We start from the raw sequence: 57671 nt of genomic DNA on the forward strand, positions 1-57671 counted from the left end.
GACCGACGCCAACGGCAACACAACGACAGGCACCATCCTGGTCGACATCGTCGACGACGTGCCGACGGCGCGTGCCGACACCAACAGTGTGACGGAAGGTGCCGATGTCAGCGGCAATGTTCTGACGGACGGCACGGACGATGTGCTGGGGGCGGACGGTGCGGCACCTGGCGGTGCGGTGACGGGTGTGAAGGCCGGCACGGACGTTACGACGGCTGCGGTCGGCAATCTCGGCCCTGCAGGTCTTGCCGGCCAGTACGGCACGCTGTTCCTGAACGCCAACGGCAGCTACACCTACAGCGCCGATCCCGACAAGGTGACGGCCAATGCGGTCGACCACTTCGTCTACACCATCACCGATGGCGACGGCGACACCTCGACGGTGACGCTGGACATCACCGTCAACAATGTGACGGTGACGGCGAGCGACACCGAGGCTCTGGTCAACGAGAAGGGCCTGGCAAGCGGCTCCTCGCCGCTGGACGGCAGCCAGATCTTCAACGGTGCGATCACGGCCGGAAGCGGCGCCGGTCCATACACCTATGCGCTGACTTCGTCGGCGACCGGTGCGCATGGCAATCTGGTGCTCAACACGGCCACCGGCACCTACACCTACACGCTGACCTCGACCTATGACGGTGCGACGACCGACAACGGCATCACCACCGAGGCAGGCAAGGACAGCTTCACCTATACGGTGACCGACGCCAACGGCAACACAACGACAGGCACCATCCTGGTCGACATCGTCGACGACGTGCCGACGGCGCGTGCCGGCGCAGACATGAACGTACAGGAGACGGACGGCGTGACCAACGGCGTCAATCTCCTCGCCAACGATACCCAGGGTGCCGATGGTGCGACGCTCACCCATGTCAATCTCGGTAGCGGTTTCGTCGCGATAACGACGGGAACGCCAGTCGCAGGCGGTGCTTATTCGTTCTCTGTCGCCGGTATTGGTGTCTACACGTTCAAAGCCGATGGCACCTGGACCTTTGACCCTGCTGTCAACGCAAGCACGTCGAACCAGTCGGGCTCCTTCACCTATCGGATCACCGATGGGGATGGCGACACGTCGGATGCGACCCAGACCATCAACATCGCCAACACCAACAATGTGCCGACGGGTGGCTCGGTTGCTGCTGCGATGGATGATGAGGGCCTGCTGCACGGGCTGGTTGGAGGCACGGGCGACGACACGACAACCGCCTCGGCTTTCGCAACCGGCACGTTGAGCGGCTCGGGCGGAGACGGTGCGCTGTCCTACAGCTTCGCCAACCTCGCCGGTACGTCGGTGGGGATCGGCCAGGAACAGGTCACGTACTCTTGGGACGGCACCTTGAGCAGGCTGCTGGCGACAATCACCACCAGCACGGTCGCAGCACGCGTCGGCCAGGTGCTGTTCACGGTGGATGTCACGCCGTCGACGGGTGCTTACCAGGTCAGTCTGGTCAATCCGGTGCTGCATGCCAATTCCAACAATGCAGAAGCCGGCGATCTTCAGCTGGCCTTGCAATACAAGGTCAGCGACAGCGATGGCGATACGAGCGCCGGCGATACCGGCACCGGCACGCTGACGATCAATTTCGACGATGACTCGCCGGTGAACTTCACTGCGCAGGCCATAACCATGGAGAACGGGGCCAACGCGATTGGCAGCGGCGCGCTCAATTTCTATGACAGCATCGGCGCGGATGGTGGCAGCGCGGTATTCTCCGGCACCAACGGTTCGACATTGATGAGCGGCGCAAGCGCCGTTACATCGGGGGGCAAGACCGTTCATCTCTATGGCTTCGGAACCGATACGCTCACAGCCAAGATCGATCTCGACGGCAATGGAACGGACGAGACTACGGTCTTCACCGTCAAACTGTCGCCGAATGCGAAAAGCGAACCGAGCGATATCTATACGGTCCAGTTCTCCCGGGCGCTGGATGACGGCTCCGGAACGACAATCACCAGCTCGAATCTCAGCGATACAAGCAAGAGAGATTACAAGATGGTGAATGACACCACGGCGAACGATCAGGACATCCTGATCTCTGCGTCGCACTCAAATGGATCGCAAGCTGCCGTCAATGGCAGCAGCGCGGGCTCGAGTGTTGCCTTTGGTGTCGACCAGCCTGTCGTCGGACTGGGTGATATACTTCGGTTTGATTTTGCAAAATCCGTCACCATGACCGGTAGTGGCTCCAATAACGGCTACACCGACGGCGCCCATTACAATACGAACGGATTTTCGTTCACAGTGGATGGTACTGCCGGTTCCGGCGTGCTGGTGATGACCTATGATGCAAATGACAACGCATCGAACAACTACACAGATCTGACCAATGATGCGGGAAGCAAGGATACGATAACGCAAATCTACAAGAACGGTGTGTTGCTGAATTTGAGCAGCCTCACGCAATCTGGTGGTGGCTACATCGTTCCTTCGGTTACCGGCGATGTCATATCGGTATACACTGCGGATGGGTACAACCGGATCGAGGTCAGCCACGCCTCTGGCGCCGATTTCCAAATTTCCAATGTTGGGTACCTGCGCTTCGATGCCGGCAGTCCCCTGAATTTGTCCTTCAATATTCAGGCCACTGACGCAGACGGGGATACGTCGACAGGCTCCATTGCGTTGACGACCACGCCTCCGACCAACACTATCAACGGTACGGCGGGCCATGACAATCTCGTTGCCGGTCTCGGTTCCGACACGCTGAACGGCTTGGCAGGCGATGACACTCTTGTCGGTGGTGCCGGAGCCGATGTCCTTGACGGCGGCACGCATTCGACACTCGGCGACACGGCGAGCTACCAGAATTCGGCAACTGGGGTGACGGTTGACCTCACGCTCGTCGGGACGGCTCAAACCTCCACGGGCGATGCCAGCGGCGACAAGCTGACCGGTATCGAGAACCTGATCGGTTCGAATCTCGCCGATCTGCTGACCGGCGACGGCAATGCCAACGTGCTCTACGGGTTGGACGGCAACGACACCCTGCATGGCGGTGGCGGCGACGATACGCTCTATGGCGGTGCCGGCCTGAACCACCTCTATGGTGAAGGTGGCAAGGATACCTTCGTCATCGACCAGTCGGCGCTTTCGGAAGTCGGCATGGTCGACGTCATCCATGACTACAGCAATGCCGACGGCGATGTCGTCGACCTCTCGGAACTGTTGAATGTCGCGCTGGGCACCAATGTCGGAACCGCGGGCTATGTCGACTACGACAACGCCACCGGCGCGTTGAAGGTCGACACCAATGGCGGCGGCGACAACTACGAGACGGTCGCGACGCTCAACACGGGTCTGACGACCGTCAACATCCTCTACAGCGAGGACAATCACGACAAGTCGGGCACCGCGACCTGATGACAGCGCAAGCGAACATGCTGTCTACACGACTATACGCCAAGCCAAGGAGCACTCGCTCCTTGGCTTGGCGTCATGCTACATTTCAATCGGGTTTGGTTGCATATGCAGGGCGGCAGCGACCGCCCCGCTGTGCTTTTCTTGCGAGGGGGAGATTATGAAGCATTCTTCTTTCGGTCTGGCATTGCTGCTGTCGCTCGGCGTGACGGGTGCCCAGGCCGCCGACATCATCGGCACGCCGGCAGGCGACTATTGCCGCACCGTGGGGACCTCCAACCTGATCCTGGAGGAGAATATGAGCACGCTGAAGACCGAGGTCGTGCGGCTGATGGACGAGGCGGTTGCAGTGGCCAAGAGCGACGAGTGGGTCCACTCCTCGCGTCCGGTCTTTGTCTGGGCTTCGGAGGCCAAGGTCGCTTGCGGCATGGCCTATGGCTACCTCAAGACCAATTACCGCGACGAGGACACGCTCAACAAATGCGAATGTTTCCACGATCGCATGGTTGAATACATGCACTAGAGCAGCGGCGCCGTAGACTTCGGTGCCCACTCAAAATCCTCTTGCTTCTGGCAGCGCCGGCTATTTGCCGGGGAACCCTCTCGATCCAAATCGGGGGATGGGTTTCGTGCATCCGATGGTTACCGCGCGCCGACCTCTATAATCTTCAGCCTGTGCCGTGCGTCCTCGGGGGCGACCGTGGCAGGGAGCGGGGGAGCAGAACCGCAATGCAATCCAAATCGGGCCTATTCGGATCAAGCCGCGGCATGCTGCTGGCTGCGCTGCCGGTGTTGGCGCTGGTGGCGTGTCAATCCAAGACGGCGGGCGATGTTCTCGATCCCGGCGGCGCCTCGTCCGAGACCAAAAGCGCGAGCGAAAACCCCACATCACCGGCAGGCTCCTTGCCCGGGTCGCAGACTTTAGGCAATGGCGAAACCAGGGTCTCGATGCTGCTGCCGCTTTCGGCCGGTGGCGCAATAGGGGAGAAAGGCCGCAGGATGTCCGACGCGGCCAAGCTTGCCATGTCGGATCTCGGCAACCAGTACATCACCCTGTCCATCCAGGATACGCGCGGCGACAGCACTGTCGCCAAGGACCTTGTCGTCAAGGCAATGGCTGCCGGTGCCAAGGTCATCATCGGTCCGGTCGAACTCGACGCCGCGCAGCGTCTCACCTCCATTTCCGGCCCGACACGGCCGCCGGTCCTCGTCCTGGCGGAAAACTTCTCCGGCGCCCCGAGCCTCTATGCGATGGCCCTTAACGAGGCCGACAGCGCAGCAGCCGGTGCCGCGGCCATCGCCCAGAAGGGCAAGCGCAAATTCGTCCTGTTCGTCGCGAAAGGGCCGATCGCCGGGGCCATCGAAAAACGGGTGGTCAATGGCCTGAGCATCACCGGTGCTTCGCTCGCGCTCACCGTGCCCTTCGATCCTGCCACCGGGGCGGAGAAGGCAGCGGCCGACATGCTGGCCACAGTCGCCACACCCGAAGGCGTGGTCATTGCCATCGGCGATGCCAGTCCGCTTCCCATCCTGCGTGCGCTGAAGGCGCAAGGCATCTCGCCCGACAAGGTCGCCATCGTCGGCACTGCGCGCTGGCTTGAACAACCGCTCGCCGATCCGCTGCTGCAAGGCGTCTACGTGGCTGCGCTGGACAAGAACGAGACCGGCCCGATCGCCGACCGTTTCAAGGCGACCTATGGCTATGCGCCGGACGTCAACGCGATCTATGCCTATGACAGCGTTGCGCTGACGGCTGGGATAGCCGGCGCGATGGGGCCGAAAGGCTTCACGCGCCAAGTCATCGAGAACCGGAACGGTTTCCGCGGATCGACCGGCGTGTTCCATTTCCGGGCCGACGGCGCCAGCGAACGTGCGATGTCGCTCTACCGGATCGAAAAAGGCGCAGCAAGAAAGGTCGCGAATTCGGTGTCGGGCTACTGAGCATTTTGTAGCCAAGTGGAATCACTTGGCGTTACAAGAATGCGACAAAAACAAAACTCGGAGCGGAGACGTGGGTTAGTCGGCCGAGCGGTTCTCCTGCCAGCCGCGGTCGATCGCCTGTCCGGCGATCCACAGTGCAGCCAGGGTGCAGATCGCGCCGGAGAGCAGGTAGGCGCCGGCCGAGATCAGGCCGAAATTGGCCGAAAGCAGCAAGGCGGCCAGCGGTGCGAAGCCTGCGCCGAACATCCATGCCAGGTCCGACGTGACGGCCGAGCCCGTATAGCGATAGCGGCGCGAGAAGCGCGACGCCACCACGCCGGACGACTGGCCGAAGGACAGGCCGAGCAGGATGAAGCCCAGCACCATGAAGGCGATCTCGCCTGCCGTGCCGCCGTCGAGAAGCTGCGGCGCGAAGCCGCTGAAGGCGGCGATCGCGATTGCGGTGCTGAACAGCAGCGAGCGCCTGCCGATGCGGTCGGCGATCAGGCCGGAGGTGACGATTGCCAGCAGGCCGAACACTGCGCTTCCCGCCTCGATCAGCAGGAAGCGTCCCGGACCCTCCTTGGTGAACAGGAAGACCCAGGACAGCGGAAACACCGTCACCATGTGGAAGAGCGCGAAGCTCGCCAGCGGCACGAACGCGCCGATGCCGACGACGCGGCCCTCGGCCTTGAGGGTCTCGCGCACCCGCGTCGGCTGGAGTTCGCCGTTTTCGAACAGGCGCGTGAATTCGGGCGTCACGACAAGGCGCAGCCTAGCGAAGAGCGCCACGACATTGATGGCGAAGGCAACGAAGAACGGATAGCGCCAGCCCCAGCCGAAGAAGTCCTCGGCCGACAGGTTGAGAACGAAAAAGGCGAACAGCGTGCTGGCCACGATCAGTCCGATCGGGGCGCCGAGCTGCGGCACCATTGCATAGAGCCCGCGCCGGTTCTCGGGCGCGTTAAGCGACAGGAGCGAGGGCAGCCCGTCCCAGGTGCCGCCCCAGGCGATGCCCTGGCCGATGCGCGCCAGCGCCAGCAGCCAGCCTGAGGCCGCGCCGATGGTGGCATATCCCGGCAGGAAGGCGATGGCGACGGTCGAGGTGCCGAGCAGAAGGAGCGCGACCGTGAGCTTGGCGCTGCGGCCATATTGCCGGTCGACGGCCAGGAACAGGATCGTGCCGAGCGGCCTTGCCAGGAAGGCGAGCGCGAAGATGGCGAAGGAGTAGGCGGTGGCCGTCAGCGGGTCGACGTTCGGGAACACCAGCTTCGGGAATACGATCACCGAGGCGATGGCATAGACGAAGAAGTCGAAGAACTCCGACGTCCGCCCAATGACCACGCCGACGGCGATGTCGCCGGGATTGACGTCATGATGGTCGGATACGATGCGGGCGTCGCGTTCGGCTTTTGTGGCTTCAGTCATCTCTACAGTGCCGGCCGGCACTCCCAACGTTCGAGCGTTTCCGTTTTCTCGGAAACGCGGAGATACTCTAACTCTTTGTTCACGCAATTCCGGACGGAAAACCGCTGCGCACTTTTCCTGAAATTGCTCTAGAGCATGATCTCGAACCGAAGGTCAGCAAGACAAAGGTTGCGGACTTTCGGACAACGATCATACAGTAAAACCCGAGAGAAGGAGCGAAATTCGTTCAGCTCCATCGGCCCCGGAGATAAATGCCGCGGTGCACCTAAAATCTTGATGCATCGCACTCGGCAGGGGGATTGGACAAATTGTCCAATGTCATGGCCGCGTCCGGCTCGGTTACTCCGTGGCATATCTTGCAGTGCACAATGACAGGCGGACGCCTCATGTCCACAGATCAGTCACTTTTTGGGTTCTCTTCACACAGGCTGGGGCGAAGGCTTGCAAGCCTGCTGATCCTGCCTCTGGCCGCCATGCTCAGCGGCTGCGACTTCGTGGTGCTCGCGCCTTCGGGCGACATTGCCGCGCAGCAGCGGGACCTGCTCGTGATTTCGACGCTGCTGATGCTGATCATCATCGTGCCGGTGATGGCGCTGACGGTGTTCTTCGCCTGGCGTTACCGGCAGTCCAACGCCTCGGCCACCTATGCGCCCGACTGGGACCACTCCACCAAGCTGGAGCTCGTCATCTGGGCCGCGCCGCTGCTCATCATCATCTGCCTCGGTGCGCTGACCTGGCTCGGCACCCATCTGCTCGATCCCTATCGGCGCCTCGACCGGATCGCGCCGGGCCAGCCGGTGACGGAAGACCACCGGCCTCTCAGGGTCGAGGTCGTGTCGCTCGACTGGAAGTGGCTGTTCATCTACCCCGAATACGGCATCGCCACGGTCAACGAGGCGGCAGCACCCGTCGGCCGGCCGATCGATTTCCGCATCACCTCGTCCGGCGTGATGAACTCCTTCTACGTTCCCGCGCTCGCCGGCATGATCTACTCCATGGCTGGCATGGAGACGAAGCTGCATGCCGTGATCAATCACGAGGGCAGCTATACGGGCTTCTCGGCCAACTACAGCGGTGCCGGCTTCTCCGGCATGCGCTTCGCATTCCATGGCCAGTCGCAGGCAGGCTTCGACGAGTGGGTGGCGAAGGCCAAGGCCGCCGGCCAGACGCTGGACAAGGCAAACTACTTGCAGCTGGAGCGGCCGAGCGAGAATGAGCCGGTCCGCCGCTACGCCTCGGTCGATCCCAACCTCTACCAGGCGATTCTCAACATGTGCGTCGAGCCCGGCAAGATGTGCATGAACGAGATGATGGCGATCGATGCCAAGGGAGGCCTCGGCCTGGAAGGCGCCTACAACACCCTGCCGCTCGAATACGACAAGTTCGCCCGGCGCGGTTCGATCTTTGGTCCGCGGCCATCCTATGTTGCTTCCATCTGCACGGCCGAGGAGGCGGAAGCAGCCTTCCGCGCCGCGCGCAACGGCGGCGACAACAGCATCGGTCCCAAGGACCATTCCCCGCTTCGTGGTGCCGGCCTGCTTCGGCCCTGGCCGCGTCCCGAACTGCCCGGCGCGATGTCGCAACTGGACGTCCCCGCTCTTTCTTCAAGGCTTTGACGTAATGGCTGTTCCTCAACCGGTGGAAACCACCTTCCTTTTCGGGCGCCTGACCTGGCAGGCATTTCCGCTGCATGAGCCGATCCTCGTCGCGACCTTCGCAGTCGTGGCGCTGGGCGGCGTGGCGCTGCTGGCCACGCTCACCTGGTTCCGTCTCTGGGGTTATCTGTGGCGCGAGTGGTTCACCTCGGTCGACCACAAGAAGATCGGCATCATGTACATGGTGCTAGGGCTCATCATGCTGCTGCGCGGCTTCGCCGACGCCATCATGATGCGGCTGCAGCAGGCGATGGCCTTCAACGGTTCCGAAGGCTATCTCAACGCCCATCACTACGATCAGATCTTCACGGCGCACGGCGTCATCATGATCTTCTTCGTGGCGATGCCGCTGGTCACCGGCCTGATGAACTATGTCGTGCCGCTACAGATCGGCGCGCGCGACGTGTCGTTCCCGTTCCTCAACAATTTCAGCTTCTGGATGACGGTCGGCGGCGCGGTGCTGGTCATGGCATCGCTGTTCGTCGGAGAGTTCGCGCAAACCGGCTGGCTCGCCTACCCGCCGCTCTCCAACATCGGCTACAGCCCCTGGGTCGGCGTCGACTATTACATATGGGGGCTTCAGGTCGCCGGCGTCGGAACGACGCTGTCCGGCATCAACCTGATCTGCACCATCATCAAAATGCGCGCACCCGGCATGTCGCTGATGAAGATGCCCGTCTTCACCTGGACGTCGCTCTGCACCAACGTGCTGATCGTGGCCTCCTTCCCGGTGCTGACGGCCGTGCTCGCGCTGCTTTCGCTCGACCGCTATGTCGGCACCAACTTCTTCACCAACGACTTCGGCGGCAATCCGATGATGTATGTGAACCTCATCTGGATATGGGGTCACCCGGAAGTCTACATCCTCATCCTGCCGCTGTTCGGTGTCTTCTCGGAGGTGACGTCGACCTTCTCCGGCAAGAAACTGTTCGGCTACACCTCGATGGTCTACGCCACGGTGGTCATCACCGTGCTGTCCTACCTGGTGTGGCTGCATCACTTCTTCACCATGGGCTCGGGCGCCAGCGTCAACTCCTTCTTCGGCATCACGACGATGATCATCTCGATCCCGACGGGGGCGAAGATATTCAACTGGCTCTTCACCATGTATCGCGGCCGCATCCGCTTCGAGCTGCCGATGATGTGGACGGTAGCCTTCATGCTGACCTTCACGGTCGGCGGCATGACGGGCGTGCTGCTGGCGGTTCCGCCGGCCGACTTCGTGCTGCACAACAGCCTCTTCCTCGTCGCGCATTTCCACAACGTCATCATCGGTGGCGTGCTGTTCGGCCTTTTCGCCGGCATCGCCTACTGGTGGCCGAAGGCGTTCGGTTTCAAGCTCGATCCCTTCTGGGGCAAGGTCTCGTTCTGGTGCTGGGTGGTCGGCTTCTGGCTTGCCTTCATGCCGCTCTACATCCTCGGCCTGATGGGCGTCACTCGCCGCATGCGCGTCTTCGACGACCCGTCGCTGCAGATCTGGTTCATCATCGCCGGCCTGGGTGCTGCCCTGATCGCCGTCGGCATTGCCGCGATGCTTCTGCAGTTCTTCGTCTCGATCATGCGGCGCGAGAAGCTGGTCGATGAAACCGGCGATCCCTGGGACGGCCGCACGCTCGAATGGTCGACCTCGTCGCCGCCGCCGGCCTACAATTTCGCCTTCACGCCGGTCATCCACGACAATGACGCCTGGTGGGACATGAAGAAGCGCGGCTACAGCCGGCCGCTCTCCGGCTATCGTCCGATCCACATGCCCAGCAACACCGGTACTGGTGTCATCCTGGCAGGCCTCAGCACCGTCATCGGCTTTGCCCTGGTCTGGTACATCTGGTGGCTGGCGGCGGTGGGCTTCTTTGCCCTGCTGGTCACGGCCATCGGCCACACCTTCAACTACCACCGCGACTTCCACATTCCTGCCGAGGAAGTGACACGAACAGAGGAGGCGAGGACCGAGCTCCTCGCGGCACGGTCGTGAGCGCCGTCGCGGCGACGGCCGCCGAAAAAGCCGTTCCCACCTTTTATGTGAAGGACGAGCACGACCACGCCGAGGGCAGCAGCACCATGCTCGGCTTCTGGATCTACCTGATGAGCGACTGCCTCATCTTTGCGATCCTGTTTGCCGTCTATGGCGTGCTCGGCACCAACTATGCCGCCGGCCCGGCACCGAAGGACCTGTTCGACCTGTCGCTGGTGGCGGTCAACACCACGATGCTTCTTTTGTCGTCCATCACCTATGGCTTCGCCATGCTGACGATGGAGAAGAACCGCGTTGCCGCAACACAGGCCTGGCTGGCGGTGACGGGTCTGTTCGGCCTCGCCTTCCTCAGTATCGAGCTCTACGAATTCGTCCACATGATCCATGAGGGGGCGACCCCGCAGCGCAGCGGCTTCCTGTCGGCCTTCTTCACCTTGGTCGGCACGCACGGGCTGCATGTCACCTTTGGCATCGTCTGGCTGGTGACGCTGATGATGCAGGTCGGCCAGCGCGGCCTGATCGCTGCCAACCGCCGCCGCCTGATGTGCCTGTCGATGTTCTGGCACTTCCTCGACGTGGTCTGGATCGGCGTCTTCACCTTCGTCTATCTGATGGGAATGCTGCGATGAGCGCAAACCACGATACCGCCGACACCCATGACAAAGACGATGCACATGCCGACGGCCATGGCCACGCCTCGCTGAGGGGCTATCTGACCGGCTTCATCCTGTCCGTCATCCTCACCGCGATCCCATTCTGGCTGGTCATGACCGGCGCGATCGAGAACAAGCAGGCCGCCGCCATCGTCGTCATGATCTTCGCGGTCGTGCAGATCGTGGTGCACATGGTCTATTTCCTGCACATGAACTCGTCGTCGGAGGGCGGCTGGTCGCTGCTGGCGATGATGTTCACGATCATCCTGGTGGTGATCGTGCTGACCGGTTCGCTCTGGGTGATGTATCATCTCGACACGAACATGATGCCCGGGCGCCATGATATGAGCGAGATGCCGTGAGCGCCGGCGAGGGCGCAGGAGGAACCAACGCAGAAAATACCGGATCGGATGGGCGCGAGACCGTCCGCCGTCACCGTTCGCCGGTCACCCGTTTCACGCTCCTCGCGCTTTCGCTGCTCTGCATCGCCATCCTGGTCGGGCTCGGCATCTGGCAGGTCGAGCGGCGGGAATGGAAGCTGGACCTCATCGCCCGCGTCGAGCAGCGCATCCATGCGCCGGAGCTGGCGGTGCCTGGACCTTCCGAATGGTCGCGTGTGAGCCCGCAAACGCATGAGTATCTGCGGGTGCGCCTGAGCGGCTCCTATCTCAACGACCGCGAAACGTTCGCGCAGGCAGTGACGGCTCTTGGCGGCGGTTTCTGGGTGATGACGCCGTTCAGGACCGACGAAGGTTTCATCGTCCTGGTGAACCGTGGTTTCGTACCGTTCGATCGCAAGGCCCCGGCCACTCGCCAGGCCGACCTCGTCGAAGGCACCACGACTGTCACCGGACTGCTGCGCATCAGCGAGCCGGGCGGCGGTTTCCTGCGCGAAAACGACCCGGCCAATGATCGCTGGTACTCACGCGACGTGGCGGCAATTGCCGCCGCCCGCGGCCTGAGCGATGTCGCCCCCTTCTTCGTCGATGCGGATGCGATCACCGGTGACAGCTGGCCGCGTGGCGGCCTGACGGTCGTTAGCTTCCGCAACAGCCATCTCGTCTACGCGCTGACATGGTTCGGCCTTGCCGCCATGCTGTCGGCGGCACTGGGATTTGTCCTGCTTCGCGGCCGGCAAAGCGTTGCGGATCGGAAGCGCTGATGACCTTGACGCCGCTGCCGCGCTGGAAGACACACATCTCGACCGGATCCGGTCGAGGGAGCGATATCATTTTCAATCCGGACGCCACCAACAGGAAGAACCTCCTTCTGTTGATTCAGCTGCGCTGGCTCGCCGTCGCGGGCCAGGTGATCACCATCGCGGCAATAGAATGGGGCTTTGGCATCAGGCTGCCGCTGGCACAGATGGCCGCGGTCGTGCTCTCGCTTGTCGGGCTCAATCTCGCCAGCCTCCTGTTCCTGCGCATGCGTCGACCGGTGTCGAACGGGGTCCTGTTCGCGTCGCTGCTGCTCGACATGGCCGCGCTGACGGCGCAGCTCTACCTCAGCGGCGGCGCGTCGAACCCCTTCGTTTCGCTTTACCTGCTGCAGATCACGCTCGGCGCGGTGCTGCTGGCGCCCTGGTCGACATGGGCGCTCGTCGGTGCCGCTTCCCTGTGCTTCGTGCTTTTGACGATGGCGTTCCTGCCGATCGAGATGTCGCATCACGGCGGCAATCTCTTCGACCTGCATATACGCGGCATGTTCGTCTGCTTTGTCCTGGCGGCCGGGCTGATCGTGCTGTTCATGACACGCATCAACCGCAATCTGCGTGAACGCGATGCCTATCTGGCGGATCTGCGCCAGCAATCGGCCGAAGAGGACCATATCGTTCGTATGGGCTTGCTGGCCTCCGGCGCGGCACATGAGCTCGGCACGCCGCTCGCCACCATCTCGGTGCTGCTTGGCGACTGGCGCCGCTCGGACGCCGTCACGCGCAATCCGGAACTGCTCGAGGATGTCAGCGAGATGCAGGCGCAGCTCGACCGCTGCAAGCGCATCGTCTCCGGCATATTGATGTCGTCCGGCCAGGCGCGCGGCGAAGGCAGCGTCCATACGACGGTGCGGACCTTCCTCGACGGGCTCGTCGCCGAGTGGCGCGATCACAGTTCGCCGGCGCTGCTCGACTACACCAACGAATTCGATCCGGATGAGGCGATCGTCTCGGACGCGGCGCTGAAGCAGGTCATCTTCAACGTGCTGGACAACGCGCTCGAGGCATCTCCGGATTGGGTCGGCATCACCGTCAAGCGACAGGCGCAGGACCTGGTGCTGATGGTTCGCGATCGCGGCAAGGGTTTCGACAAGGAGATACTCGCAGCGCTCGGGAAGCCCTATATGTCGAGCAAGGGTCGCGAGGGCGGCGGGCTCGGCCTGTTCCTGGTCGTCAACGTGATCAGGAAGCTCGGCGGAACCGTCACTGCGCGCAACACCGGCCGTGGCGCCTGCGTGACGCTGACACTGCCCCTCGATACCCTCAGAGCATGATCCCGAGAGCGGTTCCACGTTTCCGTGAAAATGGAAACACTCTAGGCAGGAGACGAAAATGGCATCTGACCGTTCGCTCGTGATCGTCGAAGACGACGCCGCCTTTGCGCGCACGCTGGCGCGCTCCTTCGAGAAACGCGGCTACGTCGTCCATGTCTGCGACAGCGTGCAGGCTCTCACCGAATTTCTCGAACACGAGAAGCCCGAATTCGCCGTGGTCGACCTGAAGCTCGGCACGGGTTCGGGCCTCGAATGCGTCAAGGCGCTCCATGCCCGCGACGCGGCGATCCGCATCGTCGTGCTCACCGGCTTCGCCAGCATCGCGACGGCAGTCGAGGCGATCAAGCTCGGCGCCAGCCACTATCTCGCCAAGCCCGCCAACACCGACGACATCGAGGCCGCCTTCGGCAGGACGGAAGGCGATGTTGACGTGCCGCTGTCGCAGCGCCCCACTTCGATCAAGAACCTGGAATGGGAACGCATCCACGAGACACTGGTCGACACCGATTTCAACATCTCCGAAACCGCCCGCCGCCTCGGCATGCATCGTCGCACTTTGGCAAGGAAGCTGGAGAAGCGGCCGGTGAAATGACGATCGGCATCTGCATCGCACTTTGACAAAGTCCGGGGTTTGACGACAGTAGGCTCTCGACGCCTTCACCCAAGCGGACGGTCTTCATCCATGGCAGCGCAGTTTTCCTGGCTCAACGAGCCGAAGTCCTGGTCCGGCCCCGAGTCAGGCAACCCCGATGCACTGAAACTCAGGACCGAGCCCGACACGGATTTCTGGCGCGAGACCTTCTACGGTTTCATCCGCGACAGCGGCCATGCCTATACCTGCCCGGTGACAGGCGACTTTACCGCGGAGGCAACCGTGCTCGGCGCTTATGCCGATCTCTATGACCAAGCCGGGCTTTTCCTGCGCGTGGACGAGCAGCATTGGATCAAGGCCGGCATCGAATACACCGACGGCATGATGCATTTTTCCGTCGTCGTCACGCGCGGCGTTTCGGACTGGTCCGTCATTCCGTTGCCTTCCGCGCGGCCGACCGACCCGGTCCGTGTCAGGCTGACCCGTCATGATGACGCCGTGCGCGTGCAATATGCAGTCGGCGACATGGCCTGGCAGATGGCGCGGCTTTGTCCGTTCCCGGCGACCGAGGCACGCATCGGCGTCATGGCCTGCTCGCCGCAAGGGCCGGGCTTTGACGTGTCCTTCTCCGGCTTTGCCGTCGGCGAAGCGATCCCGCGTGAGCTCCACGCAGCGGACTAGCGGGTTCAGTTGTCGTTAATCGTTGGAGACTTTATGCGCATCGTTGATATTCGAGAGGCTGAGACACATCTCTCGCGCCTCATCGATAAAGCAGCAAAGGGTGAGCCGTTTATCATCGCCAGATCCGGCAAGCCGATAGTAAAAAGTCGTCGCAATGAAGGCTCCGGCAGCCGGCGAACCCGTCGTGTCGGGTTCATGGCCGGACAGTTCTCTGTGCCGGACGATTTCGATCGCATGGGCGGCGATCGGATCGAGACGTTGTTTGGCGGCGGCGCATGAACACGGTTGCCCTTCCGGAAGAGTGAAGGGAATGCCCCGCACAAGCCACAAGCGATTGTCCTACCCTTTGAGGAGGGTAGGGATACCTTCACGCTGATCAGGTAGAAGAGGCAGCAACCACTGTCGGCACGCTGGTCAGCGCCTGCACTGGCCGACAAGAATTGCGCACCATCAGCCGTCCCTTCAGCACGAGCCTGCGCGAAGGCGCTTCGCGATTGCCGTTGAGGCGGTCGAGCAACAGGCTCGCTGTCTGCTCGCCGATTGCCTGCACCGGTTGGGCGATCGTGGTCAGCTGCGGGTTGAAGACATCGGCCCAGGGGAAATCGTCGAAGCAGATGACGGAGACATCCTCCGGGCAGGACAGGCCGAGGTCGCGGATCGCCTTCATGGCACCGACCACCATCGGGTTGTTGGCGGAGAAGATCGCGGTCGGACGGTCGTGCAGGGAGAGCAGTTGCATGGCGGCGGTGTAGCCGTCGGCCTCGTGCAGGTCGCCGGAACGCACCAGGCTCTGGTCGAAGGCCACCCCGGCATTGAGCAGCGCTTCATGATAGCCTGTCATGCGGTCGCGCATCGGCGTGATGTTGAAGGCGCCGGTGATGTAGCCGATGCGGCGGTGGCCGAGTTCGAGCAGGTAGGTGATCGCCTCGAACACGGCCTGGTGGTTGTCGAGCACGACCCGGTCGCTGTCGACCCCGTCGACTTCGCGGTCGACCAGGACGACCGGCACATTGGCGCGTTCGACCGTTTCTTTAAGATAGGCGCCGTCGCCGACGCGGGCGATGATCAGACCGTCGACCATGCGGTCGAGCAGCAGCCGGATCTGTTCGTCCTGGTTGTTCAGGTCCTCATCGGTGCAGCACAGCATCACCGCATAGCCGGCGCGGTCGAAGGCCTGCTGGATGACGGAGACGACGTCGGTGAAGAACGGGTTGGTGATGTGCGGCACCGTCAGGCCGATGGTACGCGTGGTGCCGAGCTTGAGGCTGCGCGCGATGGCGTTGCGCTTGTAGCCGATCTCGCGGATTGCCTGTTCGATGCGGCCGGAAAGCTCCTGGCTGACCGTGGTCGTGCCGTTGATATAGGCCGACACCGTTGCCACCGAAACGCGTGCAGCTTCCGCCACGTGCAGCATGGTGGGCGCGCCGCTTTTTCGGGATTTTCTGAGGCCTGGCTCGGTCATTTTCGAAACGTTTTGAAGCGCATCAATTGCCAATACCTATGGAATTCTCCTGTTTTTAGCAAGAATCAAAAAAACATCGCCTTGAGCCTCTAACTCCATCCTTGACTAGTTCGAAACGTTTAGATTAGCTTTTTGCCGTGACTGGCAGCGCGGTAGGGAGGCCGTTCCTGTCATGGCCGACCGTGAATTTCCACAGGATCATGGCGCCCCTTCGCCGGGGCAGCCCGTGCTCGCCGCCAACAACGTCTCGAAGGCCTTCGGCGGCGTCGTGGCGCTGAGCGACGTCAGTTTCGATCTCAGGCGCGGCGAGATCCACGCGCTGATGGGCGAAAACGGCGCCGGCAAGTCGACGCTGATGAAGATCGTTTCCGGGGTCTATACGGACTACGACGGAACGATCTCGGTTGCCGGCCAGCCGGTGCGGTTTTCCGGCGTGCGCGACGCCGAGGACGCCGGCATCGCCATCATCCATCAGGAACTGAATCTCGTCCCCGAACTCACCGTGGCCGAGAACATTTTCCTCGGTCGGGAAAAGCTGATCGCAGGCCTGATCGTCGACCGCAAGGCGAGCCTCGCCGCGTCGCGCACCCTGCTCGCATCGCTGGGCATCGACCTCGATCCCGAGGCGCGGGTCGGCGGCCTGCGCGTCGGCGAACAGCAACTGGTCGAGATCGCAAAGGCGCTGTCGAAGAATGCCCGCATCCTGATCATGGACGAGCCGACCTCGGCGCTGTCGCCGGCCGAATGCCAGCGGCTTTTCCGCATCATGCGCCAGCTGGCCGCACAGGGCGTCGCCATCGTCTACATCTCGCACCGCATCGACGAGGTCATGCACCTTGCCGATCGCACCACCGTGTTCCGCGACGGCCGCCATGTGCTGACGCGCGCCATGAGCGAGCTGAACGAGGACAAGCTCATCGCCGCCATGGTCGGGCGCACTTTGCTCGATGCGTCCACGGCGATGCGCGCTGCCCATTACGACATGCCGATCCTGACGGTGCGCGACCTTTCCTTCGATCGCGCGGATCGCAACGGTTGGCGGCGGGTGATTTCCGGCGTCAGCTTCGATCTCGGGCGCGGCGAGATCCTGGGGATAGGCGGTCTGCTCGGAGCCGGCCGCACCGAAATCCTGCAGGCGATCTTCGGCAGCGCCCAGGGCAGGGTCGACGGCGATATCCGGCTTGACGGCAAGCCGGTGGCGATCCGCTCGCCGCGCGATGCGCGCCATCTCGGCATCGCCCTGGTCACCGAGGACCGTAAGGCGGAAGGCCTCTATCTCAAGGCCTCGATCGTCGACAATGTCGCGCTGCCATTGGTCGGCGCGCTGTCGCGTTTCGGCCTGCGCTCCGTATCCGGCGAAAAGGCGCTGGCCGACGAGGCGGTCAAGGCGCTCGGTATCCGCTGCAGCGGCATCGACCAGATCGCCAACACTTTGTCCGGCGGCAATCAGCAGAAGGTTGTGATCGGCAAGTGGCTGGCCACCAAGCCCCGCATCCTGCTGCTCGACGAGCCGACCCGCGGCATCGATATCGGCGCCAAACGGGAGATCTACGACCTCGTCTTCAAGCTCGCCGACCAGGGGCTGGCCATCATCGTGGTGAGTTCGGAGATGCCGGAACTGCTGCACCTGTCGGATCGCATCCTGGTGATGGCCGAAGGCCGCCAGACCGGCATTCTCCCCCGCAACCAAGCCAGCGAGGAACGCATCATGCAACTGGCAGCACCGCGGCATGCCAACGGACGGACGGCGGCATGAGCGCGCTGAGGGTCCTGTCGCGCACCAAGCTTTACTGGGGGCTGATCGCCATCTTCCTGATCGGCGTTTTCTCCTCGCCGGTCACCTCCAAGGGCAGCAACATCTTCCTGTCCTACGGCAACCTGCTCGACGTGCTGCGGCAGGTCTCCACCACCGGCCTGATCGCCACAGGCATGACGGCGGTGATCATCACGGGTGGCATCGATCTTTCGGTCGGTTCGCTGATGGCGATATGCACGGTGGTGACGGCGATGCTCCTGACCATGCCCGGTGCCACGCCGGCAGCTGTCATGGGCCTTCCAGCGGTCGCCTTCGTCGCCCTGTTCATTGGCGTGGTGGCCACCCGCTTCCTGTTCGCCAATCTCGCCAAGTCCGCCGAGGGCGCGCCGCATCGCGCCGCCCAGCTCGATACGGTGCGTGGTGTAGCGCTGCCTGCCGTGGCAGGCGTTATCTTATGTGCTTTGGCGCTGTGGTTCCTGCTGCCGCAGGTCGGTTCCAAGTTCGGCGTGCTCGGCGTGCTGATCGTCGCACCTTGCGTCGGCTTGCTGTTCGGCGCCTTGAACGGCGTCATCATCGTCGCGGGCCGGCTGCAGCCCTTCATCGTCACGCTGGCCATGATGGTGACGGCGCTCGGCATCGCCCGCCTCACCGCTGGGCAGAACAATGCCGTGCTGCCGGTCTATACCGGCTCCAACGCGACTGAAGACTTCGAAGTCCTGCGTTCGCTCGCCTTCGGCATCATCCCGATGCCAGGACTGTTCTTCCTCGGCGCTATCATCCTCTATGGCGCCGTGCTGCGCTTCACGCCATTCGGCCGCTATGTCTATGCCATCGGCGGCAATGAGGAAGCCGCCAAGCTGTCCGGCATTGCCGCCGGCCGGGTCAAGATCGCGACCTATGCCATGTCGGGCCTGCTCGCCGGCATTGCCGCCGTGCTTTATGTGGCGCAATACCGCCAGGGCAAACCGGATGCCGGCGCCGGGCTGGAGCTCGACGCCATCGCAGCCGTCGTCATCGGCGGCACCAGCTTGATGGGCGGCCGCGGCAGTCTCGCCGGCACCTTCTGTGGTGTGCTGATCTTCGGGCTGCTCTCCAACATCCTGCAGCTGCACAACATCAATTCGAACCTACAGCTCGTGCTGAAGGGCCTGATCATCATCGGCACCGTGCTCGTACAGGAGCGCAACGCCGCCGACCTCTTTTCCCATTTACGCCTGCCGCGGAAGCGGTCGGCGTTGGTGCCAACGTCCGCGGAGGAGCGGACGACAAGAGAGACGCAGTCTCGATCAATCGGAGGAAACGCAAATGAAACGCCGTGAATTCCTGGGGCTGACGGCCCTGACGACTATGCTCACTGCCACCACCGTGCTGATGCCGGGCAGTGCCGTCGCCGAAGACAAGAAATGGACCATCGGCTTCAGCCAGGTCACCACCATCGAGCCGTGGCGCGCGCAGTTCAACAAAGACATCCTGGCCGAAGCCGCCAAGCACCCGAACGTCAATCTCATCATCACCGACGGCGAGGACAAGACCGAGAAGCAGGTCGCCGATGTCGAGAACCTGATCCAGCAGGAGGTCGATGCACTGCTGATCTCGCCGAAGGAATCGGCCGGTCTCACCGGCGTCGTGCAGAAGGCGATCGAGGCCAAGATCCCGGTCTTCGTGCTCGACCGCAATGTCGAGACCAAGGATTTCACGCAGTTTGTGGGCGGCGACAACAAGCTGATCGGCCGTGCGGCGGGTGAATATGCCGTCGAGCTTCTCGGCGGCAAGGGCAAGGCTGCCGGCAATGTCGTCGAGATCTGGGGTGGCATGGGCACGCAGGCCGCCCATGATCGCCATGATGGCTTCCATGAATTCACCGACAAGGAGCCGGGCATCAAGTACCTGCTCGACAAGCAGTCGGGCGACTGGAAGCAGGATCAGGCCTACAACATCATGGCAACCGCCCTGCGCAACAACGAGAAGATCGACCTGGTCTACGGCCACAACGACCCGATGGCCTATGGCGCCTATCTCGCCGCCAAGGATGTCGGGCGCGAGAAGGACATCAAGTTCATCGGCATCGACGGCCTGCCCAATGAGGGCGTGCAACTCGTCAACAAGGGCGAACTGTCGGCGACTTTCCTCTACGCCACGCCGGGCGCCGAAGGTCTGCGCCAGGCGTTGAAATTCCTCGGTGGCGAGAAGGTCGAGAAGACCGTCATCCTGCCGACCCTGACGATCACCAAGGAAAACGCGCCGCAGATCCTGAAGGATAACGGCCTGTAGGAGGCGATATCCGACGACAGCGGCCGGCGATCATTCGCCGGCCGCCGTCGCGTTTCACCGGTTCGGCAACGGTGAAGTCGCCATCGCGGCTGGAACGTGCCGCCCAGGTCGTCATTCCAGTCGCTCGAGGTAGATTGACAGAAGCTGGATCTGCGAGGAAATGCCGAGTTTGCGGTAGACGTTGCGCCGGTGGACCTTCACCGTTCCCGTCGAGATGCCGAGGCGCAGTCCGATCGACTCGGATGAATGGCCCTGCAGCACCAGTTCGACGATGGCCGCTTCGCGCGAGGTCAGGTTGAGATCACGCCACACCGTATCGACCGGAGGGCGCGACGCTTCTGCTTTGCGTCCGCGGCGCTTGCCGGTCTTCGCTGCGTCAAAACGTGGCGCGATCTGCGACCAGAACTGGCGCACCATGGCCGAGACCAGCGGTTCCGCTTTGCGGATCAGCGCGAACTCGGACGGCGGAAAAGGTCCGGTCTTCTCGCTGCGCATCAGAGAAAGCACGACCGTTATCTCGTCATCGAGCGGGATGAAGAAGCCGACCTCTTCCGCGAGCCCGGTCTGGATGTAATAGGTGCGGTGGTATTCGCTGGAGAAGAAGCGGTCGGGCGCCAGTTCCCGCATCCGAAATACGCCGGTTCTCCGCTGGATGGCCGTGTGAAAGAACGGGTCGAGCAGGTAGGGACCGGCCTGGTACAGTGTCACGAAGACGATGCGTTCTTGCGCGTTGAAAGTATCGTAGAGATCGATCGGTCTCTCCTTGCCGCGATAGGCGAAGATGACCAGGTGATCGATCCGAACCAGCGCTCGCAGTATCCGGTGGAGGGTCTCACCGACTTCGGCGTCGTCCATCGACTGCCGGCCGACGGTGGGCGGAAAGGCTGCGAGCAATCCCTCAACGTCTATACTCACCCACCGGCTCCCTTCCTCGCAGGACCGTTCCCTTCGAGGGCATATACCTCCCATGGCAACAAATCGGAAAAAATACCACTCTCGGGGTATATATCTCGCCATGCATTCCTGAATAGGCTGACCTCCAAAAGGGTGGCAGGGCAGCGCAGATTGCCGGCCGCCGATAATGGGGAAGTTAAGTGGGAAGTGCTGCGAGGGACGACATCGAGTTCCGTTCGGTCACAAAGGCGTATGGCGCCGTAACGGCCGTCAGGAACATCAGCCTGAATGTCCCGAAGGGCGCCTTTCTGGCGCTGCTTGGACCGTCCGGTTGCGGCAAGACCACATGCCTGCGGATGATCGGCGGGTTCGAGCAGCCGACCTCGGGCGAGGTTCTGATCGCGGGTAGCGGCATGAACGGCGTTCCGCCATATCGCCGCCCGGTCAACATGGTCTTTCAGCACTATGCGCTCTTCCCGCACTTCAATGTCGAGCAGAACGTCGCCTATGGGCTTCGCCAGATGCGCCCCAGAATTCCGGCGCAGGAGATAAAGCGCCGCGTCGGTGAAGCGCTGGAAATGGTTCGGCTGGGTGGTTTTGCCAATCGCCGCATCCATGAAATGTCGGGCGGCCAGCAACAGCGCGTGGCGCTGGCTCGTGCCCTGGTGAACCGCCCGTCGGTTCTGCTCCTCGACGAGCCTTTGGCAGCGCTCGACAAGAAGCTGCGCTCGGCCATGCAGATCGAATTGCAAACGCTCCAGCGCGAGCTTGGCATCACCTTCGTCCTCGTTACCCACGACCAGGAAGAAGCCTTGTCGATGGCCGATCTCGTCTGTGTGATGAGCGGGGGCGCCATAAAGCAATTGGGGGCGCCGCAGGATGTTTATGATCGTCCCGCCGACCTGTTCGTGGCCGACTTTGTCGGCAAGACCAACCACATCCAAGCGACGCTCGAAGCCGACGGCCGCACGCTTCGCCTGCCCGACGGCTCCGCGCTGGACGTGGGCGCCGAGCGCAACATAGGCGCCGGCGAAACGACGCTGGCAATAAGACCCGAGGCAATAAGGCTGACGCCCGGCGGCGAACCGCGCGGCGAAGGTTTCGCCGGCACGGTGACGCATAGGATCTTCCTCGGATCCTCCGTCGAATATTCGGTGTCTGTCCCGGCGCTCGGCGATTTTCTCGTAACTGCAGACCGCAGCACTGACGAGGGTCAGCTTGTCGAACCGGGGCAGTCAGTTCGTCTCGGCTTCGATCCCGCCGCGGCCCATCTCTTTCCGGCTTCGCATGCAGCCCAACCAGAAGGGAACACACATGGCCAACAGACATAAGGAAAATCTGCCGATCACAGCTCAAGGCTTCATGGATGAATTCATGCGGCTCAAGCGCGGTTCGGTGACCAGACGCCATTTCCTCACCGCGACCGGTCTTGGGCTCGCGACCGCAGTCATGTCGCGCGTGCCGGGCGCGATTTCGACGCCGGCCTATGCCGAAGATCTAGGATCTCAGATGTCGATTGCCACCTGGCCGAACTACCACGACCCGGCGACATTCGAGAACTTCAAGGCGGCAACCGGTGTCGCCGTGGAGGTCAATGTCTTCGGCTCGAACGAGGAAATGCTGGCAAAGCTCCAGGCCGGTGCAACCGGTTGGTCGCTGTTCGTGCCCACCAACTACACCATCGCCACCTACCACAAGCTCGGTCTCATCGATGAACTCGATCTGGCCAAGCTGCCGAACTTCAGCGCCGCGTCGGAAAATCCGCGTTTCACCAAGGAAGGGCAGATCGACGGCAAGACCTATGCGCTGCCGAAGAACTGGGGCACGACCGGCTTTGCCGTCAACACGTCAAAGATCAAGGCGCCGCTCACCAGCTGGAAGGATTTCTTCGAAATCGCGCAGGGCGAGGCCGACGGACGCGCCATGGTGCACGACTACCAGCTCACCACCATCGGCAGCGCGCTGGTTTCGCTCGGCCTCGACTTCAACTCGATCAAGCCCGAGGACCTTGCAAAGGCGGAAGAGCTGCTGATCAAGGTCAAGCCGCATCTGTTTGCCATCAACAGCGACTATCAGCCGGCAATGCGGGCAACCGACGCCTGGATGACGATGTGCTGGACCAATGACGGTGCCCAGCTCAATCGCGACATTCCCGAGATCCATTATATCCTCGGCAAGGACGGCGGCGAGATCTGGACCGACTACTACGCAATCCCCAAGGACGCACCCAACAAGGCGGCCGGCTACGCATTGCTCAACTATCTCATGGACCCGAAAGTCGCGGTCAAGGAGCATACCGCGAACGGCGCTCCCACCACCGACAGCCGCGTGCTGGAACTGCTGCCGAAGGAGATCGTGTCCAACAAGATCGTCTATCCAGACGAGGCCGCATTGACGCCGCTGGAGTTTGGCGCGGCCGTCACGCTCACCGATCCGGGCCGGGCTGAACTGATGGCGCGTTTCAAGTCGGCTTGAGCGGCTGCGCTCTCCCTTATCCACGCCATCTGATCCTCGCGTCAGCGGCAGGATCGGATGGTCTTTCTCGAAAGTGAGCGCATGTTGGCAGGTCGATGATGATCTCGACAGACAATAGGAGACGGATGGTCACGGCCATGCTGCTCGGACCGGCAGCGGCATGGCTCGTCGTCTTCCTGGTGCTGCCGTTCATAGCGATCATCGTCTTTTCCTTCGGCGAACGGGCGCCGGAAGGTGGCTACCAGCCGGCGTTCACGCTCGCTCAGTTCGCCAATCTGGGCGCGCGCGCCGCGGCTTTCGCAAACACGTTGACGCTCGCTCCGATCGGGGCCCTGGCGTGCCTGCTGGTTGCCTATCCTGTTGCCTATTATCTTGCCGTCAAAGCCGATCCGAGACATCGAATGCTGCTGGTTTCGCTTGTCGTCGTCCCGTTCTGGACAAGCATGCTGGTACGCACCTATGCCTGGATGTACCTGCTTGGCGGGCGCGGCATCCCGCACCTCCTCGACCTCGTCGGCTTCAGCGACGTGCGGCTCCTGAACACGCCGGGCGCGGTCCTGCTCGGCATCGTCTATGGCTACCTGCCGCTCATGATCCTGCCGATCTATGTCAGCCTCGAAAAGCTGGACCGGCGCCTGCTTGAGGCTTCGGCCGACCTCGGCGCGCATCCATTCTCGACCTTCTTCGGCATAACGGTGCCGCTCTCGCTGCCCGGCGTCATGACCGGCATCGCGCTCGTCACCATCCTGCTGCTCGGCGAATACCTGATCCCGCAGTTGCTCGGCGGAGGAAAGGTCTTCTTCATCGGCAACGCGCTGGTGGATTTGTTCCTGCAGTCGCGCAACTGGCCATTCGGCTCGGCCATCGCAGTCACGCTCGTTGCGGTGGTGGTTATGGTCCTGCTCATCGCGATGCGCATCGCATGGCGTGTCGCCGGCACCCGCCAGGTGGATCTGATGTGATGCGCGCGCTGGTTTTTGCAGTCTATCTGTTTCTCTATACGCCGATCGCGCTGGTCGTCCTGTTCTCCTTCAATTCGGGGCGCAACGCCAGCGAGCTCGTAGGCTTCTCCACGCAGTGGTACGGCCGCGCGCTTTCCAATCCCTTCCTGATGGAAGCGTTGCAGACCAGCCTGATCATTGCCTTTACCAGCGCAGGTTTGGCTGCGGTTTTTGGAACCATGGCTGCCATCGGTCTGGAGCGTGTCGGCCCACGCGTTCGCGCCATCTTCGACGGCCTGTTTGCGGCGGCGATCGTTGTGCCGGGCGTCGTCATAGGCATCGCGACCCTGGTTGCATTGGCGGAGCTGTTCTCCTTCGTCAACCCGATGCTGGCCAGCGTCTGGCCGGGCACCAACGTTCCCAAGTTGAGTCTCGGCTACGGTTCGATCATCGCGGCGCATGGGCTGTTTTCGATGGCGCTCGTCACGATGATCGTGAAGGCCCGCATCGCCAGCCTCGGGCGCGATATCGTCGAAGCGTCGGGCGACCTCTATGCCTCTCCCCTCACCACCTTCCGCGAAATCGTGCTGCCGCAGATCAGGCCCTCCATCGTCGCGGGCTTTCTCCTTGCCTTCACGTTTTCCTTTGACGACTTCATCATCGCCTTCTTCGTTGCCGGCTCGAAGACGACTTTGCCGATCTACGTCTTCGCGTCGATCCGGCGTGGGGTCACCCCGGAGATCAACGCTGTCGCAACCATGGTTCTCGTGGCCTCGCTGGTCCTGATCGTCATTGCGCGCATCCTCATGCGCGAAAAGAAAATTGCCAGCTAGGGCCTTCCCGTTTTTCACGGAAACGCTCTAGCTCTTTGTTTTAACGCAATTCCGGACGGAAAACCGTTTCACACTTTTCCTGGAATTGCTTTGGACGGAACTGTCATGATCCTTCGCAATCGTGTTGCTGTCGTCACCGGGGCAGGCTCGGGTATCGGCGAAGCCGGCGCGGCCATCATGGCGCGCGAGGGCGCACATGTGATCGTGGCCGACATCGACGCGGCCAAGGCAGCCAGCACGGTGCAGCGTATCTGCGCATCCGGCGGCAGCGCCGAGCAGCTCGCGCTCGATGTCACGGACGATCGGGCCTTGCGCGAGGGGATTGCTGCGGTCTCCGATCGTCATGGCCGGATCGACATATTGCACAATCACGCCGGCGTTCAGATCGCCGGCGACCTGGAGACGGTCGAGGTTGAGGGGTTCGACCGTTCCTGGGATCTGAACGTGCGCGCGCATTTCATGGCCGCGCGTGCCGTCATGCCGATCATGAAACGAGCCGGCCGCGGCGTGATCCTCAACACCTCTTCCAGTTCGGGCGTACTCTACGATCGGGAAATGATCGCCTACACCACCACCAAGCATGCGGTCATCGCCATGACGCGGCAGATGGCGGGTGACTACGCGCGCTTTGGCGTGCGCGTAAACGCATTGTGTCCGGGATGGGTCGATACGCCGTTCAACGCGCCTTTCATTTCCCAGATGGGCGGGCGCGACGCGATTGAGACATACATAAAAACCAAGGTGCCGCTCGGCCGCTGGGCGGAGGTTTCCGAGATCGCCGAGCCCATCCTGTTCCTGGTTTCGGATCGCTCTTCCTATGTCACCGGGCAGATCCTTGTCGTCGATGGCGGCGAGACCGTCGTCTGACGTTTCGAACGGGGCCGTCGCCGTTCGGCGTGCGCCCTCTGGCATTGGGCATTGAATTTTGCCGCCATGTCGAGTAGGGGAGGTCCACCAGGCCGGGCCCCTCTGGCAGCCATCCAGGCTGTGATGTCGGACTGGGATTTCAATCCGGTGGCCTGGCTGAGACGTCCCTGAATTCTGGCAGTGTTGATACGCTAGCGCGATCGCGCCAGAGCAGCTCTGAAAGCTACGCCGCCCTGCAGATACAAAGGGTGCCGTATGACTGAACTTATCAATTCCTTCCTGACTCCCGAAGCGATGACAGCGCTGTTCCAGGTCATCATGATCGACCTGGTGCTGGCCGGCGACAATGCCGTCGTCATCGGCCTTGCCGCGGCAGGCCTGCCCAGGCACCAGCGTGCCAAGGCGATCCTGATCGGCATCATCGCCGCCACCGTCCTGCGCATTGGTTTTGCTGCCGCCACCACCCAGCTTCTCCAGATCGTCGGGCTTCTCTTCGTCGGCGGCCTGCTTCTGCTCTGGGTCTGCTGGAAGATGTGGAGCGAGCTGCAAAGTGGCCACGGCCAGGAGGCGCTTGCATTCGAAGCCGCTGGTGACGTTCCGCATGGCGGCACAACGGCTGTCCCGAACAAGACCTTTGCCCAGGCCGCCTGGCAGATCGTCATCGCCGACGTTTCGATGTCACTCGACAACGTTCTGGCGGTTGCCGGTGCGGCGCGCGAACACCCGGAAATCCTGGTGTTTGGGCTCGTCCTGTCGATCGCGCTGATGGGCATCGCCGCGAGCTTCATCGCCAACCTGCTGCAGAAGCATCGCTGGATCGCCTATGTCGGCCTCGTCGTCATCCTCTATGTGGCCGGCGACATGATCTATCGCGGTACGCTCGAGCTGCTGCCTTACGTGACTGGAGCGTAACTTCCTGAAGCAGGCGACCGGCATTTGACGATGCCGGTCGTCTCACGCGCAGCGGTCCACTGCTTGGTGTTCAGCGCGTGAAGCTCTGTGCGTTGCCGGCATCGACATTAATGATGTTGCCGGTCGATTTCGCCGACATGTCGGACGCCAGGAAGTAGACCGCCTCGGCGATGTCTTCCGGGAACACCGAGCGTTTCAGCATCGAACGCTTGCGGTAGTGTTCTTCCAATTCGTCCGGCTGCATGGAATAGGCAGCCGCGCGCTGCTCGCGCCATTCGCCGGTCCAGATCTTGGAACCGCGCAGCACGGCGTCGGGATTCACCGTATTGACGCGGATCTGATGGTCCGCGCCCTCCAGTGCCAGGCAGCGGGCAAGATGGATCTCGGCTGCCTTGGCCGTGCAATAGGCTGCGGCATTGGGTGAGGCGGCAAGCCCGTTCTTGGAAGCGATGAAGACGATGTTGCCGCCGAGCTTCTGCTGCTTGAAGGTGCGGAAAGCCTCGCGCGACACCAGGAAATAACCCTTGGCGAGGATATCCATGTTGCGGTTCCACATCGACAGCTCAGTGTCTTCGACCGGCGCCGCAGAGGAAATGCCGGCATTGGATACCAGGATGTCGACTCCACCGAATTCGACCGCACTGTCGGCATAGGCAGTTGCAACGCCGGCTTCGTCGGTCACGTCGAGCCTGACGGTGCGCACGAAATCCTTGCCAAAGACCTTGCCCAGTTCATCCTGCGCTGTGCCGAGTGCCGCCTCGTCGATGTCTGCCACGACCACGCAGGCGCCCTCGCGCAAAAGCCGGATGGCTGTCGCCTTGCCGATGCCGCCGGCGCCGCCGGTGACGAAGGCGATCTGTCCGGCCAGCGATTTTGGTTTCGGCAGGCGCTGCAGCTTGGCTTCCTCGAGCAGCCAGTATTCGATGTCGAAGGCATCCTGTTCCGGCAGGCCGGCATAGGAGGAGACAGCCGCCGCACCGCGCATGACGTTGATGGCGTTGACGTAGAATTCGGCCGAGATGCGCGCGGTCGCCTTGTCGGCGGCAAAGGTGAACATGCCGACGCCCGGCATCAGATAGACCACGGCGTTGGGGTCTCGCATCGCAGGCGAGTCGGCATATTTGCAGCGCTCGTAATAGGCCTGGTAGTCGGCGCGGTAGGCGTCGAGCGCGGCAGGCAGCGCCGCCACGACAGCATCGATGTCCGGTTTGGCGGGATCGAAGCCGATAACCAGCGGCCGGATCTTGGTGCGCAGGAAATGGTCGGGGCAGGAGGTCCCGAGCGGCGCAAGCGCCGGCAACTCAGCCGAATTCACGAATTCGAGCACCGCGTCGGAATCGTCGAAATGACCGATCTTCGCAGCACCGGGCTTCGAGATCATGCCGCGCACGATCGGCATCAGCCTCGCTGCAATGGCGCGCCGCTCGGGCGCCGGCAAGGACCGCGTGACCGCGCCGCCGAAGGCCGGCTTGCCCATTGTCTCGCGCTCGAACCAGTCGATGGCCTGGTTGATGACGTCGACGGTTGTTTCGTAGCACGCCTTTGGCGTGTCGCCCCAGGTGAAAAGGCCGTGGCTTTCCAGGATGACGCCGCGCGCCTCAGGGTTCTCGGCACAGAATTTCGCCAGCCACAGGCCAAGTTCGAAGCCTGGCCGTTTCCATGGCAGCCAGCCGATCGTGTCGCCGAAGATCGTCTTCGTAAGGCTTTCGGAGTTCCGGGCAGCCGCGATGGCGATGATCGCGTCGGGATGCATGTGGTCGACGAAGGGCTTCGGCACATAGGCATGCAGAGGTGTGTCGATGGAAGCCGCACGCGGGTTGAGGTTGAAGGTGCAGTGCGGCAGGTAGCCGACCATCTCGTCCTCATGCTCGACACCGCGATAGAGGTTCTTCAGCGCGCGCAGCTTGTCCATGTAAAGCGTGGCGAAGCCGTCGAGCTTGATCGAAGCGCTGTCGCCGCCCGAACCTTTCACCCACAGGACCTCGACGTCCTCGCCGGTCAACGGGTCTTTCTGCCAGACCTTCGATGACGTGTTGCCGCCGCCGTAATTGGTGATGCGCTTGTCCGAACCCAAGAGATTGGAGCGATAGACGAGCCGCTCCGGCTCGCTCATCGCAGCAGCCTTCCCGTCGTTCCAGAGATTGGCGAGCCGCGCCGGCTGTTTGTCGAGCATGTCGAAATCCTCCCGCCGGCCTCCCGGGCGCGGCACGAGCGTAAAATCAGGCCAATGTGTGCAGTTTGTCAATCATGAAAGATTGAAGTCAATCATATTGCGCCTGCTAACTGCTTATATGCATTGCAGTATGAGCGAAGTTTTTCACAAATGGCTTGCGTGATCCTCATTTTTGCGTAACTTGGATCATGGCGCTCGGTTCTCGGGTCGTCACGGGAGGATTTGGCTTGAACGATTTGGTCCGCCATCGGCAGATCATCGAGCTGCTGCGCGATCGGCCCTTTGCGTCGGTGCGCGAGCTGCAGGAACATCTTGGCGTTTCGGCGGCCACCATCCGGCGCGACATCGACAAGATCGACCAGTCCGGCGGTGCACGGAAGGTCTATGGCGGCATCTCAGCCCTCGACGGCGCGGCCTCCCAGACCACTGCCTTCGCCCGGCCTTATGATGAAAACCGGGATCTCGCCGTCGACGCCAAGCGTCAAATCGCCGAACTGGCATCGACCATGGTGCAGGATGGCGATGCCGTCATCGTCAATGGTGGCTCGACCTGCTACCACCTTGGGGTCAAGCTGGCGGAACGCAACGTCCGCCTGTTCACCAATTCCATGCCGCTTGCCGCCTATCTGGGTGAGCACGGCAAATGCAACCTGACGATTGCCGGCGGCGAATTGCACCGTGAGCCGCGCGTCATCTATTCGCCGTCGCAGTCCGCCGATTTCTATGCCTCGAAGTTTTTTTTGGGCGCGCAAGGCATCGGCCCCGACGGCTTGCTGGAATCTCATCCCTTGATGGTTCGCTCCATTCAGGAGCTCAGCCGGCAGGCAGACCAGGTCATCGTGCTGGCCGACAGCCGCAAATTCTCGATCCAGGCGCGCAATGTCTCGCTGCCGCTCTCGCGCGTCGGCACGGTCATTACGGATGACGGCTTGTCCGATCAGGCTGCCAAGATGCTGGAAGGTGCCGGTGTCACGGTGTTGATGGCGACTGGAGGATCGGCATGACCCCGGCGCTGGAGATGCGCAACATCAGCAAGACGTTCGGGGCGGTGCGGGCGCTTCGCGGCGTATCGCTGACCGTCCAGGCGGGCGAGTTGCACGCGCTGATGGGTGAAAACGGTGCCGGCAAGTCGACGCTCATGAAAGTGCTGTCGGGCGCCTATCGGCCAGATCCCGGAGGCGAGATATTCGTCAACGGGGTGGCGATGCCGGGTGGCGATCCCAAGCGCGCTCGAAACAACGGCATCGCCGTGATCTACCAGGAACTTTCGCTCGCTCCGAATTTGACGGTCGCCCAGAATATCTTTCTCGGCAATGAGCCACGGCGTTTCGGCATCGTCGACGCCGGCGCGATGGCCATGCGCACAACGGCAGCCCTGAAACGTCTGGGCCTGTCATTGGCGCCGCGCACCAAGGTGGCAGCCCTTTCGCTGGGCGAGCGACAAATGGTCGAAATCGCGCGAGCGCTGTCCGCGGATGCCAAGATCATCGTCATGGACGAGCCGACCACCTCGCTGACCACGCGCGAGACGGATCGGCTGTTCGACGTCATCGCCGAACTGAAGCGCCAGGGCATTGCTATCATCTATATCAGCCACCGGATGGAAGAGATCTATCAGCTGGCCGACAGGGTCAGCGTCCTTCGCGATGCGGGCTATGTGGGCACGCTGGAACGCTCAGAACTCAGTGCCTCGCGCCTTGTCTCGATGATGGTGGGCCGGGACCTTTCGACTTTTTACAAGAAAGATCATCGCAGCCCTTCGGCCGCCAGCGAAGTCGTGCTCGAGGTTCGCGGACTGTCCGATGGCCGCCTTTTGAAAGACTGTTCCTTTGACTTACACAAGGGCGAGGTGCTGGCGCTTTCCGGACTGGTCGGGTCCGGTCGCACCGAACTCGCACGCCTGATCTTCGGCGCGGACCAGCGCCGGGCCGGCACGATGAAACTTGCCGGCCGTCCCGTGACCATCAACTCCCCGATCGATGCGTTTCGGGAGGGCATCGCGTACCTGACCGAGGACCGCAAGCAACTCGGCTTGTTCCTCGAAATGTCGATTTCCGACAACATCAACATCGGCGTGCAATCCGGCGATGCCTATGCGCTCGGCCTCCGCAATTTCGCAGCCGCCGAGAAACGATCTGCGCAAGCAATTTCAAGCCTATCCATTCGCACCAAATCCGGTCGCGTCAATGTCGGTTCGCTGTCGGGCGGCAACCAGCAGAAAGTACTGCTGGCGCGGCTGCTGGAGACCCAGCCAAAGGTCGTCATCCTCGACGAGCCGACGCGCGGCGTCGACGTCGGCGCCAAGTCGGAGATTTACCGCCTGATCGATGGCCTGGCGGCGCGCGGCGTCGGCATCCTGATGATTTCGAGCGAATTGCCGGAGGTGATTGGCGTCGCCGATCGCGCGCTGGTGATGCGCGACGGAAGGCTGGTGGGAGAAGTGGCATCCCAGCCTGACCGACCGATCAGCCAGGAGGCGATCATGGAGCTGGCAACCGGGGCTGCAGGGCAATGAGTCAGGAAACGAACATCTCCCCGGCTTCCGCGCCTTCGTCGGCGCGTTTCCGCTCGCTGTTTGCGGCGGCAGGAATGCTGCCGATCCTGGTCGTCCTGGCGCTGGTGTTCCAATACATCAACCCGCGCTTTCTCACCGAAACCAACCTGCTGATCGTGATGCAGCAGTCCGCGATCAACATCGTTCTCGCGGCGGGCATGACGTTTGTCGTTCTCACCGGCGGGATCGACCTGTCGGTAGGGTCCATCCTGGCCGCATCGGCCATGGTTGCCATCATCGTCTCGTTGATGCCCGATATCGGCATGCTCGGACTGCCTGCCGCGATACTCGTCGGCTTGGGCTTCGGCCTGATCAACGGAATTCTCGTCGCCTATATCAAGCTTCCGCCCTTCATCGTGACGCTGGGCTCGTTGACTGCCGTCCGCGGCGTCGCACGATTGCTGGGCGGCGATACCACCGTTTTCAACTCCGACCTGCCGTTCGATTTTATCGCGAACAGTTCGTTCCTGCGCATTCCCTGGCTGGTCATCATCGCGCTTTCCGTGGTCGTCATCTCATGGGTGATCCTGAAGCGCACCGTGCTGGGGAACTGGATCTACGCCGTCGGCGGCAATGCCGAAGCCGCCCGGCTGGCCAGCATAAAGGTGCCGCTGGTCCTGCTTTTCGTCTATGGCGTGTCCGGGCTCCTTGCCGGACTCGGCGGCGCCATGTCGGCGGCTCGCCTCTACGCGGCGAACGGTTTGCAGCTTGGCCAATCCTATGAGCTCGACGCGATCGCGGCCGTCATACTCGGCGGCACGAGTTTTGTCGGCGGCGTCGGTTCGATCTGGGGCACGCTTGTCGGCGCGTTGATCATCGCTGTCCTGTCCAACGGCCTCATTCTCGCCGGCGTGTCGGACATCTGGCAGTACATCATCAAAGGTCTGGTCATCATCATCGCAGTCGCTCTGGACCGCTACCGGCTGCAGGCAGGTGCCCGGACATGATGGCACTGGCGAAACCTCAACAACGATAATTGTGACAACCGGGAGGAGAAGAAATGAAATTTGTAGTGAAGGCTGCCTTGGCGGCACTGCTTGCATCGGTGGCGATTGCCGGAGCTCACGCCAAGGATCTCAACAAGGTCGGCATTTCCGTCGGCTCGTTGGGCAACCCGTTCTTCGTGGCCACCATCAACGGCATCACCGACAAGGCGAAGTCGATCAACCCCAACGTGGAAGTCACGTCGGTTTCATCGGACTACGATCTCAACAAGCAGTTCTCGCAGATCGATAATTTCATCGCGGCAGGTGTCGACATCATCATGCTGAACGCCGTCGACCCCAAGGCAATCGGCCCGGCCATCGCCAAGGCCAAGGCCGCCGGCATTGTCGTGGCGGCTTTCGATGTCGGCGCGGAAGGGGCTGATGTGACGGTGATGACCGACAACGTCTCTGCCGGGCGGCAGGCGTGCCAGTACATCGTCGATCACCTCAAGGGGACCGGCGAGGTCATCATCGTCAATGGCCCGCAGGTGACGTCCATCGCCGATCGCGTGAAGGGTTGCAAGGAAGCTTTCGGTGCCGCATCGGGGATCAAGGTCCTCTCCGACGACCAGGACGGCAAGGCGTCGCGCGACGGCGGCTTCGCGGTTGCACAGGCGCTGTTCACCAAATTCCCAAAAATCGACGGGATCTTCGCGATCAACGACCCGACCGGCATGGGCGTCGTCCTGGCGGCCAAGCAGCTCAACCGCAATGAGTTCATTCTGACCGGCGTCGACGGCTCGCCGGATGTCGAAGCGGAACTGAAGAAGGGCGCCGACACGCCGTTCAAGGCGACCCCTTCCCAGGATCCTTACGGCATGGCTGCGCAGTCGCTGGAACTTGCCGCCAAGATCATGAATGGCGAGAAGGTCGAACCGAATGTCATCCTGCTCGATCCCAAGCTGATCACGGCCGAAAATGTCGGCGAGTACAAGGGCTGGACCGCGGCTCGCTAGCCCTCGACTTGATGCAGCCGGCTTCCGGGCCGGCTGCGATTTCCTGCAGATCGTTGGAGATTTTCATGTCGCGTATCGGGATCCATTCATTCGTCTGGTCGGCAAGCTCCAATCGCGAGGCGCTGGAGAAGACGCTCGACCAGAGCAGGGAAGCCGGCTTCGACCTCATCGAGCTTTCTTATCTGGACCCCTCGCATGTGGACATTCCACGCCTGGCCAAGAGCATCGCGGACAGAGACCTTGGCGTCGCCATAAGCATCGGTCTGCCCGCCGAGGGCGACATATCGAGCGCCGACAAGGCGACAGCGGAGCGTGGCGTCGACATTCTGGAGCGGACGGTGGCTCTCACGCGGGACCTTGGCGGCAGCAAGCTTGCCGGCATACTCCAGACGGCGCACGGGCTGGAGACTTCCGCTCCGACCGCCGACAGTTGGAAGCGCAGCGCGCACACTTTGGCCGAGGTCGCGGAAAAGGCGAAAGCCGCAGGCGTTTCGCTCAATATCGAGATCGTGAACCGCTTCGAGAGCAATTTGCTCAACACCGCCGCGCAGGGGCTTGCCTTCATCGAGACCAGCGGGTCGGACAATATCTTTCTCCATCTCGATACGTTTCACATGAACATCGAGGAGGCCGACGTCGCACTGGCGCTGCGCCACGCCGCGGGAAAGATCGGATATTTTCACATCGGTGAAAGCCATCGCGGCTTCCTTGGCACCGGCAGCATCGACTGGGTGGCGATCTTCGACGCTCTGGTGGCCATCGGTTACGCGGATGACATCACCTTCGAATCCTTCTCCTCGGAAATTGTCGACGAAAAGCTGTCGCGCAAGACCGCTATCTGGCGCAATCTTTGGCAGGACAACATGGAGCTGGCCAAACACGCGCGTCGCTTTATCGATGTCGGGCTGGAGACGGCGCGTCGCAAACAGGAACTGGTCACCGCGAGCCACAGGCCCGGTGCGTGAGTTACGAGGCGACGGTGAACCAACGGACATCAAGCGGGACACTCGCAGTTTTCGATCTCGGAAAGACCAATTCGAAGCTGTTTGTGTTTGCGCCCGACGGTACCTTGCTGGACGAGCGCCGCACCAAACCGGTGTGGAAGGATTATCGTGGCCGGCACGTGCTCGACGACGAGCGCCTGTTCGCCTGGATGAGCCGTGAGCTCGCCGATGTCGTTGCCAAGCACGATGTCGACGGGCTGATGGTCTCGGCGCATGGCTGCGCCTTCGCTCTGGTGCGCGGCGATGAGCTTCTCCATCCCGTGCTGGATTACGAGCAGGAGATCCCGCCCTCGACCGCCCGGGTGATCGACCCGATGCTGCCGGATTTCTCGGAGACCTACACGCCCTGGCTGCCGCTCGGCTTCTCCATCGCGCGCCACATCTATTGGCTGAAGCAGGAAGAGCCGAAAGCCTTTGCCGATACGCAGTGGATCCTCTGCTATCCGCAATATTGGGGCTGGCGGTTTTCCGGCCGCCCGCTGGCGGAATGGTCCTATCTCGGTGCGCACAGCCAGCTATGGGCTCCGCTGAAGCGCGACTTCTCCTCGCTGGTCGACCGGCTGGGCTGGCGCGAGATGTTCCCGGAGATAGAGCCCGCGGGCGCCGTGATCGGCGAGACGCTCGTTGCTTTGCCGGACGGGTCGAGCCGCTCAATCCGCGTCCACAACGGCGTGCACGATTCCAATGCGGCACTTGCCTATTACCGCATGACTGGCCTGTCCGGCTTCACGCTGGTCTCGACCGGCACCTGGGTCATCATCATCAATCTCGACTGCCCGCTCGACGCGCTCGACCAGGAGCGCGACATGATTTCCAATGTCACGGTCGACGGTGAGCCGGCGCCGTCTCTGCGCTTCATGGGTGGCCGTGAATACGACCTGATCAGCGAGAACTGGAACCAGCCGATCTCGCAGCAGGCGGTCGAGCGTGTGATGGCGCGCGGCATCTTCGCCTTGCCTTCCTGGGCCGCCGGCGGGCCGTTTCCGGAGATCAGCGGCAAGATCGTCGGCGGTGATGTCGAGGGCGAGGAGCGCGCAGCCGTTGCCGCGCTCTATGTGCTGATGATGACGGACCTGTCGCTCGACCTGATCCGCTCCGACAATCTCCTGGTGGTCGATGGCGGCCTCGCCAAGATCGAGCTCCTGACGGCAATGCTCGCACAACTGCGCCCCGGCCAGACCGTCATTCACTCCGAAATGAGCGAAGGCTCTGCAACGGGCGCAGCCGCCCTTGCCTTCAAGGCGCTCGGAACGATGCCGTTCCGCGACGAGACCGTGCCGGTCGCGGCGAGCAGCGTGGCGGGCCTCGAAGCCTATCGCGACCGCTGGCGCGAACTGGCCGGCAATGCTCGGGATGCCGCGCGTGCCGAGAAAAGGGAGGCAAGCCTGTGAGTGCCGCCCCCTATGTCAGCCTGACCGGCATGTCGAAATCCTTCGTTGGCGTGAAGGCGCTGAAGGATGTCAGCTTCGACGTGCGCCCGGGCGAAGTGCATGCGCTGCTCGGCGAAAACGGCGCCGGAAAGTCGACGCTGATCAAGATGATGTCGGGCCTCTATTCGCCCGATGCCGGCACCATCACGGTGGATGGCAAGGACATGAAGTTCGCTTCCACGCGCGATGCGTCGGCCGCCGGCATAGCCACCGTCTATCAGGAGCTGTTGCTGTTTCCCGAGCTGACCGTCGCGGAAAATGTCTTCCTCGGCAACTACCCGCGCAGGCCGGGCGGCTGGATCGACTGGGCCGAAGTGCGGGCGCGCACGCGCGCGCTTCTGGACCAACTCGACACCTTCGACCTCGATGTCGACGCCAAGGTGCTGACGCTGTCGGTGGCGCAGCGCCAGCGCGTCGAGATCACCAAGGCGCTTTCCAAGAATGCGCGCATCCTGATCATGGACGAACCGACCGCCTCGCTGGTGGAGTCGGACGTGCAGCGTCTGATGGCGGTGGTGCGGCAGTTGCGCGAACGCGGCGTCGGCATCGTCTATGTCAGCCACCGCATGCCGGAGATCTTCGCGCTGGCCGACCGCGTCACCGTGCTGCGCGACGGCGGCTATGTCGCCACCCGTGACATTGGCGAAGTCGACGAAGCACAACTCGTTTCCATGATGGTCGGCCGGCCGATCGACAGCCTGTTCCCCAAGGCCGACGCCAAGATCGGCGACACGGTTCTGGAGGTGAAGAACCTCAATCACGGCCGCCATGTGCAGGATATTTCCTTTTCCTTGCGGCGCGGTGAGATCCTCGGCGTTGCCGGCCTGGTCGGCAGCGGCCGCACCGAACTCGCGCTCACGTTGTTCGGCATGACGCCGGCGACCTCGGGCGAGATCGTCCTGGAGGGCAGGACGGTCGCCATCACCTCGCCGCGCCAGGCGCGCGACCTCGGCATCGCCTATGTGCCGGAGGATCGCGGCCAGCAAGGCTTGGTGAAACAGATGGCGATCCGCAAGAACGTTTCGATGGCTTCTATCGAGCGCTTCTCGGCTGGCATCTTCATCAAGGCCGGGGCGGAAGCGCAGCGTGCGCTCGACGCAGTCAAGCGCCTCAGTGTCCGTTGCCGCAACATCGCACAGCCGGTCGGCGAACTGTCGGGCGGCAACCAGCAGAAGGTGGTCATCGCCAAATGGCTGGAGACCAATCCCAAAGTGCTGATCCTCGACGAGCCGACGCGCGGCGTGGATGTCGGCGCCAAGGCGGAGATCCACACCATCATGGGTGAGCTGGTGAAACAGGGGGTCGCCATATTGATGATCTCCAGCGAGCTCCCGGAAGTGCTCGGCATGAGCGACCGTGTGCTGGTGATCAGCGGCGGCCGCCTCACCGGCGAGATCGACAGGGCGGACGCGACGCCCGAACGGGTCGGCATGGCGATGACCGCGCATCAGAGTGGGGAGGCCGCCTGATGAGTGCCGTCGTCGATCTCCCACCGACCCGCCCGGCATCGGGCGCGCAAAGGCCAGGCTTCTTCCGGCGGCTGTTTGCCGACTACGGCCAGGAACTGGTCGTGCTGGCCGCGGTCGTCGCCCTGTTCATCGTCGTGACGATGGTCAATCCGCGTTTCATCAGCGCCAACAACCTGACCACGATCTTTTCTGGCAATGCATATATCGCGGTGGCTGCCATCGGCATGGCCATGGTCATCATCACCGGCCATATCGACGTCTCCGTCGGCGCGCTGATCGGCGTGCTGGCGACGATCTCCGGTACGCTGGCGGTCGCCGGCTATCCCATCTGGATCGCCTGGCTGGCGCCGGTGCTGGTCGGCATGGCGGTCAATGCCTGCATCGGCGGTCTGGTCGCCTATGCGCGCATCCCTTCGATCGTGGTGACGCTCGGTGCCTTGTCGATCATGCGCGGCGGGCTGATCAGCGTCACCGGTGGTACCTGGATCACCAATCTGCCGCCGTCCTTCCTGATTGCACAGAAGAGTGTCTTAGGCCTGCCGGTACCGCTGGTCGTCATGGTGGTCCTGACCGTGCTTGCTGCACTGTGGATGCGCTACTCGGCCTTCGGTCGTTCGCTTTATGCCATCGGCGGCAATGCGGAGGCGGCACTCGCCACCGGCATACCCGTCGAGCGCCGCACTGTCGCGGTGTTCGTCATCCATGGCGCCTTCGCCGGGCTGGCGACCATCCTGTTCGCAACGCAGCTGCAGGTGATCCAGTCGACGGTGCCGCCCAATCTGGAACTCACCGTCATCACCGCCGCCGTCATCGGCGGTGTGTCGATCCTCGGTGGCTCCGGCACGGTCATCGGCTCGACGCTGGCGACCATCCTGTTCGCCACGATCGGCTCGGCGCTGATCTTCGTCAACGTCTCGGCCTACTGGCTGCGCGCGGTCATCGGCCTGCTGATCCTGGCGACGGTGCTCGCCGACATGCTGCGCCGGCGCGGCAGGATTTGAGGGGCGCACGGATGAACTGGAAATCCCTGCTCCGTCACGAAACCTTCCTGGCGCTTTTGCTGGTTGTCGTGCTGATCGTGCTGTCGTTCCAGTCCGATCGTTTCTTCACCGTCTCCAACCTGCTCAACCAGGGCCGGCTGATGACCGAGATCGGCCTCATCGCCATCGCCATGACCTTCGTCATCGCCACCGGCGGTATCGATCTCTCCGTCGGTTCGATCCTCGGCCTGACCGCGATCCTGACCGGCGTGTTCTGGCAGAACATCGGCATGCCATTGCCGCTGGCGGCAATCGCGGCGATCGCCGTCGGCACGCTGGCGGGTTTCGCCAATGGCGCCATCATCACCCGTTTCAACGTGCCGCCACTGATCGCGACGCTGGCGACACTCGCGCTCTATCGTGGGCTGGCCGAGGGCATCAGCCAGGCCCGCTCGGTGCGCGGTTATCCAGACTGGTTCTATGTGCTCGGCCAGGGCGAGGTGCTGGGCGTACCGACGCAGCTCTGGATCCTGGCGGCGGCGGCGATCATCGCTTCGATCATCCTTGCCTACACGCGCTGGGGTCGCACCGTCTACGCCATCGGCTCCAACGAGGTCGCCAGCCGCTTTTCCGGCCTTTCGGTCGAGAAGACCAAGCTCGCCCTCTACACCGCGTCTGGTTTCGCGGCGGCGGTGGCCGGCGTGATCTTCGTCTCGCGTGTCTCGACCACACGCTCCGACATGGGCACCGGCATCGAACTCGACGCCATCACCGCAGTGGTGCTCGGCGGCACCTCGATCTTCGGCGGCCGCGGCACCATCGCCGGCACCATGATCGGCCTTTGCCTCATCCAGGCGCTGAAGAATGGCCTGTCGCTCGCCGGGGTGAAGGGCGACGGCACCATCATGCTCATCGGCGCGGTACTGATCCTGGCGATCCTCGCCAGCAACCTCTTCGAGAGGAGCGGCACTCGATAACAAGGGAGAAGCGTCCTTCACTGCCGCTCATCAGTGTCCGGACGAATAATTGGAGGATGAAATGCATAAAATCGTGCTCAGCGCACTGCTGGCCTTGTCCTTCTCGACAAGCCTCAGCCATGCCCAATCCGCCGCCTGGACCGGTGGTGACGACTTGCCGACCAACCCGCTCGCCTGCGATGCCACGCCGGCGACGGTCGCCGCCAAGCCTTATGACGGCGGCTCACCGACGAATGCGCCCGACCGCAAGGGCAAGACGCTGAAAGTCGTCGATGTGCCGAAGCTGGTCGGCATCGGCTATTTTAACGCCACGTCCAAGGGCATTGCCGATGCGGCCAAGGAAATCGGCACGATGGATGCCAAGACCGACGGTCCGAGCAAGGCCAACATCGATGACCAGATCACGCTGATCGACAACTACATCACCAGCGGCGTCGACGGCATCCTGTTCGCCGCCAACGACCCTGTCGCGATCGCGCCGGTGCTCAAGAAGGCGCTCGCCGCCGGCATCAACGTCGTCGGCTACGACGCCAACTCGACGCCGGATGCACGCCAGTGGTTCGTCAACCAGGCCGAGTTCAACGGCATCGCCAAGGCGATGGTCGATTCCATGGCCAAGGAGACCGGCGAGGATGGCGCCTTCGCCATTGTCACCTCGACCTTCACCACGCCGAACCAGGCGCGCTGGATTGCCGAAATGGCGGCCTACCAGGCCAAGTGCCATCCGAAGATGAAGTGGCTGGAGACGGTGGAAGCGCAGGAGGACAACATCCTTTCCTTCAACCAGACCAACACGCTGCTCAACAAATATGGCGACGAGCTGAAGGGCGTCTTCGGCATGACCAGCGTCGCCACGCCGGCGGCTGCGGATGCGGTCACGCAGGCCAACAAATGCGGCAAGGTCGCGGTCGTCGGCCTCGCCACGCCGAACGCCATGAAGCCCTATGTTGCGGCCGATTGCGTGAAGTCGGTGGTGCTGTGGAATCCGGTTGATCTGGGCTACGCCGCCGCTCACGTGCTGCGCGCCGTCGCCGACGGAACTCTGGCGCCGGGAGCAACCTCGGTGAAGGCTGGCAAGCTTGGCGATCTCTCGGTCATCAACGGCTCGGAGATCCTGCTCGGCGCGCCGACCGTCTTCACCAAGGACAACATCAACAATTTCGACTTCTGAGATTGCAGAGGAGATGCACGTTGGAGCGTCTCCTCCCAAGAAATCGGCCGGCCCGCTTGCCGGCCGATTTCAGCCCCGAAATTGGAAAGGATCGCCATGCCTGCGGTCGATTGGCAAGCCGAGCTTGCCGCGCTGAAAACCCTGTCGGCCCGTATCGGCAACGACCCTTTGCTGACGCAGGGAGCTGGCGGCAACACGTCGCTTAAGGTCGACGGCACGCTCTGGATCAAGGCGTCCGGGACCTGGCTCGCCCATGCCGCCGAGCGCGACATCATGGTGCCCGTCGAGATGGCACCGTTGATCGCGGCGGTCGAGGCTGTCGACCCCGCCGCCGAGCAGGCGCAGCAATTCGTCGTCACCGAACTCAACGGCTCGGGCCTGCGCCCCTCGATCGAGACCACCGTGCATGCGCTGATGCCGCACCGCGTGGTGCTTCATGTCCATTGCGTCGACACCATCGCTTTTGCCGTGCGCAGTGACTGCGTCGAGCAGATCGGCCCACGCCTTGCCGGCCTCGATTGGGCGTATGTGCCTTATGCGCGGCCCGGCCTGCCGCTGGCGCTCGCCATCGCCGAACACAGCGGCAACCGGCCGGATGTGCTGATCCTGGCCAATCATGGTCTTGTCGTCGGCGCCGAAACGGTGACAGAGGCCGAAACGCTGCTGGACGACGTCAAGGCGCGGCTGCGCGTCGCTCCACGCACCGCGCCCGACCCCGACACGGACACGCTGGTCCGCCTGATGGCCGGCGGCGACTACCGGTTGCCGTTGTCCGAGGCCGCTCACGCGGTCGCGACCGATCGGCAGAGCAACGCACTGGCTGCTCGCGGAAGCCTCTACCCGGATCATGTGATCTTCCTCGGCGCCGGTTCGGTCATCGCGGCGCGAGATGAAGATGCTGCCGCCGTGGTGAGGCGTCTGGATGCAGCACCCATCGCGATCCTGTGGCCGGAGATCGGCGTCCTCATGCGCAACGATGCGGTACCCGGCGCGGACGCCATGGCGCGCTGCCTTGCCGATGTGACGGCGCGCATTCCTGCTGATGCGCCGGTCCGCATGCTGACTGAAGAGGAGCATCGACAACTGACCGACTGGGACGCGGAGAAGTACCGGCAGGAGCTCGCTCGGAAGAAGATCGCCTGATGGATAGCCTCCTGGCCATAGGCATCGACCTCGGCACGTCCGGCGCCCGCGCCGTGGCGATGACGCCGTCCTTCGACATCGTGGCGCAGGGTGCAGCCCGACTCGCGGAATTCGGATCCGACCTGCGCGATCCGGCGATCTGGTGGAAAGCGGTGGAGCGCGCGCTGATGGACACGCTTGCCGGGATCGACCGGACCAGCGTGCACGCCATTGCGGTGGATGCGACATCGGGGACGATCCTGCCTATTGACATCGAAGGCGAACCGCTTGCCACCCCGCTGATGTACAATGACAGGGTCGACGATGACGAACTGCTGGCGCGCATTCATGCCGTCATCCCAGCCGAGAGCGGCGCCCACGGCGCCACCTCCGGGCTCGTCAAAGCGCTGCGGTTCCAGTCGGTGCCGGGCATCGCCAAGGTCCTGCACCAGGCCGACTGGATCGCCGGCCGGCTCGCAGGACATTACGGCACGACCGACGAGAACAATGCGCTGAAAACCGGCTACGACCCGGTCGAACGGCTCTGGCCGGATTGGATCATGGCCACGGGACTCGACACTAACCTTCTGCCGCGTGTGGTCGCACCCGGCGCGCCGGTCGAGACCATCGCGCCCCAAATGGCCAAGGTCTTCGGGCTTGGCGAAGATGTGGTGATCGTTGCCGGCACCACCGATGGCTGCGCCTCCTTCCTGGCGACAGGGGCGGACAGGCCGGGCGATGGCGTCACCGCGCTGGGCTCCACGCTGACATTGAAGCTGCTGTGCGATCGGCCGATCTTCGCGCCGGATTACGGCGTCTACAGCCACCGCATCAATGGCATGTGGCTGGCCGGCGGTGCATCCAACAGCGGCGGCAAGGTGCTTTCGCATTTCTTTTCCGCCGACGAGATTGTCCGGTTGTCGGCCGTGATCGATCCGGCGGTTTCCACGGGCCTGGACTTCTATCCGCTGCTGGAACCGGGCGAACGCTTCCCTGTTTTCGATCCCGCCTTTGCGCCGCGGCTGGAACCGCGCCCGGCCAGCGACGCCGATTTCCTCAAGGCGATGTTCGAAGGCATGGCGGCGATCGAAAGGCGTGGCTTCGCCCGCCTTGCCGACCTTGGCGCCGATCCGCTTCGTTCGGTGCGCAGCGTCGGGGGTGGTGCGGCCAATCCGCAATGGAGCGCGATACGGCAACGCGAATTGCAGGTTCCGTTGCTGCCTGCCCAGTCCACTGAGGCGGCGGCGGGATCAGCGCGGCTTGCCCTGGGTGGCCTCCAGGCCGTGGGGGATCTGTGATGGTGCTCGAACTCTCCGGCATCCGTGATCTCGCCAACCGCTTCGATGTCTTCATCCTCGATCAGTTCGGTGTGCTGCATGACGGCACCGCGCCCTATCCCGGCGCGGTCGAGGCGCTGGTGCAACTGAAACAGGCCGGCAAGCCGACCTTGCTGTTGTCCAATTCGGGCAAGCGTTCGGCGCCCAATGAAGCACGGCTGGAAAAGCTCGGTTTCATTCCCGGAAGCTGGGGACATTTCCTGTCTTCCGGCGAGGTCGCCTGGCAGAGCCTGCGCGGGTCGCTCGCCGATGGGAAGGATGTACGTTGCCTGCTTGTTGCGCGCGACGGGGACCGTTCCGCGGTCGAGGGACTGCCGCTGACGCTGGTCGACAACGGATCGGAAGCCGACATCGTGCTGCTCGCTGCCAGCGAGGGTGACCGCTTCGATCTCGACCACTACCGTCGCCTGCTTCAGCCCGCGGCGGAGCGCGGCGCGGTGTGTCTTTGCACCAATCCAGACAAGATCATGCTGACCTCGGTCGGTCCACGCTTTGGCGCCGGGCGCATCGCCGAGCTCTATGCCGAACTCGGCGGGCCGGTGACCTGGATCGGCAAGCCCTTTGCCGAGATCTATGCGGCAGCGCTGAAGATGCTGGGCAATCCCGATCGTGCGCGTGTCGTGTGCGTGGGCGACAGCATCGAGCACGACATCGCAGGCGGACAAGGGGCCGGCTTGAACACCGCTCTGGTGATGACCGGCATCCTTGAGATCGCGACCGCTGCCGAGAGACAGCAGCTTTATGCCGAGCACGGCGCGACGCCGGATTTCCTGCTGCGTGCTTTCACATGGTGAGGAGGAAGACGGTATGGAAACGGTGATCGCGGGCGACGTCGTCGACAAAAGCAACGCCGCGCGCGAGCAGGCGCTCAAGGCGGACTATGCGGTCCTCGGCGAACAGCTCGACCGGCGCGGCATCGCCATCGATGCGATCCTGAAGAAGGTCGAGGCGTTTGGTGTCGCGATCCCATCCTGGGGGGTCGGCACAGGCGGCACGCGCTTTGCCCGTTTCCCCGGCCCCGGCGAGCCGCGCGACGTCTTCGACAAGATCGAAGATTGTGCCGTCATCAGCCAGCTGACGCGGGCGACGCCGACGGTCTCATTGCACATCCCGTGGGACAAGGCCGATCCGAACCGCCTCAAGCAGGCGGCCTCGCGCTTCGGCCTCGGCTTCGATGCGATGAACTCCAACACCTTCTCCGACACGGTCGGCCAGAAACTCTCCTACAAGTTCGGCTCGCTGTCGCATGCCGATGCCGGCGTGCGCCGCCAGGCAGTCGAGCACAATCTCGAATGCATCGAGATCGGCAGGACGATCGGCTCAAAGGCGCTGACGGTGTGGATCGGCGACGGCTCCAACTTCCCCGGCCAGGTCAATTTCGCGCGCGCTTTCGAACGTTATCTCGAGGCGATGAAGGCGATCTATGCCGAGCTGCCGCAGGACTGGCGGCTGTTCACCGAGCACAAGATGTATGAGCCGGCCTTCTATTCCACGGTCGTGCAGGACTGGGGCACCAATTACATCATCGCGAAGGAGCTCGGCGACAAGGCCTACTGCCTCGTCGACCTCGGCCACCACGCGCCCAATGTGAACATCGAGATGATCGTCTCGCGACTGATCCAGTTCGGCAAGCTCGGCGGCTTCCACTTCAACGATTCCAAATATGGCGACGACGACCTCGATGCCGGTTCGATCGATCCGTACCGGCTGTTCCTCGTCTTTAACGAGCTCGTCGATGCCGAACTCGCCGGCGCAAAAGATTTCCAGCCGGCGCATATGCTCGACCAGAGCCACAACGTCACGGATCCGATCGAGAGCCTGATGTTGTCGGCGATCGAGGTGCAGCGCGCCTATGCGGCGGCGCTGCTGGTCGATCGGAAGGCGCTGGAAGGTTTCCAAGAGGCGAACGATGCGCTGATGGCGACGCAGGCGCTGAAGGCGGCCTACCGCACCGACGTCGAGCCGATCCTGGCCACGGCGCGCCTGAACCGGGGCGGGGCGATCGATCCGGTCTCAGCCTATCGCGCCAGCTTCTATCGCAAGAAGGTCGCGGCCGCGCGGCCGGCCGGCGCGGCCGGCGGCGGCGGCATCGTCTAAGTGGGAAGGTCGACCATGCCCGAACGCATCGCCTTTCGAATGGTGCTCAACCCTGGCCAGGCCGTCGAATACCGGAAGCGGCACGACGCGATCTGGCCGGAACTGCGGGAGGCGCTGCACAAGGCCGGTATCTCCGACTATTCGATCTGGCTGGACCCGGAGACCAACCATCTCTTCGCGACGCTGGTGCGGGCCGACGACCACGGCATGGATGCGCTGCCGCAGACCGAGGTGAACCGCCGCTGGTGGGACTTCATGGCCGACATCATGCAGTACACCGACCGCAACGAACCGCTGGTCGTGCCGCTGCAGCAAGTTTTTCATATGGAGTAGACGATGAGTGAGAAGGCCTTGCGCAAGGAAATGGTGTCGATCTGCCGGCGCATGAATTCCAGCGGCATCAACCAGGGTACCGCGGGAAATCTCTCGGTGCGCTCGAACGACGGTTTCCTGATCACCCCATCGGGCCTGCCCTACGAAACCATGGATGCCGATGATATCGTGTCGATGGATTTCGACGGCGGCTATGTCGGCCGCATGCCGTCCTCCGAATGGCGCTTCCATCGCGACATCCTAACCCACCGCAAAGACATCAATGTCGTGCTGCACTGCCACTCGGTGCATGCCACCACGCTGGCCTGTCATCACAAGACGATTCCCGCTTTCCACTACATGACCGGCGTTGCCGGCGGCTCGACGATACGCTGCGCGAAATACGCCACCTTCGGCACGCAGGCGCTGTCCGATCATGCGCTGGTGGCGCTGGAGGATCGCCTTGCCTGCCTGCTCGGGCAGCACGGCCAGATCTCGCTCGGCACGACCTTGGAAGCGGCACTCTGGCTGGCGATCGAGGTGGAGACGCTGTCTCATATGTATGTGCAGGCGCTGATGCTTGGGGAGCCGCCGATTCTGCCGGAGGACGAGATGGAACGCGTCATCGAGCAGATGCGCCGCATGAGTTATGGGCTCGCACCCAACGAGGAAGGCAAGGGCGGCAATGCGCACAAGCGTTAGGGCAGTAGGGTTATCTTCTCCCGCTATTTCCAGTCCGGTACCTAATGCCTTATTCCCCTACTGCCGTGATCGGCGGTTGCAGGAACCTCGCCACCATCGTGGTGATGAGCTTGCGGCTCTCCTCGAAATCGATGTCGGAGGCCATCAGTGGTAGCATAGGGGCGGCATCAAGGATCGCCACCAGCACAGCGCTGGTGTGACCCGGATCGAGGTCCGGGTCGACTTCGCCGCGTTCCTGCCCTGCCTTCAGGGTCCTGGCCAGGAGTGCGCGAATGCCATCGGTGTTGTCCTTCAGGATGGCGTGGATATTCTCGTTGCGGCCTGCCTCGGCCAGCAGTTCGAACAGGATGCGGCAGTGGGAGAGGGCATCCCAGCCCTTCATGCTCCACAGCTCCGACAAAAGCACAGTCGCCGTGCTCGCACCGTCTTCGTGGGCGTTGAAGTGGCCATGGAGTTCCGCCAGATAGTCGTTGGCCATCGCCTCGACGATGGCCTCTTTGCTCGGGAAGTAGTGATAGAGATGGCCCGGGCTCATCCCGGCCTCCTTGCAGATCATCGAGATTGAAGCACCCTGCAGCCCATGCTGCAGGAAGCAGCGGTGCGCGGCGGCCAGAATCTCCTGCCGTTTCCCTTCATGCTGTTCGTGAACGAGCTTGCGTGCCATCGGCTTCCCGAAAAATCTTAGAATGATCGCTCTATTATATCTTGACGTCAGCGCAGTGATAAATAGAGTGATCGCTCAATCTATTATGGAAAGACTGCCGCGTCCAGGTCCTGGCGAGGCGACGCCCAGCCTTTCCACGAGGTGTGAAATGAAGAAAACGCTTCCATCCCTGCGGCGCTGAACCGTCGCGGATTCCCAGGAGACATCGTCCATGAATGATCCCGTAGTGTCGGCCGGTTCGGCCGACCCCTTTAATGCGTCGGTAGGACAGGCGGACAACTGGTCTGACTTGTTATCCGGCAGGCATCTTGCCATCGTGCTGGTGATGGCGAGTGGTGTTCTGCTTTATGCGATGAACATCTATTTCACCGCCGCGCTCATGCCTTCCATCGTCGCCGATATAGGTGGCCAGCACTATTATGCCTGGGTGACGACAGCCTTTGTCATCGCAGCCATCATCGCCTCGCTTTTCGTCAGCCGCCTTCTCGACAGCCGCGGCCCAGCCTTGGCCTATGTGATTGCCTTCGTCACCTTTGCCGTTGGCGGCGCCGCCAATGCCGCAAGCCCGACCATGGAACTGCTGATCGTCGCCAGGGTCCTGCAAGGCCTGGGCGGCGGCCTGCTGGCCGGGCTCGGCTACGCGGTCATCCGCGCCGCGCTGCCGGACCGGCATTGGGCCAGGGCGACCGGCGTCGTCTCGGCCATGTGGGGCGTGGGCACCCTGGTCGGCCCGGTGCTCGGCGGTGTCTTCGCGGAATTCGGGCTCTGGCGCTGGTCCTACGGCGCGCTGGCGGTGTTCGCATTGCTGTTTGCGATCGTTGCGCAGCGCTCGTTCGCCGGCAAGGCAGGCTCCGGGCAGCATACGCCGGTGCCCGTCGCCTCGCTCATCCCGCTGATCCTGGCCATCGTTGCCGTAAGCCTCAGCGCCGTGGTGCCGATCGGCTGGCCGACTTTCGGGGCGGTTGCCATCGGCCTTGTCCTGCTCTTCCTGTTCGTTATGGTCGAGCGGCGCTCGCACAACACGCTTCTGCCACGCCTGACTTATCGCCGCGGCAACACGCTGAAGTGGGTCTATCTCACCGTCGCGGCACTCAGCGCCGGCGTTATGGTGGAAAACTTCATTCCGTTCTTCGGCCAGAAGCTCGCAGGGTTGAGCCCGGTGGTCGCCGGACTGCTCGGCGCGGTGCTCTCCCTGGCCTGGGTCGTCGCCCAGCTTTTCATCGTCTCGGTCTCGTCCGAAACGGCACGGCGTCGCGCCATCCGTTTCGGTCCCTTGCTGCTGACGGCAGGGCTGATCGCCTATGGCCTGCTGCAAGCAGAAAGCGCCGATCCGACAGTGGCTGCGATCTGGGCGGCGGTTCTCGCACTGGCCGGCATCGGCATCGGCCTCGCCTGGCCGCTGCTCGGCGTCGCTGCGATGAGCAGCACCAGCGATGCCGCTGAAGGGGGCAAGGCGGCTGCCGCGATCACCATCACGCAGCTTATCGCCTTCTCGATCACCTCGGCGCTGGCCGGCACGCTGATGGCGGCGGGCAGAGACTCGGTCGTGGATGCGGCGCGCTATGTCAGTTTCGGCATCGCCCTGCTGACCCTGTTCGGCATCTTCGCCGCAGGCATTGCGACGCGAAAGCAGCGGTGATGCCTGAAGTCTGCATCGGTCGCCGGAGATGATCTGCGGCGGCCGGCTTTGCTTCGCCGCGGCCTATTGCTCAGCCGTGTAAAGCAGACGTGTCGTCGAACCGGTGGGGTTCAGCGCCCGCTGCAGCAGCGCTTCGGCATGGGCGTTGCGCTGGCGAGCCGAATCCGCGCCCATCACGACGACCACGAAGCGTTTTCCGCCGGCATCGTAGGAGGTGACGATGTTGAAGCCGGAAGCGCGGATGTAGCCGGTCTTGATGCCGTCGACGCCATACACGTTCTTGAGCATCTCGTTGTGCCCGCGGATCAGCTTGCCGCGGAACAGGAAGTCCGTGTCCGAGAAATAATGGTAGTGCTGGGGGAAGCGCGCCCGCAGCGCCAGGCCGAGCACCGCCATGTCGCGCGCCGTCGTCTGCTGGCCATCGTCAGGCAGGCCGGATGCATTGCGGAAGGTGGTCGAGCGCATGCCGATCTGGCGCGCCTTGGCCGTCATCGCAGCGGCGAAACCTTCCTCCGTACCGCCGAGATATTCCCCCACCGCGACGGCAACGTCATTGGCGGACTTCACCACCAGCGCGCGGATGGCGGTGTCGACGTCGATCGTCTCGCCGGGCCGGAAGCGCAGTTTGGTCGGCGGCTGCGAGGCGGCATTGGCCGAGACCGGGATCTGGGTCTCCTTGCCGATACGGCCGCTCTCCAGCGCCTCGAACATGAGATAGAGCGTCATCATCTTGGTAAGCGAGGCCGGATAGCGCAGCGAAGTCGAATTGACCTCGAACACTTGAGCGCCCGTCCTGGCGTCGACGACGATGGCTGCGTATTTCTGCTCCTTCGCCGGCACCGAAAGCACCTGCTCGGGCGGTGTCGCCGTCGTACAGCCGGCCACGAAAGCCACTGCGGCCAGGGCGACGAGATATTTGCGGGCGAACGCGAACAGGTGCGAGACTGGCAGGGTGGGCATTCCGAGGTGGGCTGACTAGATGCGCTGAGATTGCGCGGACCCTAGCGGAGCCGGCACACGCCGTCCATTCGCATCGGCTGATTCTCGCCGTCAGAATGTGCTTCCGGCGTGTGTTTCACACGATTTTTTGCGGGAAAAGCCGAAAGAGCCGTGTTTCGGCGCCGAAATCTCTTCCTGGCGCTTTCTGACAGCCCGTCTCCATATGTGATCGGCGGAGCGGATCGCCGCCATGAGCGGCGTCCGTTTTCAACGAGGGGCCTTGTGCAGATTCAAGCCGTTAGGCCAGGTTTGCACCGCAGGACGCATGCAGGGCACCCTGCCGGTCAAAAGGAGGATTGGCAGTGGAAAAGCCGAGGCGCAGAATGCTTGCGCGCCGCGCGGCCTGTTCTTATATACGCCGCAACCGTGCGGGCCGCCCTGAAATGCGGACTGGCGCGGAATTTCTGTGAACAGGGGCTTTCGCCGGAACGCCTGACAGGGTCCTTGAAAGCCTGCTTAGTGGAGAGACTAGATGGCAAAAGTAATCGGTATCGACCTCGGGACGACCAATTCCTGCGTCGCCGTGATGGATGGCAAGGACGCGAAGGTCATTGAAAACGCGGAAGGCGCGCGCACCACGCCTTCGATCGTCGCCTTCAGCGGCGACGGCGAACGCCTCGTCGGCCAGCCGGCCAAGCGTCAGGCGGTCACCAATCCTGAAAACACCGTCTTCGCGGTCAAGCGCCTCATCGGCCGCCGCTATGACGACCCGGTCACCGAGAAGGACAAGAAGCTTGTCCCCTACAAGATCGTCAATGGCGACAATGGCGATGCCTGGGTGGAAGCCGGCGGCAAGAAGCAGTCGCCCTCCCAGATCTCGGCCATGATCCTGCAGAAGATGAAGGAAACGGCGGAAGCCTATCTCGGGGAGAAGGTCGAGAAGGCGGTCATCACCGTTCCGGCCTATTTCAACGACGCCCAGCGCCAGGCCACCAAGGACGCCGGCAAGATCGCCGGCCTGGAAGTTTTGCGCATCATCAACGAGCCGACCGCTGCGGCGCTCGCCTACGGCCTCGACAAGAAGGATGGCAAGACCATTGCCGTCTATGACCTCGGCGGCGGCACCTTCGACATTTCGGTCCTCGAGATCGGCGACGGCGTCTTCGAGGTGAAGTCGACCAATGGCGACACCTTCCTCGGTGGTGAAGACTTCGACATGCGTCTGGTCGAGTACCTGGCGGCCGAGTTCAAGAAGGAACAGGGCATCGACCTGAAGAACGACAAGCTTGCCCTGCAGCGCCTCAAGGAAGCCGCAGAAAAGGCCAAGATCGAGCTGTCGTCTTCGGCGCAGACCGAAATCAACCTGCCCTTCATCACCGCGGATGCTTCCGGTCCGAAGCACCTGACGCTGAAGCTCACCCGCGCCAAGTTCGAATCGCTGGTCGACGACCTGATCCAGCGCACCATCGAGCCGTGCAAGGCAGCCCTCAAGGATGCCGGCCTGAAGGCTGGTGAGATCGATGAAGTCGTTCTGGTCGGCGGCATGACCCGCATGCCGAAGGTCCAGGAAGTCGTGAAGCAGTTCTTCGGCAAGGAGCCGCACAAGGGCGTCAACCCTGACGAAGTGGTCGCACTCGGCGCCGCCATCCAGGCCGGTGTTCTGCAGGGCGACGTCAAGGACGTGCTGCTGCTCGACGTGACCCCGCTTTCGCTGGGCATCGAGACGCTGGGCGGCGTGTTCACCCGCCTGATCGAGCGCAACACCACGATCCCGACCAAGAAGAGCCAGGTGTTCTCGACCGCCGAGGACTCGCAGAGCGCGGTGACTATCCGCGTCTTCCAGGGCGAGCGTGAAATGGCGGCCGACAACAAACTGCTCGGCCAGTTCGATCTGGTCGGCATTCCGCCGGCTCCGCGCGGGGTGCCGCAGATCGAGGTCACCTTCGACATCGACGCCAATGGCATCGTCAACGTTTCGGCCAAGGACAAGGGCACCGGCAAGGAGCACCAGATTCGCATCCAGGCTTCCGGCGGTCTGTCGGACGCCGACATCGAGAAGATGGTCAAGGACGCCGAGGCCAATGCCGAGGCCGACAAGGCCCGCAAGGCGCTGGTCGAGGCGCGCAACCAGGCCGAGGCTCTGGTCCATTCGGCGGAGAAGTCGCTGAAGGATTATGGCGACAAGGTCTCCGAAGCCGACCGCACCGCGATCGCCGATGCGATCGCTGCGCTGAAGACGGCTGCCGAGGGTGACGATGCGGCCGAGATCGAGGCCAAGAGCCAGGCGCTGACCGAAGCTTCGATGAAGCTCGGCCAGGCCATGTACGAGGCTTCGCAGAAGGAAGCTGCCGAGGCCGACGCCAAGGCGGATGCCGCCAAGGATTCCGATGTGGTCGACGCCGATTTCGAGGAAATCGACGACAAGGACGACAAGAAGAAGTCCGCTTAAATGGCCTGAGGGCCAAAAGCCCAGAAAAGCCCGGCGTCAAGCCGGGCTTTTTTGCAACCATGCACCAGAAAAAATGCAGCGTTTCCTTGCCGGTACTGGCATTTGCGCCGCATCGTTACTAAATCGGAGACCGGTCTTTAGACAACTGGTCGAAACAATGCGCTTAGGACGTTGGCCTTTGCTTGAGCCATCGGTCAGCGGGATTGGAACAGGCTATCGATGAAAGCTGATTTCTACGAAACGCTTGGCGTACAGAAGGGCGCCGACGAGAAGGAGCTCAAAAGCGCCTTCCGCAAACTGGCCATGCAGTTCCATCCCGACCGCAATCCCGGCGATGCCTCTTGCGAGCACAAGTTCAAGGAAATCAACGAAGCCTACGAGACGCTGAAGGACCCGCAGAAGCGTGCGGCTTATGATCGTTTCGGCCACGCCGCCTTCGAGAATGGCGGCATGAATGGCGGTGGCGCCGGCTTCGCCGCCGGCGGCTTTGCCGACATCTTCGAGGACATCTTCGGCGAGATGATGGGTGGTGGTCGCCGCCGCAACTCCGGCGGGCGCGAACGCGGCGCCGACCTGCGCTACAATATGGAGATCAGCCTCGAAGAGGCCTATTCCGGCAAGACGGCGCAGATCCATGTGCCGGCATCGCTTTCCTGCGACGAATGCTCGGGTTCCGGCGCCAAGCCGGGCACGCAGCCCGTCACCTGCTCGATGTGCCATGGCCACGGCAAGGTGCGTGCCAGCCAGGGCTTCTTCTCGATCGAGCGCACCTGCCCGCAGTGCCAGGGCCGGGGGCAGACCATCAAGGATCCGTGCCCGAAATGCGCCGGTCAGGGACGCGTCACCGAGGAACGCTCGCTTTCCGTCAACATTCCTGCCGGCATCGAGGACGGCACCCGCATCCGGCTGGCCGGTGAAGGGGAGGCGGGGCTGCGTGGCGGTCCTTCCGGCGATCTCTACATCTTCCTGGCCATCAAGCCGCACGAGTTCTTCCAGCGCGATGGCGCCGATCTCTATTGCAAGGTGCCCATCTCGATGACGACGGCAGCCCTCGGCGGTTCCTTCGAGGTGACGACGCTGGATGGCAGCCAGACACGCGTGAAAGTGCCGGAAGGCACCCAGAACGGCCGGCAGTTCAGGCTGAAAGGCAAGGGCATGCCGGTATTGCGCCAGCCGCAGATCGGCGATCTCTATATCCAGACCGCAGTCGAGACGCCGCAGAACCTGACCCGGCGCCAGCGCGAGCTTCTGGAGGAGTTCGAACAACTTTCGTCGAAGGAAAACAGCCCGCAATCGAGCGGTTTCTTCTCGCGCATGAAGGATTTTCTCGAATCGTTCGGTGAACGTTAGAGCGACGACAAATTCTGTCTTGTCCACGACATTGGTGGACGTTTGCCTTGCCTACCCCTACGTAACTGGTAAGTAGCGTTTACACAGCGGGTCCGGGGGGAGCCGGTCAGGAGGCCTTGATGGGACGTGGTCCGGGACTGAGGAAATCGCTCGCCGAGAAGTTCGACGACGAACTCAAATTCTTCAAGGGATGGATCGACAAGCCGAAGGCTGTCGGCTCCATCGTGCCGACGAGTTCGGTCACCGCCCGCAAGATGGCGTCTGTCATCGATACGGCATCAGGCCTGCCCGTGCTTGAGGTGGGCCCTGGGACCGGGGTCATCACCCGCGCCATCCTTGAGCACGGCGTGAAGCCGGAAAACCTCTACGCCGTCGAATATTCGCATGATTTCGTGGAGCATCTGCGGCGCCTCTATCCGGGCGTGAACATCATCGAAGGCGATGCCTTCAACCTCAATGAAGCGCTCGGGGAGCACAGCGGCCTGACCTTCGATTCGGTGATCACCGGCGTGCCGCTGCTCAATTTCCCCGTCCCCCAGCGCATCAGCTACCTCGAAAGCCTGCTCGACCGAATTCCGGCGGGTCGGCCGGTCGTGCAGCTGACCTATGGCCCGATGTCGCCGATCCCGCCCGGACGCGGCAATTACACGGTGGAACATTTCCATTTCGTGCTGCGAAACATCCCGCCCACGCGGTTGTGGATCTATCGACGTCCAGCGAATTAGCGCTCAGCCAACCCGTTCGAACGTGTCGGCATTGATCGTCATGGCACGCCACCAGTTTGTCTGGCTGGACTCTGCCGGTGCGCCTTCTCGGGCAGCACCCAGCGCCCGGTCGGTCGCCACGAACCACAGTGTCTCCAGGCGTCCGTCGCGGAGCAGGCCGGTATAGGAGACAACCACATCGCCGGCCAGGCCAGTGCCTGCAGAAGCGAGATTGATGCAGTTGCCTTTGTGGACGCCGACGAGCGGCACCGTCTGCCCGTAGAACGCGCTGTCCTTCAACGCGGTTCGGAACGAGCCCTCTATCTTGCCGTTCGCCTCGCTCGCAATCTCCACGACCGATCCGAACTGATTTTTCCAGATACCTATCCAAGACATTCCCGCACCTCCATCCGATGCACCTGGGTTTAATCCAGGCTCCTGCCGGAGGTTCCAGACGATACCGACGGCAACAGGAAGCCGGTGGCGGAGATGGCAAGAATTTAAAGGCTCAAACAGATCGCCCCCGCCGCAACCACGATGCAGGCGGCAAATCGCCGGATTGTCAGCCTCTCTCCGAGAAACCCCCAGCCGATCAAGAGCGCGAAGACAACGCTGGTTTCCCTCAGTGCCGTGATCGGGCCCGCCGGGGCGAGTGCGAATGCAGCGACCACCGAACCATAGGCAATCATCGCCACGAGGCCGCCAGCGAGCGCCGTGGCCTCGTCACGCGAACGGAAATCCAACGAAAGCCGGCCGCGGATCAAGACGTAGACGGATGGCAGAAGCGTCCCGTAGATGACAAGCACCCAGGCCGTGTAGGCGGTGCTGTCGCCGGACAGCCGAACACCGACCGAATCGACCATCCCATAGCCGGCAACGATCGTTCCCGTGGCGATCGCCCAGGCAATAGAAGCCGTGGTCGCGCGATCCCGCCCCAGCGACAAACTCATTATGCCAAGTGCGACGAGCAGGACGCCGGCAACCTGGTAGGCGGTCAGCGTATCGCCGGTCAGGAAGAAGGCGCCGAACGTGACAAGCAGCGGTACTGTCCCGCGCACGATGGGGTAGACTTGACCAAGATCGCCGTGGCGATATGCGGTGACAAGAAACAGGCTGTAGCCAACCTGGAGCAGGGCCGAAAAGAGGATGTATCCCCATGCGGATGCGGCCGGAAGGCTCAAGAACGGGACACAAGCCAGTGCGATGGCCGTGCCTGCCAGACTCATCACCGTCACCGTGCACAGCCGGTCCTTACCGTTGCGGAGAAAGGCGTTCCAACTGGCGTGTAAAACCGCCGCGAACAGCGCGAGCAATATGGCGGCCGTGCTCACAGCGGTATCCCGGCATCCTGTTGGAGAAGGAGTGCCGCGGTTCTTCTTGCATTGTCGATTGCGTCCTCACCTTTGCCGAGCTGCGCCAGCAGCGTGGCACCCTCAATCAGCGTCAGAAACGCCGTTGCCAAGTTCGAAGCAGAATCCGGATCGAGATCAGCCCGCAGGATGGTCGCCATATAGTCCTGGAGTTCGGCCTTCTGCTTGGATGCCGCCGCAAACACCGGATGTGAAGGGTCACTGAACTCGGCGATCGCATGTGCAAAGAGGCAGCCATGGAAGTCCGGACTTTCGAACCAGCGGCCATACCAGTTGAAGATCGCCATGATCTTGCCGGATGGTGTGGTTTCAGCCTCGATCATCCGGTCGAGCTGGCTTTGGAATCGCCTTGCCCGCCAGTTCAGCACCTCGGCAATCAGATCGTCCTTCGTTGGGAACTTCCGGTACATCGTCATCTTGGCGACGCCGGCTTCGGCTATGATCCTGTCGATACCCGTCGCATGGAATCCGTGCCGTTTGAACAGACTGTAAGCTGTCTCAACGATCGTTTGATGTTTGGACTTTGCAATCTGAGGGTCTTCAGTGCCCTGGATCATGATAGAGACAGGTCTGTCTCATTTTTTGATGAATGTCAACGGTCGTATTCGAAGCGGGAGGCTGCTTTGAGTGTGAGCAGCGTTGCGTTTTTCTGACACGGCGACACCTTCCGTGCGAAACGCTTGAAGAACTCCAAGCCCCACATCTTCGGTCTCGCGATCGGATGGGTCGCCGGGATTTATGTTCGGCTCGAAGCGTCCCCTTGATTCCGCGGCGGCATCGCCTATAGCTGCCGGACGGCAAAGGAGCGCCATGCCGTGATTCCCAAGATCCTTGTCTTCGCGGGTTCGATCCGCAGCGGTGCCTTCAGCGGCAGGACGGCCGATGTCGCGCAGAAGGTGCTGGCCATGCAGGGCGCGGACGTGACCCGTATTTCGTTGGCCGATTATCCGATGCCGATCTTCGACGAGGACATCGAGAAGGAAAGCGGTATCCCCGAAAACGTCATCAAGCTGGCGCGTCTGCTCGGCGCCCATGACGGGCTCTTGCTGGTGACACCGGAATACAACGGCTCCGTTTCGCCGCTCCTCAAGAACGCCATCGACTGGGTGAGCATTGTGCGTCATGACAATGGCCGGCAGTTGAAGCCGATGGCCGGCAAAGCGGTTGCGATATGCTCGTCATCGAAGGGCCATTTTGCCGGGGTGCGCGCCATCAATCATCTGCGCGCAATTCTGCTTCGCTGCCATATGGACATCGTCACCCCTGAATGCTCGGTGCCGAATGGCGCCAGTGCTTTCGATACGGGTGGCGATTTTGTCGATCAGAAGCTTCGCCACGCCATGGAGCTAGTGGCGCAGGCGCTGATCGAGCGGGCTCGCATTTCATCAACGAGGGGAACGGTATGAACGATATGCGCGACAGGCTGATCGTCGGCCTCGACATTCCAACCGTGGCCGAAGCCGAGAAGGTGGTGAAGGAGCTCGGCGACACCGTGTCCTTCTACAAGATCGGCTATCAGCTCGCCTTTGCCGGCGGGCTGGAGTTTGCGCGCGATCTGGCCGCCGACGGCAAGAAGATCTTCCTCGACATGAAGCTGCTCGATATCGACAACACGGTCGCCAAGGGCGTCGAGAACATCGTCAAGATGGGCATGACCATGCTCACTCTCCACGCTTATCCGAAGACGATGCGCGCGGCGGTGGAAGCGGCCAAGGGCAGCGATCTCTGCCTGCTCGCCGTCACCGTGCTCACCTCGATGGACGAGCAGGACGTCATCGATGCCGGCTACGAATACGATCCGCACACGCTGGTGCTGCGGCGCGCCGAACAGGCGCTGTCGGCCGGCATGGGGGGCATCGTCTGCTCGGCCGAAGAGGCATCGGCGGTCCGCAAGGTCGTCGGTCCCGACATGGCGGTGGTGACGCCCGGTATCAGACCAGCCGGCGCCGACCGCGGCGATCAGAAGCGTGTCGTCACGCCGGCGGACGCCATCCGCAATGGCTCCAGCCACCTCGTCGTGGCGCGGCCGATCATCGGTGCGGTTGACAGGCGCGCCGCTGCCCAGGCTATCCTGGCCGAGATGGCGGCGGCTTGAGCCGCCCGAAACGTGAAGCTGCGGACGG

52 protein-coding genes are annotated in these 57671 nt (G+C 62.7%); 43 read left to right on the top strand and 9 right to left on the bottom strand.

Translation table 11 applies throughout. The features are described from left to right. From L4923_RS19065 to L4923_RS19075, 3 genes are all read left to right on the top strand, one after another. Nucleotides 1-3367, top strand: a 3367-nt coding sequence (locus tag L4923_RS19065) for a beta strand repeat-containing protein (RefSeq protein ID WP_239367993.1), incomplete at its 5' end; no start/stop codon positions are given. 157 nt (nt 3368-3524) lie between these two features. Continuing rightward, a complete protein-coding gene (locus L4923_RS19070) occupies nt 3525-3887 on the top strand; it encodes an SIMPL domain-containing protein (RefSeq protein ID WP_239367995.1) in 363 nt (120 codons plus the stop codon). Between the two features lie 206 nt (nt 3888-4093). Beyond that, nucleotides 4094-5305: an ABC transporter substrate-binding protein gene (locus tag L4923_RS19075; RefSeq protein WP_239367997.1), complete on the top strand. Its 1212-nt coding sequence runs from the start codon at nt 4094-4096 to the stop codon at nt 5303-5305. A gap of 75 nt (nt 5306-5380) precedes the next feature. Here the strand turns inward: L4923_RS19075 and L4923_RS19080 are convergent, their stop codons facing one another. Further along, nucleotides 5381-6712 carry an MFS transporter gene (locus L4923_RS19080; RefSeq protein WP_239367999.1) on the bottom strand — a complete coding sequence of 444 codons (1332 nt, stop codon included), beginning with the start codon at nt 6710-6712 and terminating at the stop codon, nt 5381-5383. Nucleotides 6713-7185: 473 nt separating this feature from the next. Between L4923_RS19080 and cyoA the strand changes: the two genes are divergently transcribed. From cyoA to L4923_RS19125, 9 genes are all read left to right on the top strand, one after another. Then, nucleotides 7186-8328 carry a ubiquinol oxidase subunit II gene (gene cyoA, locus L4923_RS19085; protein ID WP_239368173.1) on the top strand — a complete coding sequence of 381 codons (1143 nt, stop codon included), beginning with the start codon at nt 7186-7188 and terminating at the stop codon, nt 8326-8328. Nucleotides 8329-8332: 4 nt separating this feature from the next. Next, nucleotides 8333-10339: a cytochrome o ubiquinol oxidase subunit I gene (cyoB, locus tag L4923_RS19090; RefSeq protein WP_239368000.1), complete on the top strand. Its 2007-nt coding sequence runs from the start codon at nt 8333-8335 to the stop codon at nt 10337-10339. Continuing rightward, nucleotides 10336-10968, top strand: coding sequence for a cytochrome o ubiquinol oxidase subunit III (cyoC, locus tag L4923_RS19095; RefSeq protein WP_239368001.1), 633 nt, complete (start codon nt 10336-10338; stop codon nt 10966-10968). Before cyoB ends, cyoC begins: the two co-directional genes overlap by 4 nt. Then, nucleotides 10965-11354 carry a cytochrome o ubiquinol oxidase subunit IV gene (cyoD, locus tag L4923_RS19100; protein ID WP_239368003.1) on the top strand — a complete coding sequence of 130 codons (390 nt, stop codon included), beginning with the start codon at nt 10965-10967 and terminating at the stop codon, nt 11352-11354. The genes cyoC and cyoD overlap by 4 nt, the downstream gene beginning before the upstream one ends. Beyond that, complete coding sequence (locus L4923_RS19105) at nt 11351-12154, top strand: SURF1 family protein (protein WP_425530974.1); 804 nt, start codon at nt 11351-11353, stop codon at nt 12152-12154. The genes cyoD and L4923_RS19105 overlap by 4 nt, the downstream gene beginning before the upstream one ends. Continuing rightward, entirely contained in the window at nt 12154-13479 is a 1326-nt protein-coding gene (locus L4923_RS19110; RefSeq protein WP_239368005.1) for an ATP-binding protein, read from the top strand. The genes L4923_RS19105 and L4923_RS19110 overlap by 1 nt, the downstream gene beginning before the upstream one ends. Nucleotides 13480-13537: 58 nt before the next feature. Continuing rightward, complete coding sequence (locus L4923_RS19115; RefSeq protein ID WP_239368007.1) at nt 13538-14071, top strand: response regulator transcription factor; 534 nt, start codon at nt 13538-13540, stop codon at nt 14069-14071. A 90-nt stretch (nt 14072-14161) separates the two neighbouring features. After that, a complete protein-coding gene (locus L4923_RS19120; RefSeq protein ID WP_239368009.1) occupies nt 14162-14752 on the top strand; it encodes a DUF1349 domain-containing protein in 591 nt (196 codons plus the stop codon). Between the two features lie 33 nt (nt 14753-14785). Then, nucleotides 14786-15031: a type II toxin-antitoxin system Phd/YefM family antitoxin gene (locus L4923_RS19125; RefSeq protein ID WP_239368011.1), complete on the top strand. Its 246-nt coding sequence runs from the start codon at nt 14786-14788 to the stop codon at nt 15029-15031. 97 nt (nt 15032-15128) lie between these two features. Here L4923_RS19125 and L4923_RS19130 read toward each other — a convergent pair whose 3' ends face one another. Next, nucleotides 15129-16166 carry a LacI family DNA-binding transcriptional regulator gene (locus L4923_RS19130; protein ID WP_239368013.1) on the bottom strand — a complete coding sequence of 346 codons (1038 nt, stop codon included), beginning with the start codon at nt 16164-16166 and terminating at the stop codon, nt 15129-15131. A gap of 220 nt (nt 16167-16386) precedes the next feature. Here L4923_RS19130 and L4923_RS19135 point away from each other — a divergent pair, with 220 nt between their 5' ends. From L4923_RS19135 to L4923_RS19145, 3 genes are read left to right on the top strand one after another with little or no spacing between them, the layout of a single operon-like run. Then, nucleotides 16387-17970: a sugar ABC transporter ATP-binding protein gene (locus tag L4923_RS19135; RefSeq protein WP_239368015.1), complete on the top strand. Its 1584-nt coding sequence runs from the start codon at nt 16387-16389 to the stop codon at nt 17968-17970. After that, nucleotides 17967-19289, top strand: coding sequence for an ABC transporter permease (locus tag L4923_RS19140; RefSeq protein ID WP_239368017.1), 1323 nt, complete (start codon nt 17967-17969; stop codon nt 19287-19289). Before L4923_RS19135 ends, L4923_RS19140 begins: the two co-directional genes overlap by 4 nt. After that, nucleotides 19276-20241 carry a substrate-binding domain-containing protein gene (locus L4923_RS19145; protein WP_239368019.1) on the top strand — a complete coding sequence of 322 codons (966 nt, stop codon included), beginning with the start codon at nt 19276-19278 and terminating at the stop codon, nt 20239-20241. The genes L4923_RS19140 and L4923_RS19145 overlap by 14 nt, the downstream gene beginning before the upstream one ends. A 111-nt stretch (nt 20242-20352) precedes the next feature. Here the strand turns inward: L4923_RS19145 and L4923_RS19150 are convergent, their stop codons facing one another. Next, a complete protein-coding gene (locus L4923_RS19150) occupies nt 20353-21156 on the bottom strand; it encodes a helix-turn-helix transcriptional regulator (protein ID WP_239368021.1) in 804 nt (267 codons plus the stop codon). Nucleotides 21157-21335: 179 nt separating this feature from the next. Between L4923_RS19150 and L4923_RS19155 the strand changes: the two genes are divergently transcribed. From L4923_RS19155 to L4923_RS19180, 6 genes are all read left to right on the top strand, one after another. After that, nucleotides 21336-22466 carry an ABC transporter ATP-binding protein gene (locus L4923_RS19155; RefSeq protein ID WP_239368023.1) on the top strand — a complete coding sequence of 377 codons (1131 nt, stop codon included), beginning with the start codon at nt 21336-21338 and terminating at the stop codon, nt 22464-22466. Beyond that, complete coding sequence (locus L4923_RS19160; RefSeq protein ID WP_239368025.1) at nt 22450-23610, top strand: polyamine ABC transporter substrate-binding protein; 1161 nt, start codon at nt 22450-22452, stop codon at nt 23608-23610. Before L4923_RS19155 ends, L4923_RS19160 begins: the two co-directional genes overlap by 17 nt. Nucleotides 23611-23705: 95 nt before the next feature. After that, entirely contained in the window at nt 23706-24572 is an 867-nt protein-coding gene (locus L4923_RS19165; protein WP_239368027.1) for an ABC transporter permease, read from the top strand. After that, the gene (locus L4923_RS19170; RefSeq protein WP_239368029.1) at nt 24572-25384 is read left to right on the top strand and encodes an ABC transporter permease; all 813 of its coding nucleotides are present in this window, start codon (nt 24572-24574) and stop codon (nt 25382-25384) included. The genes L4923_RS19165 and L4923_RS19170 overlap by 1 nt, the downstream gene beginning before the upstream one ends. A gap of 105 nt (nt 25385-25489) precedes the next feature. Further along, nucleotides 25490-26251: an SDR family NAD(P)-dependent oxidoreductase gene (locus L4923_RS19175; RefSeq protein WP_239368031.1), complete on the top strand. Its 762-nt coding sequence runs from the start codon at nt 25490-25492 to the stop codon at nt 26249-26251. A 267-nt stretch (nt 26252-26518) separates the two neighbouring features. Then, a complete protein-coding gene (locus tag L4923_RS19180) occupies nt 26519-27163 on the top strand; it encodes a TerC family protein (protein ID WP_425530977.1) in 645 nt (214 codons plus the stop codon). A gap of 70 nt (nt 27164-27233) precedes the next feature. On the opposite strand, the gene L4923_RS19185 is transcribed toward L4923_RS19180, so the two are convergent. Then, the gene (locus L4923_RS19185) at nt 27234-29336 is read right to left on the bottom strand and encodes a bifunctional rhamnulose-1-phosphate aldolase/short-chain dehydrogenase (RefSeq protein ID WP_239368035.1); all 2103 of its coding nucleotides are present in this window, start codon (nt 29334-29336) and stop codon (nt 27234-27236) included. A 188-nt stretch (nt 29337-29524) separates the two neighbouring features. Between L4923_RS19185 and L4923_RS19190 the strand changes: the two genes are divergently transcribed. The 16 genes from L4923_RS19190 to L4923_RS19265 all read left to right on the top strand — a co-directional run bounded on the left by L4923_RS19190 (nt 29525) and on the right by L4923_RS19265 (nt 46433). After that, the gene (locus tag L4923_RS19190) at nt 29525-30340 is read left to right on the top strand and encodes a DeoR/GlpR family DNA-binding transcription regulator (protein ID WP_425530975.1); all 816 of its coding nucleotides are present in this window, start codon (nt 29525-29527) and stop codon (nt 30338-30340) included. Continuing rightward, nucleotides 30337-31851, top strand: coding sequence for a sugar ABC transporter ATP-binding protein (locus L4923_RS19195; RefSeq protein WP_239368039.1), 1515 nt, complete (start codon nt 30337-30339; stop codon nt 31849-31851). Before L4923_RS19190 ends, L4923_RS19195 begins: the two co-directional genes overlap by 4 nt. After that, nucleotides 31848-32837 (top strand): ABC transporter permease subunit, encoded by a 990-nt coding sequence (locus tag L4923_RS19200; RefSeq protein WP_239368041.1) that lies wholly within the window; start codon nt 31848-31850, stop codon nt 32835-32837. Before L4923_RS19195 ends, L4923_RS19200 begins: the two co-directional genes overlap by 4 nt. Nucleotides 32838-32890: 53 nt before the next feature. Then, entirely contained in the window at nt 32891-33832 is a 942-nt protein-coding gene (locus L4923_RS19205; protein ID WP_239368043.1) for an ABC transporter substrate-binding protein, read from the top strand. A gap of 65 nt (nt 33833-33897) precedes the next feature. After that, nucleotides 33898-34797 (top strand): sugar phosphate isomerase/epimerase family protein, encoded by a 900-nt coding sequence (locus tag L4923_RS19210; RefSeq protein WP_239368045.1) that lies wholly within the window; start codon nt 33898-33900, stop codon nt 34795-34797. Between the two features lie 14 nt (nt 34798-34811). Then, nucleotides 34812-36227, top strand: a complete 1416-nt coding sequence (locus L4923_RS19215; RefSeq protein WP_239368047.1) for an FGGY-family carbohydrate kinase — start codon at nt 34812-34814, stop codon at nt 36225-36227. After that, nucleotides 36224-37735, top strand: a complete 1512-nt coding sequence (locus tag L4923_RS19220; RefSeq protein ID WP_343303650.1) for a sugar ABC transporter ATP-binding protein — start codon at nt 36224-36226, stop codon at nt 37733-37735. The genes L4923_RS19215 and L4923_RS19220 overlap by 4 nt, the downstream gene beginning before the upstream one ends. Beyond that, nucleotides 37735-38736, top strand: a complete 1002-nt coding sequence (locus tag L4923_RS19225) for an ABC transporter permease (RefSeq protein ID WP_239368049.1) — start codon at nt 37735-37737, stop codon at nt 38734-38736. Before L4923_RS19220 ends, L4923_RS19225 begins: the two co-directional genes overlap by 1 nt. 11 nt (nt 38737-38747) lie before the next feature. Beyond that, nucleotides 38748-39692 carry an ABC transporter permease gene (locus tag L4923_RS19230; protein WP_239368051.1) on the top strand — a complete coding sequence of 315 codons (945 nt, stop codon included), beginning with the start codon at nt 38748-38750 and terminating at the stop codon, nt 39690-39692. A 61-nt stretch (nt 39693-39753) separates the two neighbouring features. Then, the gene (locus tag L4923_RS19235) at nt 39754-40863 is read left to right on the top strand and encodes an autoinducer 2 ABC transporter substrate-binding protein (RefSeq protein ID WP_239368053.1); all 1110 of its coding nucleotides are present in this window, start codon (nt 39754-39756) and stop codon (nt 40861-40863) included. A 96-nt stretch (nt 40864-40959) separates the two neighbouring features. Beyond that, on the top strand, nt 40960-42006 hold the full coding sequence (locus L4923_RS19240; RefSeq protein WP_239368055.1) for a class II aldolase/adducin family protein: 1047 nt from the start codon (nt 40960-40962) through the stop codon (nt 42004-42006). Beyond that, nucleotides 42006-43283 (top strand): FGGY-family carbohydrate kinase, encoded by a 1278-nt coding sequence (locus L4923_RS19245; RefSeq protein WP_239368057.1) that lies wholly within the window; start codon nt 42006-42008, stop codon nt 43281-43283. The genes L4923_RS19240 and L4923_RS19245 overlap by 1 nt, the downstream gene beginning before the upstream one ends. Beyond that, complete coding sequence (locus L4923_RS19250; protein ID WP_239368059.1) at nt 43283-44116, top strand: TIGR01459 family HAD-type hydrolase; 834 nt, start codon at nt 43283-43285, stop codon at nt 44114-44116. Before L4923_RS19245 ends, L4923_RS19250 begins: the two co-directional genes overlap by 1 nt. 13 nt (nt 44117-44129) lie before the next feature. Beyond that, nucleotides 44130-45419, top strand: a complete 1290-nt coding sequence (rhaI, locus tag L4923_RS19255; protein WP_239368061.1) for an L-rhamnose catabolism isomerase — start codon at nt 44130-44132, stop codon at nt 45417-45419. A 15-nt stretch (nt 45420-45434) separates the two neighbouring features. Continuing rightward, nucleotides 45435-45752 carry an L-rhamnose mutarotase gene (rhaM, locus tag L4923_RS19260; RefSeq protein WP_239368063.1) on the top strand — a complete coding sequence of 106 codons (318 nt, stop codon included), beginning with the start codon at nt 45435-45437 and terminating at the stop codon, nt 45750-45752. A gap of 3 nt (nt 45753-45755) precedes the next feature. Further along, complete coding sequence (locus L4923_RS19265) at nt 45756-46433, top strand: class II aldolase/adducin family protein (RefSeq protein WP_239368065.1); 678 nt, start codon at nt 45756-45758, stop codon at nt 46431-46433. A 49-nt stretch (nt 46434-46482) separates the two neighbouring features. Here the strand turns inward: L4923_RS19265 and L4923_RS19270 are convergent, their stop codons facing one another. After that, nucleotides 46483-47097 (bottom strand): TetR/AcrR family transcriptional regulator, encoded by a 615-nt coding sequence (locus tag L4923_RS19270; RefSeq protein WP_239368067.1) that lies wholly within the window; start codon nt 47095-47097, stop codon nt 46483-46485. 211 nt (nt 47098-47308) lie between these two features. Between L4923_RS19270 and L4923_RS19275 the strand changes: the two genes are divergently transcribed. Then, nucleotides 47309-48736 carry an MFS transporter gene (locus L4923_RS19275; protein ID WP_239368069.1) on the top strand — a complete coding sequence of 476 codons (1428 nt, stop codon included), beginning with the start codon at nt 47309-47311 and terminating at the stop codon, nt 48734-48736. A 63-nt stretch (nt 48737-48799) separates the two neighbouring features. Here L4923_RS19275 and L4923_RS19280 read toward each other — a convergent pair whose 3' ends face one another. Next, nucleotides 48800-49696 (bottom strand): D-alanyl-D-alanine carboxypeptidase family protein, encoded by an 897-nt coding sequence (locus L4923_RS19280; RefSeq protein ID WP_239368071.1) that lies wholly within the window; start codon nt 49694-49696, stop codon nt 48800-48802. 511 nt (nt 49697-50207) lie between these two features. Here L4923_RS19280 and dnaK point away from each other — a divergent pair. The 3 genes from dnaK (at nt 50208) to pmtA (ending at nt 54199) form a co-directional block, all read left to right on the top strand. Beyond that, on the top strand, nt 50208-52124 hold the full coding sequence (gene dnaK, locus L4923_RS19285) for a molecular chaperone DnaK (protein ID WP_239368073.1): 1917 nt from the start codon (nt 50208-50210) through the stop codon (nt 52122-52124). 219 nt (nt 52125-52343) lie between these two features. Continuing rightward, nucleotides 52344-53474: a molecular chaperone DnaJ gene (dnaJ, locus tag L4923_RS19290; RefSeq protein ID WP_239368075.1), complete on the top strand. Its 1131-nt coding sequence runs from the start codon at nt 52344-52346 to the stop codon at nt 53472-53474. A 119-nt stretch (nt 53475-53593) separates the two neighbouring features. Beyond that, nucleotides 53594-54199: a phospholipid N-methyltransferase PmtA gene (pmtA, locus tag L4923_RS19295; RefSeq protein WP_239368077.1), complete on the top strand. Its 606-nt coding sequence runs from the start codon at nt 53594-53596 to the stop codon at nt 54197-54199. Nucleotides 54200-54202: 3 nt separating this feature from the next. Here pmtA and L4923_RS19300 read toward each other — a convergent pair whose 3' ends face one another. From L4923_RS19300 to L4923_RS19310, 3 genes are all read right to left on the bottom strand, one after another. Continuing rightward, nucleotides 54203-54574 (bottom strand): avidin/streptavidin family protein, encoded by a 372-nt coding sequence (locus L4923_RS19300; protein WP_239368079.1) that lies wholly within the window; start codon nt 54572-54574, stop codon nt 54203-54205. A gap of 104 nt (nt 54575-54678) precedes the next feature. Then, complete coding sequence (locus L4923_RS19305; RefSeq protein WP_239368081.1) at nt 54679-55509, bottom strand: EamA family transporter; 831 nt, start codon at nt 55507-55509, stop codon at nt 54679-54681. Continuing rightward, nucleotides 55506-56105, bottom strand: a complete 600-nt coding sequence (locus L4923_RS19310; RefSeq protein ID WP_239368083.1) for a TetR/AcrR family transcriptional regulator — start codon at nt 56103-56105, stop codon at nt 55506-55508. Before L4923_RS19310 ends, L4923_RS19305 begins: the two co-directional genes overlap by 4 nt. Before the next feature lie 258 nt (nt 56106-56363). Between L4923_RS19310 and L4923_RS19315 the strand changes: the two genes are divergently transcribed. Together L4923_RS19315 and pyrF are read left to right on the top strand one after the other, a co-directional pair. Then, complete coding sequence (locus L4923_RS19315; protein WP_239368085.1) at nt 56364-56954, top strand: NADPH-dependent FMN reductase; 591 nt, start codon at nt 56364-56366, stop codon at nt 56952-56954. Further along, nucleotides 56951-57643: an orotidine-5'-phosphate decarboxylase gene (gene pyrF, locus L4923_RS19320; RefSeq protein ID WP_239368087.1), complete on the top strand. Its 693-nt coding sequence runs from the start codon at nt 56951-56953 to the stop codon at nt 57641-57643. The genes L4923_RS19315 and pyrF overlap by 4 nt, the downstream gene beginning before the upstream one ends. Nucleotides 57644-57671: the final 28 nt, after the last annotated feature.

It is taken from the genome of Terribium retamae (genome assembly GCF_022347545.1).
Lineage (GTDB): Bacteria > Pseudomonadota > Alphaproteobacteria > Rhizobiales > Rhizobiaceae > Mesorhizobium > Mesorhizobium retamae.

Coding starts and splice junctions, on each gene's coding strand:
- pmtA (WP_239368077.1), top strand. CDS start 53,594: ATGGGACGTGGTCCGGGACTGAGGAAATCGCTCGCCGAGAAGTTCGAC.
- cyoB (WP_239368000.1), top strand. CDS start 8,333: ATGGCTGTTCCTCAACCGGTGGAAACCACCTTCCTTTTCGGGCGCCTG.
- L4923_RS19145 (WP_239368019.1), top strand. CDS start 19,276: ATGAAACGCCGTGAATTCCTGGGGCTGACGGCCCTGACGACTATGCTC.
- L4923_RS19210 (WP_239368045.1), top strand. CDS start 33,898: ATGTCGCGTATCGGGATCCATTCATTCGTCTGGTCGGCAAGCTCCAAT.
- L4923_RS19280 (WP_239368071.1), bottom strand. CDS start 49,696: ATGCCCACCCTGCCAGTCTCGCACCTGTTCGCGTTCGCCCGCAAATAT.
- L4923_RS19120 (WP_239368009.1), top strand. CDS start 14,162: ATGGCAGCGCAGTTTTCCTGGCTCAACGAGCCGAAGTCCTGGTCCGGC.
- L4923_RS19115 (WP_239368007.1), top strand. CDS start 13,538: ATGGCATCTGACCGTTCGCTCGTGATCGTCGAAGACGACGCCGCCTTT.
- L4923_RS19200 (WP_239368041.1), top strand. CDS start 31,848: ATGAGTCAGGAAACGAACATCTCCCCGGCTTCCGCGCCTTCGTCGGCG.
- L4923_RS19195 (WP_239368039.1), top strand. CDS start 30,337: ATGACCCCGGCGCTGGAGATGCGCAACATCAGCAAGACGTTCGGGGCG.
- L4923_RS19265 (WP_239368065.1), top strand. CDS start 45,756: ATGAGTGAGAAGGCCTTGCGCAAGGAAATGGTGTCGATCTGCCGGCGC.
- dnaJ (WP_239368075.1), top strand. CDS start 52,344: ATGAAAGCTGATTTCTACGAAACGCTTGGCGTACAGAAGGGCGCCGAC.
- L4923_RS19310 (WP_239368083.1), bottom strand. CDS start 56,105: ATGATCCAGGGCACTGAAGACCCTCAGATTGCAAAGTCCAAACATCAA.
- L4923_RS19270 (WP_239368067.1), bottom strand. CDS start 47,097: ATGGCACGCAAGCTCGTTCACGAACAGCATGAAGGGAAACGGCAGGAG.
- L4923_RS19205 (WP_239368043.1), top strand. CDS start 32,891: ATGAAATTTGTAGTGAAGGCTGCCTTGGCGGCACTGCTTGCATCGGTG.
- L4923_RS19070 (WP_239367995.1), top strand. CDS start 3,525: ATGAAGCATTCTTCTTTCGGTCTGGCATTGCTGCTGTCGCTCGGCGTG.
- L4923_RS19075 (WP_239367997.1), top strand. CDS start 4,094: ATGCAATCCAAATCGGGCCTATTCGGATCAAGCCGCGGCATGCTGCTG.
- L4923_RS19225 (WP_239368049.1), top strand. CDS start 37,735: ATGAGTGCCGTCGTCGATCTCCCACCGACCCGCCCGGCATCGGGCGCG.
- L4923_RS19175 (WP_239368031.1), top strand. CDS start 25,490: ATGATCCTTCGCAATCGTGTTGCTGTCGTCACCGGGGCAGGCTCGGGT.
- L4923_RS19230 (WP_239368051.1), top strand. CDS start 38,748: ATGAACTGGAAATCCCTGCTCCGTCACGAAACCTTCCTGGCGCTTTTG.
- pyrF (WP_239368087.1), top strand. CDS start 56,951: ATGAACGATATGCGCGACAGGCTGATCGTCGGCCTCGACATTCCAACC.
- L4923_RS19165 (WP_239368027.1), top strand. CDS start 23,706: ATGATGATCTCGACAGACAATAGGAGACGGATGGTCACGGCCATGCTG.
- L4923_RS19250 (WP_239368059.1), top strand. CDS start 43,283: ATGGTGCTCGAACTCTCCGGCATCCGTGATCTCGCCAACCGCTTCGAT.
- L4923_RS19135 (WP_239368015.1), top strand. CDS start 16,387: ATGGCCGACCGTGAATTTCCACAGGATCATGGCGCCCCTTCGCCGGGG.
- L4923_RS19160 (WP_239368025.1), top strand. CDS start 22,450: ATGGCCAACAGACATAAGGAAAATCTGCCGATCACAGCTCAAGGCTTC.
- L4923_RS19245 (WP_239368057.1), top strand. CDS start 42,006: ATGGATAGCCTCCTGGCCATAGGCATCGACCTCGGCACGTCCGGCGCC.
- L4923_RS19300 (WP_239368079.1), bottom strand. CDS start 54,574: ATGTCTTGGATAGGTATCTGGAAAAATCAGTTCGGATCGGTCGTGGAG.
- rhaI (WP_239368061.1), top strand. CDS start 44,130: ATGGAAACGGTGATCGCGGGCGACGTCGTCGACAAAAGCAACGCCGCG.
- L4923_RS19185 (WP_239368035.1), bottom strand. CDS start 29,336: ATGCTCGACAAACAGCCGGCGCGGCTCGCCAATCTCTGGAACGACGGG.
- cyoA (WP_239368173.1), top strand. CDS start 7,186: ATGCTCAGCGGCTGCGACTTCGTGGTGCTCGCGCCTTCGGGCGACATT.
- L4923_RS19110 (WP_239368005.1), top strand. CDS start 12,154: ATGACCTTGACGCCGCTGCCGCGCTGGAAGACACACATCTCGACCGGA.
- rhaM (WP_239368063.1), top strand. CDS start 45,435: ATGCCCGAACGCATCGCCTTTCGAATGGTGCTCAACCCTGGCCAGGCC.
- L4923_RS19125 (WP_239368011.1), top strand. CDS start 14,786: ATGCGCATCGTTGATATTCGAGAGGCTGAGACACATCTCTCGCGCCTC.
- dnaK (WP_239368073.1), top strand. CDS start 50,208: ATGGCAAAAGTAATCGGTATCGACCTCGGGACGACCAATTCCTGCGTC.
- L4923_RS19130 (WP_239368013.1), bottom strand. CDS start 16,166: ATGCTGCACGTGGCGGAAGCTGCACGCGTTTCGGTGGCAACGGTGTCG.
- L4923_RS19275 (WP_239368069.1), top strand. CDS start 47,309: ATGAATGATCCCGTAGTGTCGGCCGGTTCGGCCGACCCCTTTAATGCG.
- L4923_RS19170 (WP_239368029.1), top strand. CDS start 24,572: ATGCGCGCGCTGGTTTTTGCAGTCTATCTGTTTCTCTATACGCCGATC.
- L4923_RS19190 (WP_425530975.1), top strand. CDS start 29,525: ATGGCGCTCGGTTCTCGGGTCGTCACGGGAGGATTTGGCTTGAACGAT.
- L4923_RS19235 (WP_239368053.1), top strand. CDS start 39,754: ATGCATAAAATCGTGCTCAGCGCACTGCTGGCCTTGTCCTTCTCGACA.
- L4923_RS19080 (WP_239367999.1), bottom strand. CDS start 6,712: ATGACTGAAGCCACAAAAGCCGAACGCGACGCCCGCATCGTATCCGAC.
- cyoD (WP_239368003.1), top strand. CDS start 10,965: ATGAGCGCAAACCACGATACCGCCGACACCCATGACAAAGACGATGCA.
- L4923_RS19140 (WP_239368017.1), top strand. CDS start 17,967: ATGAGCGCGCTGAGGGTCCTGTCGCGCACCAAGCTTTACTGGGGGCTG.
- L4923_RS19240 (WP_239368055.1), top strand. CDS start 40,960: ATGCCTGCGGTCGATTGGCAAGCCGAGCTTGCCGCGCTGAAAACCCTG.